General features: G+C 65.0%; 42 protein-coding genes. 29 read left to right on the plus strand and 13 right to left on the minus strand.

Annotated elements, in window-relative coordinates; all coding sequences use genetic code 11:
* Positions 1–165 precede the first annotated feature (165 nt).
* Positions 166–330, plus strand: coding sequence for a hypothetical protein (locus Q8Q80_RS16315; protein ID WP_305633934.1), 165 nt, complete (start codon positions 166–168; stop codon positions 328–330).
* A 1-nt stretch (position 331) separates the two neighbouring features.
* Entirely contained in the window at positions 332–607 is a 276-nt protein-coding gene (locus tag Q8Q80_RS16320; protein WP_305633935.1) for a type II toxin-antitoxin system RelE/ParE family toxin, read from the plus strand.
* Positions 608–733: 126 nt separating this feature from the next.
* Here the strand turns inward: Q8Q80_RS16320 and Q8Q80_RS16325 are convergent, their stop codons facing one another.
* Positions 734–1,231, minus strand: coding sequence for a hypothetical protein (locus Q8Q80_RS16325; protein WP_305633936.1), 498 nt, complete (start codon positions 1,229–1,231; stop codon positions 734–736).
* A 77-nt stretch (positions 1,232–1,308) separates the two neighbouring features.
* Positions 1,309–3,390, minus strand: coding sequence for a TonB-dependent receptor (locus Q8Q80_RS16330; protein WP_305633937.1), 2,082 nt, complete (start codon positions 3,388–3,390; stop codon positions 1,309–1,311).
* Between the two features lie 194 nt (positions 3,391–3,584).
* On the opposite strand from Q8Q80_RS16330, the gene Q8Q80_RS16335 reads away from it, so the two are divergent.
* Together Q8Q80_RS16335 and Q8Q80_RS16340 are read left to right on the plus strand one after the other, a co-directional pair.
* Complete coding sequence (locus Q8Q80_RS16335; protein ID WP_305633938.1) at positions 3,585–4,706, plus strand: FkbM family methyltransferase; 1,122 nt, start codon at positions 3,585–3,587, stop codon at positions 4,704–4,706.
* A 114-nt stretch (positions 4,707–4,820) separates the two neighbouring features.
* Positions 4,821–5,246 (plus strand): BLUF domain-containing protein, encoded by a 426-nt coding sequence (locus Q8Q80_RS16340; protein ID WP_305633939.1) that lies wholly within the window; start codon positions 4,821–4,823, stop codon positions 5,244–5,246.
* Between the two features lie 133 nt (positions 5,247–5,379).
* Here Q8Q80_RS16340 and Q8Q80_RS16345 read toward each other — a convergent pair whose 3' ends face one another.
* Complete coding sequence (locus tag Q8Q80_RS16345) at positions 5,380–5,781, minus strand: group II truncated hemoglobin (RefSeq protein ID WP_305633940.1); 402 nt, start codon at positions 5,779–5,781, stop codon at positions 5,380–5,382.
* Positions 5,782–5,949: 168 nt separating this feature from the next.
* On the opposite strand from Q8Q80_RS16345, the gene Q8Q80_RS16350 reads away from it, so the two are divergent.
* The gene (locus Q8Q80_RS16350; protein WP_305633941.1) at positions 5,950–6,738 is read left to right on the plus strand and encodes a SapC family protein; all 789 of its coding nucleotides are present in this window, start codon (positions 5,950–5,952) and stop codon (positions 6,736–6,738) included.
* On the opposite strand, the gene Q8Q80_RS16355 is transcribed toward Q8Q80_RS16350, so the two are convergent.
* Positions 6,732–8,162, minus strand: a complete 1,431-nt coding sequence (locus Q8Q80_RS16355) for an ATP-binding protein (RefSeq protein WP_305633942.1) — start codon at positions 8,160–8,162, stop codon at positions 6,732–6,734. The genes Q8Q80_RS16350 and Q8Q80_RS16355 overlap by 7 nt on opposite strands.
* Before the next feature lie 57 nt (positions 8,163–8,219).
* Positions 8,220–8,948, minus strand: coding sequence for a two-component system response regulator OmpR (gene ompR, locus Q8Q80_RS16360; protein WP_305612812.1), 729 nt, complete (start codon positions 8,946–8,948; stop codon positions 8,220–8,222).
* 181 nt (positions 8,949–9,129) lie between these two features.
* On the opposite strand from ompR, the gene Q8Q80_RS16365 reads away from it, so the two are divergent.
* From Q8Q80_RS16365 to Q8Q80_RS16375, 3 genes are read left to right on the plus strand one after another with little or no spacing between them, the layout of a single operon-like run.
* Positions 9,130–9,459, plus strand: coding sequence for a hypothetical protein (locus tag Q8Q80_RS16365; protein WP_305633943.1), 330 nt, complete (start codon positions 9,130–9,132; stop codon positions 9,457–9,459).
* Positions 9,460–9,481: 22 nt separating this feature from the next.
* The gene (locus Q8Q80_RS16370) at positions 9,482–9,820 is read left to right on the plus strand and encodes a hypothetical protein (protein WP_305633944.1); all 339 of its coding nucleotides are present in this window, start codon (positions 9,482–9,484) and stop codon (positions 9,818–9,820) included.
* Between the two features lie 31 nt (positions 9,821–9,851).
* Positions 9,852–10,724 carry a DUF1501 domain-containing protein gene (locus Q8Q80_RS16375; RefSeq protein WP_305633945.1) on the plus strand — a complete coding sequence of 291 codons (873 nt, stop codon included), beginning with the start codon at positions 9,852–9,854 and terminating at the stop codon, positions 10,722–10,724.
* Positions 10,725–10,795: 71 nt separating this feature from the next.
* Here Q8Q80_RS16375 and Q8Q80_RS16380 read toward each other — a convergent pair whose 3' ends face one another.
* Positions 10,796–12,370 carry a tetratricopeptide repeat protein gene (locus Q8Q80_RS16380; RefSeq protein WP_305633946.1) on the minus strand — a complete coding sequence of 525 codons (1,575 nt, stop codon included), beginning with the start codon at positions 12,368–12,370 and terminating at the stop codon, positions 10,796–10,798.
* Positions 12,371–12,508: 138 nt separating this feature from the next.
* On the opposite strand from Q8Q80_RS16380, the gene tsaB reads away from it, so the two are divergent.
* From tsaB to Q8Q80_RS16395, 3 genes are read left to right on the plus strand one after another with little or no spacing between them, the layout of a single operon-like run.
* A complete protein-coding gene (gene tsaB / locus Q8Q80_RS16385) occupies positions 12,509–13,204 on the plus strand; it encodes a tRNA (adenosine(37)-N6)-threonylcarbamoyltransferase complex dimerization subunit type 1 TsaB (RefSeq protein WP_305633947.1) in 696 nt (231 codons plus the stop codon).
* 56 nt (positions 13,205–13,260) lie between these two features.
* Positions 13,261–13,749 (plus strand): ribosomal protein S18-alanine N-acetyltransferase, encoded by a 489-nt coding sequence (rimI, locus tag Q8Q80_RS16390; protein ID WP_305633948.1) that lies wholly within the window; start codon positions 13,261–13,263, stop codon positions 13,747–13,749.
* Complete coding sequence (locus Q8Q80_RS16395) at positions 13,746–14,555, plus strand: uracil-DNA glycosylase family protein (protein WP_305633949.1); 810 nt, start codon at positions 13,746–13,748, stop codon at positions 14,553–14,555. Before rimI ends, Q8Q80_RS16395 begins: the two co-directional genes overlap by 4 nt.
* 21 nt (positions 14,556–14,576) lie before the next feature.
* Here Q8Q80_RS16395 and lplT read toward each other — a convergent pair whose 3' ends face one another.
* Positions 14,577–15,842 carry a lysophospholipid transporter LplT gene (gene lplT / locus Q8Q80_RS16400; RefSeq protein ID WP_305633950.1) on the minus strand — a complete coding sequence of 422 codons (1,266 nt, stop codon included), beginning with the start codon at positions 15,840–15,842 and terminating at the stop codon, positions 14,577–14,579.
* Between the two features lie 246 nt (positions 15,843–16,088).
* Between lplT and Q8Q80_RS16405 the strand changes: the two genes are divergently transcribed.
* From Q8Q80_RS16405 to radA, 3 genes are all read left to right on the plus strand, one after another.
* Positions 16,089–16,994 carry a LysR family transcriptional regulator gene (locus tag Q8Q80_RS16405; protein WP_305633951.1) on the plus strand — a complete coding sequence of 302 codons (906 nt, stop codon included), beginning with the start codon at positions 16,089–16,091 and terminating at the stop codon, positions 16,992–16,994.
* A 102-nt stretch (positions 16,995–17,096) separates the two neighbouring features.
* A complete protein-coding gene (gene alr / locus Q8Q80_RS16410) occupies positions 17,097–18,275 on the plus strand; it encodes an alanine racemase (RefSeq protein WP_305633952.1) in 1,179 nt (392 codons plus the stop codon).
* Between the two features lie 6 nt (positions 18,276–18,281).
* Entirely contained in the window at positions 18,282–19,643 is a 1,362-nt protein-coding gene (gene radA / locus Q8Q80_RS16415) for a DNA repair protein RadA (RefSeq protein ID WP_305633953.1), read from the plus strand.
* 863 nt (positions 19,644–20,506) lie between these two features.
* On the opposite strand, the gene Q8Q80_RS16420 is transcribed toward radA, so the two are convergent.
* From Q8Q80_RS16420 to Q8Q80_RS16435, 4 genes are all read right to left on the minus strand, one after another.
* On the minus strand, positions 20,507–21,346 hold the full coding sequence (locus Q8Q80_RS16420) for a cupin domain-containing protein (protein ID WP_305633954.1): 840 nt from the start codon (positions 21,344–21,346) through the stop codon (positions 20,507–20,509).
* Positions 21,343–22,026 carry a sigma-70 family RNA polymerase sigma factor gene (locus tag Q8Q80_RS16425; protein WP_305633955.1) on the minus strand — a complete coding sequence of 228 codons (684 nt, stop codon included), beginning with the start codon at positions 22,024–22,026 and terminating at the stop codon, positions 21,343–21,345. Before Q8Q80_RS16425 ends, Q8Q80_RS16420 begins: the two co-directional genes overlap by 4 nt.
* Before the next feature lie 77 nt (positions 22,027–22,103).
* Positions 22,104–22,553, minus strand: a complete 450-nt coding sequence (locus tag Q8Q80_RS16430; protein ID WP_305633956.1) for a GNAT family N-acetyltransferase — start codon at positions 22,551–22,553, stop codon at positions 22,104–22,106.
* A 2-nt stretch (positions 22,554–22,555) separates the two neighbouring features.
* A complete protein-coding gene (locus Q8Q80_RS16435; protein ID WP_305633957.1) occupies positions 22,556–23,875 on the minus strand; it encodes a DUF3422 family protein in 1,320 nt (439 codons plus the stop codon).
* A 338-nt stretch (positions 23,876–24,213) separates the two neighbouring features.
* On the opposite strand from Q8Q80_RS16435, the gene Q8Q80_RS16440 reads away from it, so the two are divergent.
* The 12 genes from Q8Q80_RS16440 (at position 24,214) to Q8Q80_RS16495 (ending at position 37,533) form a co-directional block, all read left to right on the plus strand.
* The gene (locus Q8Q80_RS16440; protein ID WP_305633959.1) at positions 24,214–24,876 is read left to right on the plus strand and encodes a GspH/FimT family pseudopilin; all 663 of its coding nucleotides are present in this window, start codon (positions 24,214–24,216) and stop codon (positions 24,874–24,876) included.
* Positions 24,876–25,328 (plus strand): type IV pilus modification protein PilV, encoded by a 453-nt coding sequence (gene pilV, locus Q8Q80_RS16445; protein WP_305633960.1) that lies wholly within the window; start codon positions 24,876–24,878, stop codon positions 25,326–25,328. Before Q8Q80_RS16440 ends, pilV (Q8Q80_RS16445) begins: the two co-directional genes overlap by 1 nt.
* Positions 25,325–26,365, plus strand: coding sequence for a PilW family protein (locus Q8Q80_RS16450; RefSeq protein ID WP_305633961.1), 1,041 nt, complete (start codon positions 25,325–25,327; stop codon positions 26,363–26,365). The genes pilV (Q8Q80_RS16445) and Q8Q80_RS16450 overlap by 4 nt, the downstream gene beginning before the upstream one ends.
* The gene (locus tag Q8Q80_RS16455) at positions 26,362–26,985 is read left to right on the plus strand and encodes a PilX N-terminal domain-containing pilus assembly protein (RefSeq protein ID WP_305633962.1); all 624 of its coding nucleotides are present in this window, start codon (positions 26,362–26,364) and stop codon (positions 26,983–26,985) included. Before Q8Q80_RS16450 ends, Q8Q80_RS16455 begins: the two co-directional genes overlap by 4 nt.
* A 21-nt stretch (positions 26,986–27,006) precedes the next feature.
* The gene (locus Q8Q80_RS16460; RefSeq protein ID WP_305633963.1) at positions 27,007–30,651 is read left to right on the plus strand and encodes a pilus assembly protein; all 3,645 of its coding nucleotides are present in this window, start codon (positions 27,007–27,009) and stop codon (positions 30,649–30,651) included.
* Between the two features lie 22 nt (positions 30,652–30,673).
* Positions 30,674–31,111, plus strand: coding sequence for a type IV pilin protein (locus Q8Q80_RS16465; protein ID WP_305633964.1), 438 nt, complete (start codon positions 30,674–30,676; stop codon positions 31,109–31,111).
* A 94-nt stretch (positions 31,112–31,205) separates the two neighbouring features.
* Positions 31,206–31,829 carry a GspH/FimT family pseudopilin gene (locus Q8Q80_RS16470; protein ID WP_305612482.1) on the plus strand — a complete coding sequence of 208 codons (624 nt, stop codon included), beginning with the start codon at positions 31,206–31,208 and terminating at the stop codon, positions 31,827–31,829.
* Positions 31,829–32,269 (plus strand): type IV pilus modification protein PilV, encoded by a 441-nt coding sequence (gene pilV, locus Q8Q80_RS16475; protein WP_305633965.1) that lies wholly within the window; start codon positions 31,829–31,831, stop codon positions 32,267–32,269. Before Q8Q80_RS16470 ends, pilV (Q8Q80_RS16475) begins: the two co-directional genes overlap by 1 nt.
* Entirely contained in the window at positions 32,269–33,261 is a 993-nt protein-coding gene (locus Q8Q80_RS16480; protein ID WP_305633966.1) for a PilW family protein, read from the plus strand. Before pilV (Q8Q80_RS16475) ends, Q8Q80_RS16480 begins: the two co-directional genes overlap by 1 nt.
* Positions 33,258–33,797, plus strand: coding sequence for a PilX N-terminal domain-containing pilus assembly protein (locus Q8Q80_RS16485; RefSeq protein ID WP_305633967.1), 540 nt, complete (start codon positions 33,258–33,260; stop codon positions 33,795–33,797). The genes Q8Q80_RS16480 and Q8Q80_RS16485 overlap by 4 nt, the downstream gene beginning before the upstream one ends.
* Positions 33,798–33,802: 5 nt before the next feature.
* The gene (locus Q8Q80_RS16490) at positions 33,803–37,183 is read left to right on the plus strand and encodes a pilus assembly protein (protein WP_305633968.1); all 3,381 of its coding nucleotides are present in this window, start codon (positions 33,803–33,805) and stop codon (positions 37,181–37,183) included.
* Between the two features lie 2 nt (positions 37,184–37,185).
* A complete protein-coding gene (locus Q8Q80_RS16495; RefSeq protein WP_305633969.1) occupies positions 37,186–37,533 on the plus strand; it encodes a hypothetical protein in 348 nt (115 codons plus the stop codon).
* A gap of 12 nt (positions 37,534–37,545) precedes the next feature.
* Here the strand turns inward: Q8Q80_RS16495 and Q8Q80_RS16500 are convergent, their stop codons facing one another.
* Positions 37,546–39,156: a peptide chain release factor 3 gene (locus Q8Q80_RS16500; RefSeq protein ID WP_305633970.1), complete on the minus strand. Its 1,611-nt coding sequence runs from the start codon at positions 39,154–39,156 to the stop codon at positions 37,546–37,548.
* A 230-nt stretch (positions 39,157–39,386) separates the two neighbouring features.
* Here Q8Q80_RS16500 and Q8Q80_RS16505 point away from each other — a divergent pair, with 230 nt between their 5' ends.
* Complete coding sequence (locus Q8Q80_RS16505) at positions 39,387–39,728, plus strand: helix-turn-helix transcriptional regulator (RefSeq protein ID WP_305633971.1); 342 nt, start codon at positions 39,387–39,389, stop codon at positions 39,726–39,728.
* A gap of 28 nt (positions 39,729–39,756) precedes the next feature.
* Here the strand turns inward: Q8Q80_RS16505 and Q8Q80_RS16510 are convergent, their stop codons facing one another.
* Positions 39,757–41,601 (minus strand): type II toxin-antitoxin system HipA family toxin, encoded by a 1,845-nt coding sequence (locus Q8Q80_RS16510; protein ID WP_305633972.1) that lies wholly within the window; start codon positions 41,599–41,601, stop codon positions 39,757–39,759.
* A gap of 204 nt (positions 41,602–41,805) precedes the next feature.
* Here Q8Q80_RS16510 and Q8Q80_RS16515 point away from each other — a divergent pair, with 204 nt between their 5' ends.
* Entirely contained in the window at positions 41,806–44,043 is a 2,238-nt protein-coding gene (locus Q8Q80_RS16515; RefSeq protein WP_305633973.1) for a hypothetical protein, read from the plus strand.
* 56 nt (positions 44,044–44,099) lie between these two features.
* Complete coding sequence (locus Q8Q80_RS16520) at positions 44,100–45,491, plus strand: Shedu immune nuclease family protein (protein ID WP_305633974.1); 1,392 nt, start codon at positions 44,100–44,102, stop codon at positions 45,489–45,491.
* Positions 45,492–45,522: the final 31 nt, after the last annotated feature.

Below are 45,522 nucleotides of genomic sequence, written 5' to 3' on the forward strand. Positions count from 1 at the left end.
CCCGTCGAAGTCGCTGCCTTGCTAGGCAGAAGTCGATGCCAGGGACGCCGGCTTCGTCGTCGCCGTTGGAAGAGATCGACATCGACGAGACGGCAAGATGTCCATCTGTCGCCTGACTCATTCAGCGTAATCCTTCATGCCGTTTCCAGCAGAGGAATCGGGCTTATGGATATTCAGAATCTGAGCGCCAGCGTCAACGATTTAGCAAACCATGTCGAGGTGACGCGAGAACAGAAGGTGGTACTCGATCAGCGGCTGGCCGCACTGGCGCTGGATGCGCACCCCGGTGATGACTGGAAGGACCTAAGACGGCGCATTACCGGCGCCTGACATGGCTTGCAAGATATTCGTCCGCCCGGAAGCGGAGCGTGATCTTGCGAGCAGCTACGCCTTCTATCAGGAGTTTCGTCGTGCTCTGGGCGATGACTTCCTGAACAGCGTCGAAGAATCCTTCGAACGCATCTCGAAGAATCCATTTCTGTATCCGGACATCCATCGCGGCATTCGCCGCGCTCTGTTGCGCCGGTTTCCTTACGGCGTTCTATCTGGTGATCGACGGCAGGATTTCCGTGCTGGCCGTTCTGCACGCCGAGCCGCACCCCTCTGACGGCGGGCAGTGGGTGTTGGGCATCGCCGTTGGCTCAGCCCAACCTACGGGGTCTTGCGGTATGCGGCGCACGCCGGAGGGAAGCGACCCCCGCCGCGCACCGAACGACGCCGGCAGGCCCGCGCATCAGTCGGCGATGCGGTAGCCAGCGTGGCAGGCGACGCAGTTCTGCAGGTTCGCGGCGAGCAGCTGGTTCACGGCGTCCTTGTCGCCCATCGTCGTGGCGATGTCGGCGATTTCGTCGAAGCCGGCGTGGGTGGTGCGGCCCAGCGGCAGGAAGGCGGGCGGTGCCTTCCTGCGGATGTCCTGCACCATGGAATTGGGGTTGGCGAAGTCGTCCTTGTGCGCCTTCAGGCCGACGCTGGAGGCGGCCTCGGCGACGGCTTTCATGTCGTTGGCCTGACTGGCGGCGAGAATGCGCTGGGTCGCCGCGAGGAATTCGCGCATTTCGGCCAGCAGGAAGGCGCGTTCGGCGGCGTTCAGCGGAATGGGGTGGCGCGCGTCGACGATGTCGGCGGGCGCGTGGCGGGCGTCGTGTGCGGCCGAGGGCAGGGCGACTGTCACGAACAGGGCGGCTGCGGCACAGCAGAAGGTGGTGAAGCCGAGGCGTCGGAGTGTTTTCATGATGGATGTGTCGATGGGGTGATGGAGTGATGGAGTGAAGGATCGCGGGCCGCCGGCACGGCCGCCCGCCCGCAGGATCAGAAACTGCCGCGCCAGCTCACCTGCAGCGAACGGCCCACGGCGCGCAGTTCCTGTCCGGACAGGCCGTCGGCGAGGTGTTCGTGATAGGTCTTGTCGGCGAGGTTGCGCACGGCCACGCGCAGGCTTTGCGTGCGGTCGAGCGCCACGGTGAAACCGGCGTCCGCAGTGACGAAGCCGGCGGTTTCGTCTTCCGCGCCGCGCGTGAAGACGCTGGCCACGCGGTCCTGGCGGTCGACCAGGCGCAGCGTGAAGTCGGCTCGCACGGCATCGAGCACCTTGCCGGTCCAGCCCAGCGACAGCTCGTCGGCCGGCATCTGGAACAGCGGTTCGTCGAGGTCATCGTTATCGCCGCGCAGCGCCGAATACGCCGCACTCAGCCAGTGACCGCGCGCGATCTGCCAGCGCAGCGATGCTTCGATGCCGCGTATCGTCGCCGAACCGAGATTCACGTTCTTCTTGCAGTTCGCCGCATTGGGGCCACCGCAGGCGGCGATCGCTTCGGCACCGCTCAGGATGCGGCCGGTCAGGTAATTGTCGATGCGGTTGTGATAGGCCGACAGGCTGTAGGCGAAATCGTCGCTGCTGCCCTTGATGCCCAGTTCGAACTGGTCGGCCTTTTCCGCTTCGACCTCCGGGCTGCCGGCGTAGAAGTAACCGTCGCCGCGCAGGCCGGATTCGTAGCGCTCTCGCATGCCCGGCGCGCGAAACGCGCGGGCATAGCTGGCGTAGGGCCGCAGCAGCGGCGTGATGCGGTAGATGGCGCCCAGGCTGCCCGAGAGTGCGCTGTCCGCGCCGGCCAGCCCGGTCGTGCGCGCGCCGTTGCTCATGCTGTCGGCGTCGGACGTGACCTTGTCATGGCGCAGGCCGGCCAGCACGTTCAGCGCACCGAAACGCATGTCGTCCTGCACATAGGCGCCGATGGCGCGTACGCGTGCATCATCGAAGGGTGCGTTCTCCGCGAAGGTCGCGAAGGCCGGCGCTGCCGCCATCTGCCGGTTCGGGTCGGCGCGCATTTCCCAGGCATTCACGCCGGCCGACAATAGATGTTGCGGATGGACCCGCCAGTCACCGCGGGCGTCGAAGCCGTCGGTTTCGAAGTCCACGCGGGTGGTGACGATGTCGCGCCCGAGCCAGTTGGCGTAGGCGAAGATCTGCCGCTGCATGTTCTGGCGGTAGAGGCGCACATCAAGGTTGAGCGGGCGGTCGCCGCCGGCCTGCAGGCTGTAGCCCAGTTCGAACAGGCTGCGTTCCTGCCCGGGTGAGCGCACCGTGGTGCTGCGGCTGGCGGGATTGCTCGGGTGCGGCCGGGTCGAACCCGGATACCACACGTCTTCGTCGCGATGCAGCTGGGCCGATACGCGCAATTGCTGTTCGCCGTCGATGCGGAACCGGTACTGGCCGATCAGCGCATCGGAATCGTAGCCGGTGCGCGCGGCCTTGCCGTCCGGCGTGTCGTAGTCGCCGATGCGGGCTGTCGACACGCCGATCATCAGCGCGTGATCGCCATGGCCGATATTCGTGACCGCCGTGCCGCGCAGCCCTTCGCTGGCGCTGTCGAAGCGGGCGCCGGCATCGATGCGCGCGCCATCGACAAACTTCGCCTGCGGCAACAGCACATTGATGGCGCCGCCCAGTGCCCCGGTTCCGTAGAGCACCGATGCGCCGCCGCGCACCACTTCGACCATTTCGGCCAGGCCGAGCGACATGAACGAGGCGATGGCGCCGGCCGGCTGCGCGGAATTGAAGCGCATGCCATCGACCAGCAGCACGATGCTGTCGCGACCAAGCCCGCGGATCACCGGGTTCTGTCCCTGTGCGCTGTCCGAGGCGACGGCGATGCCCGGTTCGCCGCGCAGCGCTTCGCCCACGTTGGCGCTGCCGCGCCGGTCGAGTTCGGTGCGATCGAGCGCCGTCGTGGCGATCGGCGTTTCGTCGTCGGCCATCGCGTAACCGGTGGCGGTCACGGTGACGGACGGAAGGATCTTGTCGGCGTCGGTGGCGTGCGCGGCGGGAAAGGCGCACAGCAGGGCGATCGCGATGGGCGGCGCGGCATCGCGCAGCGGCAGGTGCAGGGGCATGGCAGTCTCCGTAAAGGGCTGGCTGGCATGCGCTGGCTCGCCTGATCAATAGATCTACACAAAAGTAAGCTTATGAGAATGATTCGCGTTTGATGTTGATCAAGGTTTGCTGAATGGCGCGCCGAAGCAGCCTGCCGGCATTCTTTTCAGGTATTTTTCCGCGACCGCCGCAGCACGCACCTTGAGGAATTCCGATGCCCAACGCCCGACTTTCGATACACCATATCGGCGCCCGTGGCCCGACCCAGGCCTTTGCGGAAAATCCCGCGTTCGAGCGTTCGGTCATCAACGTGCTCTACGAAGCCGACCCTGACTGCATCGCCGAGCTCGAGCGGCTGAACAGCGGCCGTACGGCACAGGTGATCGTGCTCAATGAATGCGTGTCGGGCACCGGCGGTCGGCGAACCTTCTGCGATGCCCACCATGGCTATGGCAGTTCGATGCTCGAAGCCAACGCCGAGCTCGAGAATCTCTACATCCCCGCGCACTGGATCGACTACGACTACACCGTCTACGAAGCCGTTTCCGCCCGCAGCAGGCGCGAGGTCGCGACCCGCACGCTCGACCAGATCGCTGGCGACCACGGCGATGTGCCGCTGCCGGATTTCCTGTCGCTCGATACCCAGGGTTCGGAACTCGAAATCCTGCAGGGTTCGCCCGCTGCGCTCGACTCCGCGGTGTGCATCGTCACCGAGGTCGAGTTCCTGCCGCTCTATCAGGACCAGCCCCTGTTCGGCGAGATCTGCGGTTTTCTCGCCAGTCGTGGTTTCGTTTTCGCCAGGCTGTTCCAGCTGCTCAACGGGTCGCTGTATCGTGCGCCGCTGGGTCTGCGCGGCAACGGGGTGCCGGTCACGACAGACGCACTCTTTCTGAAAGACCCGCGCGCCATCGCGTCATCCGGCCGCAGCAGCGCCGACAAGGCGGCAAGCCTCGCCAAACTGGCTTTCTTCTCTATCGTGCAGGGATTTGTCGAGCACGGGCTCTGGGCGCTGAAGCAAGCCGAGCAGTACGGCTGGCGCGAACTGGGCCTTGTCGAGCCCTGGTACAGCTTCATGCGGCAGTTCTTCGAGGTGTCGGAGACGTTTCCGGCGCTGATGCCGGAAACCTATGCCGAGCGCCACGCCGTCACCGCGCTTGGCAAGGCCGGATTCTCGCGGCACGCGGCCGCTCACGCGGCCGAACTCGACCGCTGCCTGTCGGCGATGCTGACGCTGTTGCGGGCGCACCATCTGGACGAAGCGGCCCAGGCGCTGGTGCGGCAGATGGACATCGACTGCAAGCGGCTCGATGTGCCGTCGATCGCGGCGGCACGCTAGGCGGATGTCGGCAACAGTGACGGTGCGCCGCGGCGGCTTGAAGTCGATGCGCCCGCGGCGAATGCGTCGCGGCCGTCGTACCATTGCTCGCCCCCTTCACCCGCGAGCGTCATGATGACTTTTCAGATCGTGTATTCCTCCCAGGCCACCGGGCTGATGACGGCGGCGGAGCTGGAGCAGATACTGGTCGATGCGCGCGCCGGCAATGAGGCGCGCAACGTCACCGGTGCGCTGGTGTTCGTCGACGGCGTGTTCCTGCAGATACTCGAGGGCGAGGAGGGCGTCGTGCGGTCGCTGATGGCGAACATCGCCCGCGATACGCGGCACGATACGGTCACCGTCTTCCACGAGGCGGAGGTCGAGGCGCCGACCTTCGGTACCTGGCGCATGGCCTACGTCAGTGCGACGCCGCAGGACATGTCGGCCTGGGCCGGGCTGCCCGGTACCGCGACGGTCGACGCGCTGCTGAAGGACATCGGCCGTGACCCGCATCGCGTGCCGCAGATACTGGCCAGCATCCTGCGCCATATTGCGGGATAAGGCAGCGCGCTGACGCGGAGCGGCCTTCGACGCGTTGACTCCAGGCGTCGCTGAAGCGGCACTGGCGCCGTCGCGCCTCAAAGCCGCTGGTCTGTCAGCCGATCTTCATGAAGGCAGACATACCGTCGGCCGCTCACCCCGCCATATTCCGCATGTGGTCAGCCAGGTCAGCCAGCGCGCTGTAAAGCTGGGCGTTGGAGTCGTCCGGTGGCAGCACTTCTTCCATCGCCAGGCGCATGCACATGAGCCACTGGTCGCGTTCCGCCTCGCCGATCGTGAAGGGCAGATGGCGCGCGCGCAGGCGCGGGTGGCCGTAGGCTTCGATGTACAACTGCGGACCGCCAAGCCAGCCGGACAGGTACATGTAGAGCTTTTCGGCCGAGCCGGACAGGTCGGCCGGGTGCAGCTTGCGGATGCCGTAGGCCTCGGGCAGCGTGTCCATCAGCTCGTAGAAGCGATCGACCAGCGTGCGCACGGCCGGCGCACCTCCGATGTGGTCGTAGAAGGTGGTGCTGGCGGGTTGGGTCTGTGTCATGGGGTGGTGAGCGTGTTCAGTCGGCAACCGGTGGTGGCCTGATAGCATGATTTTATATCGCCCCGGCCCGCCAGACTTTGGGCATCGCGCGGTCGTTTTTCGCGCGGCGAGCCGAGCGGGCGGCATAGAATCGGGCCCGGCGCATTCCCATCCACCGGAAGGATTTCAATGAAAACGCTGCTTTTCTACGACAGTGTGGTCGTTCTGAACCGCGACACCCACCGCGACCTGCATCTGAAGCCGCAGGACAACCTGCGTTTCGCCGCGAGCACCAACTGCGTGCCGCTGGCACTGGTCGAATTCGGCGACGTGGCGCGCGAGTACCCGATCGTGTTCGCGCGGCTGCCGGGCGGTCTGGTGCCGGTGGCGCTGCTCGGTCTGCGCGACGCGGAAAATCTCTATCTGAACGAAGAAGGCAAGTGGGACGCACGCTACGTGCCCGCCTTCGTGCGCCGCTACCCCTTCGTCGCGGTGCAGGACAACACAGCACCCGACAAGCTGCTGGTGTGCATGGACGAACAGTTTCCGGGCTTCAACAAGGAAGAGGGCGAGCGGCTGTTCGACGAGAACGGCGCCGAAACCCCGTTCCTGAAGAACGCGCTGGCGTTCGTGCAGGGTTACCAGAACGAGGCGCAGCGCACGGCGGAATTCTGCCGCGAGGTCGAACAGCTCGGCCTGTTGAACGAAATGAGCGCGATGGCCGAACTGAAGGATGGCCGCAAGTTCCGCCTCGACGGGCTGTGGGTGATCGACGAAGCGAAGCTGCAATCACTGTCGGCGGCGGCGGCAGTCGACCTGTTCCGCCGCGGCTGGATGGGTCTGGTGTATGCGCAGCTGCTGTCGCTCGGCCATCTGCGCGTGCTGCTCGACCGTACGGCGCAGCGCAGTGGTGATGCGCCGGCGGTGTTGGCCGATGGTGCGACCGCCCCGGCGGCCGAATCAGGCAGCGTTCACTGACCCTGTCTGTCGCGGCTGGCCGCTGCCGGTGGGGCGAGTGGCAGCCGCAGGCGGGCGATCAGCCCGCCGCCCTCGCGCTGCAGCAGTTCGAACCGGCCGCCGTGCGCACGCAAGGTTCGCTCGACGATCGCCAGACCCAGCCCGGCGCCGCTCTGTCCGGTGCGCGAATTGTCCAGCCGCGTGAAGGGGCGCTTCAGGCGGTCGATCTGCTCGGGCGGGATGCCCGGGCCGCGGTCGCTGACGTCGATGCAGGCGTCCGGCCCGTCGATCACGCATGACAGTTCGACCGGCTTGTCTTCGCCGGCATGACGCAACGCGTTGTCGACCAGATTGTTCAGGCAACGGCGGATGGCAAGCGGCCGGAAGCGCAAGGCCGGCACCGGATCGAGCCGGGCGGCGCTGACCGCGAAGCCATGCCGCGTATAGGCCTGGGCGGCCTCCAGCACGAGGCTGGCGAGATCGCCTTCGACCGGTTCTTCGCCGGTGGTCATGCGGGCGAAGTCGAGAAACTGGCCGATGATCTTGTCCATGTCATCGATGTCGGCACTCATGTCGCGCACCGTGTCCGGGTCGAGCCCGGCCATTTCCATGTCGAGCCGCAGCCGGGTCAGCGGCGTACGCAGGTCGTGCGAAATGCCGGCCAGAATGAGCGCGCGTTCGTCTTCCATGCGCGCCAGATCGTCGGCCATCTGGTTGAATGCGTGCGCCACCTCGGCGAGTTCTTCGGCGCCCTGCTCGGGCAGCGGGGCGGGGCGCTCGCCGCGGCCGATCGCACGCGCCGCGCGCTTCATCGCCGACAGCGGCCGGGTCACCCGGCGCACGATCAGGAAGGCGCCGCCGAGCGCGAGCAGCAGCGCGGCGGTGCCCCAGCCGACCACTTCAAGCGCCAGCGGACGCTCGATACGGTTGCGCGGCAGCATGAGCCAGTAATCGTCGAGGCCTTCGCCGTCGGAAATGCTGAAGCTGACGAACAGCCCGGTCTGGATGCCGCGCGACACGACGATGCGGGTGCGCGGGTCGAGCCGCTTGCGCAGTTCGTCCTCGATGGCGGCCAGCGAGCGGTCACCGGGTATGGGGTCGAAACCCGGAATATCGCCGTCGAGATAGATGCGCAGGCCTTCGCGCATCGACAGGTCGGTCAGCAGTTCGACGCGTCGCTGCGGATCGGCGCTGACCAGCGAAGCACGGGTGAGGTTGATGACGCTGATGATGATCTGCGCCGCCTGCTGCGCACGCGGCGCGCGTTCCAGCCACGCGTAGATGCCCGACCACGCGAGTACCGAGGCGGTCAGCAGGCCGGCCAGCAGCAGGAAGGTGCGCGCCAGCAATGTGCGCGGCAGCAGCGGAAAGCGGCGCAGCGGCGCGCGCAGGGCCTGACTCGTCAGCCGGGCGAACCTGCCGCGGCGACGCGTGCGCCTTACCACGGGTGAGGAGCACGCGCGCAGCAGGTCGGTAGCTGACCAGCTGCCGCCCCGGCGTGATCAGGCATGCCGTGTACCGTCGGGTACGAACACGTAGCCGAAGCCCCACACGGTCTGCAGGTAGCGCGGCTTGGCGGGGTCGTCTTCGACCAGCTTGCGCAGGCGCGACATCTGCACATCGATCGAGCGATCGAACGCATCGTATTCGCGGCCGCGTGCCAGTTCCATCAGCTTGTCGCGCGACAGCGGCACGCGCGGCGATTCGAGCAGCACCTTGAGCAGCGAGAACTCTCCGGTCGTGAGCACCTGCTCCTGTTCGTCGCGGGTCAGCGTGCGCGCGGCGAGATTGACCTCGACCTGGCCGAAGTGCACCACGCGTTCGTCGAGCGCCGGCGCGCCGGGCGGTGGCTTCGGAGCCTGTCGGCGCAGCACGGCATTGATGCGGGCGACCAGCTCGCGCGGATTGAAGGGTTTGGGCAGATAGTCGTCGGCCCCCATTTCGAGACCGACGATGCGGTCGACCTCGTCGCCCTTGGCGGTCAGCATGACCACCGGAATCGTGTTGTCCTGGGCGCGCAGCCGGCGGCAGATGGCGAGGCCGTCTTCGCCGGGCAGCATCAGGTCGAGCACCATGAGGTCGTACAGTTCGCGCGCCAGCGCGCGATCCATCTGCGTGCTGTCGGCTACGGCCTTGACCGCGAACCCCTGTTCGCCGAGGTAGCGCTCGAGCAGGGCGCGCAGGCGGGCGTCGTCATCGACGATGAGGACCTTGCGTTTTTTTTCTTCCATGGCGCGATGCTACCCGAGCGGGTCTGCAGTATTCAATCCGCCGGTGAGCGCATGTAAGCGGCGCGGCAGGCGATAACGTGCGCTTACAAACCGTGGCGGTCTGCTCACATCCGGCTAACAGCGGATGTTCAGGCTTGGTCCATCAACCAGTCAAGGCGGGAAACGCCACAGGGAGGCAGTGATGAAAGGGTTCGGAATGATGGTCGGGGCATGTCTCTGCAGCGCATCGTTTGCCGTGTCGGCGGCCAGTGCGGTGTTGCCCCTGGTGCAGGCGGGCGGTGCGGCGAAAGTCGAAGTGCAGACACCCTTTGAACCCATTCCGGCCCGGTCATCGGATACCCTGAAGCGCGATGGAGCAGGTACAGCATCGCCGGATGTGGCGCAGGGCAAGGATCAGGCGGCACATCTGGCGCGGCAGTACGCACTTCACCGCGCCAGTCTCTACCTCTACAATCCGGGTCGCATCGGGCCGATGGCGCGAGCGCCGGGCGGTGCCGCAGTTGAACAGTAGCGACGGCAAGGAGTGAACAAGAATGATGGGTGCAGACCTGACCAGCGTACGACGGCGGCGTGCCGTGCTGTGCTCGTGTATGGGCGCGGCGGTCATTGTTTCGACGACGGTCGAGGCCGGGGAGGGCGAATCGGTCGGACGGCGTGATTTCGTCGGCGGCCAGTACATGGAACGCATCATGCCCGCCAGCGCCGAACTGCCGCCGATGCGCCGCTTCGACGGCGAAGATGCGACAGCGGCCCGCCGGGCCAATTACGGTGATCAGCGCGGCCCCGGGCTGACACCGGAAGAGCGCCGGCAGCTGCGGCGCGATATCCGCGACGCATCGCGCGAGCTCTACCGCGACACGCCGGACCCTTAGTCACATACCCCGCAGATCGGCCCGACGACCGATGGACAGACGTCATTTCCTGCAGTGCGCCGCGGCAGTGCCGCTGGCACGGGGGAGCATCGGGGCTGCCGAAGCGGCCCCCTGCGGCCGACTGCTGATCGTGATCGATCTGGTCGGCGGCAACGATGGCCTCAATACTGTCATTCCCCATTCCGATCCACGCTACACCGCACTCAGGCCGACCATCGCGATCGACCGAAAAAGCGGCTTGCCGCTTGATGACCGCAACGCGCTGCATCCGGCGCTGCAGTCCCTGATGCCGCTGTGGTCGGCTGGCGAACTGGCGGTCGTGCATGGTGTGGGCAGCGCCGAAGCCAGCCTGTCGCATCACCGCGCGGCCGAGCTCATGCAGGCCGCCTTGCCTGACTTTCCGTCGGCGGACGCTTCCGAAAATTCTCGAGAGTCTTCAACCGCCCCGTCCTCGCTCGCGCAGGCGCTTGAGCAGATCGCGTCCGGCGCGCCGCTGCAGTCGCTGCACCTTGCACTGCACGGCTTCGACACGCACGAGCGCCAGCCCGAGGTGCATGCCCGACTGCTGGCGCAACTCGCCGCGACGATGTCGGCGCTGCGCGCGTCGTTGCAGGCGTCGGGCCGCTGGCCCGACACGCTGCTGATGACACGCTCGGAATTCGGGCGTCGCGCGGCGGAAAACCTCAGTGCCGGAACCGATCACGGCAACGCGGGTGTTCAGTTCATCGCCGGTGGCCGACTTCCAGGTGGCGTGTTCGGCGCACAACCTGATTTCGATCTGCTCGACCGACACGGCAATCCGGTGCCGCAGGTCGAAATCGGCAGGCTGAATCGCGAGGTCGCCGCCTGGTGGGCAGGTACGCCGGCCCGGTTTTTCCCGGCTGCGGCATTTTCCTCTGCATGAGCGGGCCCGCTGCCGCGTCTTCGCGCTTTGCTGCCACCCTCGCACGGGGCCGATAACTGAGGTTTTCAGGTTCAGTCCGGACTGCTGACCCGTGCCGTCGGCTTGTGCCGGTCGAAGCCGTGCTTCTGCGCCACCCTGTTGTAATGGATGTGCGCATCGATGACGCTGCGCTCGCGTGGTGCCAGCGTGAAGGCGTCGATCAGGATGTTGCGTGCGTCCGTCGCGAGCGCGTCGTCCCAGGTCACATCCAGTCGCTTGATCAACGTTTCCAGTCGCGTCAGTTCGGCCTCGATGTGGTCGAGGTCGGGGCCTTCGGCGCGCTCGGCTTCGAGTTGCGCCGCTGCCGCCCTGGCACGATCGCGTGCCGACTGTGACTGACGTTTCAGCCGGTTCGGCAGCACGCCGGGCGCGTCGGGCAACGTGCTGATCAGCTGTTCGGCGGCGTCCTGCCGGTCGTTCTGCAGGCAGGCTTCGGCAAGTTCCGTCGTCGCCAGCGTGTCCGGCGTGCGCAGTTGTTCATGGGTCTTGAGCGCCTGGTCGATGGCTCGACGCGCGCCTTCCTCATCGCCGTTGCGACTCAACCTGCGCGCCTCGATGACGTCGGACAGCACGGCGGCACGCTCGCTGTCGCCCAGCAGGGTGCGCATTTCCTTCATGCGCTGGTTGATCTCCGCATCGGTGTTATCAAGCCCGACAAGGCTTTTGATCAGCGTCAGGTGGTCTTCGGTACAGCTCAGCGATGTGCCTTCGGTGCGGTCGACCACCCGCCGCATGACGGCCGCCGCTTGCCCGACATCGCCCAGTTCGAGACAGATTTCGCCCAGGCTGCGCAGTCGCCGAAGGTTGTCCGGCGCGATCGAATCGGCGCGTTCGTAAAAGGTGCGCGCCTCGGCGAGCTCACCGTTGCGTTCGTGCAGTTCGCCGAGGAAATCATAGACACCCATGAAATCCGGGAACTCCTCGCTGATCTGTGCCGCCAGCTCGGCGGCCTCGCGCGCCTCGCCGCGCTCACGCAGCACCATCGCATAGCCGATACGCGCCCAGGGTACGGAGTTGCGGGCGATGATGGCCTGATAAATTTCGCTTGCTTCATCCAGTCGGCCCAACGCGATCAGCGCTTCGGCGCGGATGCGCAGCGCGTCCAGTGCATAGCGCGGAGTACGTTCGACCACCCGGTCGCATTCGAGGATCACGCCCGGCAGATTGCGCTGGGCCATTTCGGCAAAGACCGTCTTCAGCGCGAGCTTCTTTTCGACGGCCCGCTCCAGCCGTTCGGCCAGCTGTCCGGAGGTGAAGGGTTTGAGCAGGTAGTCGTCCGGGGCAAATTCGGCTGCCGACACGACGCGCGCGCGCAGGCGTTCGCCGGTGACGATGATGAACACCGATGACAGCGGCAGGATGTTGTTCAGCCGGAGTTCTTCGAGGGTGCGCAGGCCGTCGTGTTTCTCGCCGAAGTTGTGGTCGCACAGCACGACGTCAGGTGTCGTGGCGGAGCACTGGCGCAGCAGGTCGCCAGCGGTTCCGGCCATGGCGACGTGCTTCACGCCGGCCTGCGACAGCTGCGTGCGCAGCCAGGTACGGACGACCTGATTCGCGTCGGCAATGACGACGCGCATCTTGTCCAGTCCTTCGGTCGGCAGAAACATGACGAAAAGCCCCTTCCGGGGTTAACGATAACGCCGCAATGAACGGCTCGGAAAGCGCTTTACTTGAAGCGGCCGGGCGGGCCGGATACGCCGGAACACCCTACAATCACGTGCTTAGACATCGAAATGCCGCACGGAATGAAGCTGCTCGCGATTGAAACATCGTCCGAAACCGCCTCGGTTGCCCTGTTGCTGGACGATGAGGTGCGCGTACGCGAAGGCGGTACGCCCGGCACGCATGCGCGCTTCGTGCTGCCATGGGTGACCGACCTGCTGGGTGAAAACGGTCTGTTGCTGCCGCAGCTGGACGGCATCGCGTTCAGTGCCGGGCCGGGCAGTTTTACCGGCTTGCGGCTGGCCGTGTCGGTGGCCCAGGGTTTGTCGGTCGGCAGCGGCGTCAGGCTGGTGGCCGTTCCGACACTCGAGGCACTGGCGCTGTCGGCGGGTGACGGATTCAAGTATGTCTGTGTCGACGCGCGCATGAGCGAGGTCTATAGCGCGTGCTACGAGGTGCGCGGTGATGTCGTGTCGGCGCGCTCGAACATCCGGGTGAGCCCGCCGGCCGGGCTGCAAAGGCCCGAAGGCGAACTGGCATCGTGGCAGGGCTGCGGCAGCGGGTTCGCGCTTGCCGGGGTCGCCGGACTGCCATGGGTCGCGGATCTGGGTGCGATCGACACCGGCCTGACCGCGCATGCGCGGCAGATCGGCCGTCTGGGTGGCCTGCGTCTGGCGGCGGGCGAAGGCATCGACGCCGCGCTGGCGTCGCCGATCTATGTGCGCGACAAGGTGGCGCAGACGACTGCAGAACGTCTGGCTGCGGGTGGCCGCGCCTGATGGAAATGTCTGCTCGATCCGTACCGCCCGTCGAACGGGCACGTGCTTTCGCGCCGATGCGTGAAAGTGATCTGGACGAGGTTGCCCGGCTGGAAAGCACGCTGTACGACTTCCCGTGGACACGGGTGAATTTCGCCGATTCGCTGATCGCCGGCTACTGCTGCCGCGTGCTGCACCAGGACGGCGCGCTGGTCGCCTATGCCGTGATGATGTGCGTGCTGGATGAAGCCCATCTGCTCAATCTGAGTGTCGCGGGCACCATGCAGCGGCGCGGGCTGGGCCGCCTGATGCTCGATCATCTGGCCCGCGAGGCAGCTCTTTACGGCGCCGAACGCATGTTTCTCGAAGTCCGTCCGTCCAATGTGGCGGCGCGCGCGATGTACGACGCCGCTGCCTTCCAGCCGATCGGCCGACGCCCGCGCTATTACCCGGCGCTCGACGGGCGTGAGGACGCCATCGTCATGAGTGCGGAACTGGGCGAGGGCTGGCGTGCGGGTGTTCGAGCGGGATCGGGTCAGACGATGAACGAAGGGTGGCATCGATGAACCGCCGTGCATCCGTGCTGAGGGAGATGGGTCTGGCACCGCTCTGGCGCCTGCGCGATGCGCCGGCCGCCGCGGAATACACACCACCGGCGCAGCAACACGCGGCCGCCGCTGGCGTGTCCGAGGCCGCGGACGTGGCCGCAGCACCGGTTCGCGAGCCGGTGGGTGTGCCCGCCGCAGCAGCACGACCGGCCGTAATGCCGACTGCCTCGCCGCTCGTTGCGCCGGCTCCGGCGCGCGTGGCAACGGACGGACTGGGCTGGGATGAACTTGAAGCCGCGATCGGCGCCTGCCGCGCCTGCCCGCTGCATGAGCGCCGCACGATGGCCGTGCCGGGCGTCGGCGACCGCGCAGCCGACTGGCTGTTCGTCGGCGAAGGGCCGGGTGCCGAAGAGGACCTGCGCGGCGAGCCCTTCGTCGGTCAGGCGGGCAAGCTGCTCGATGCGATGCTTGCCGCCATCGGTCTGGTGCGCGGGCGGAATGTGTACATCGCGAATGCGGTGAAATGCCGGCCACCGGGCAACCGTACGCCGCAAGCGGTCGAGATGACCACCTGCCAGCCCTATCTCGAGCGGCAGATCGAACTGATCCAGCCACGCATCATCGTGGCGCTGGGCCGGCCGGCCGCGCAGACCCTGCTCGGCGGCGAAGTGAAGATCAACGCGGCGCGTGGACGCCTGTTCGACCGCGCCGGCATTCCGGTGGTCGTCACCTATCACCCGGCCTACCTGCTGCGCAGCCCGCAGGACAAGGCCAAGGCGTGGGAAGACCTGTGTTTCGCGCGGGCCGCGCTGGCGCCGCGCTGAGCCAACAGGCCGGGCGCCGGTTCAGTGGTTGAAGCCGTCGTCGAGCAGCGACACATCGTCGCGCTTGCGCTGGTTGGCCTTGTGCCACTTGCCGACCATCAACATGGTGGCGGCGACGAACAGGCCGAACATGACCATCACGGTGAACACCGACAGGCCGGCGGCGAGCAGCGCGGCATACAGCCCGGTCATGATCAGGATCGACAGGTTTTCGTTGAAGTTCTGCACCGCAATCGAATGACCCGCGCCCATCAGCATGTGGCCGCGGTGCTGCAGCAACGCATTCATCGGCACGACGAAGAAACCGGCACAGGCGCCGATCAGGATCAGGATCGGCACCGCCACCCACAGCTGTGTCACGTAGATCATCAGCGGCACCAGCAGCCCCATCGCAATGCCCAGCGGAATGACCCGCACCGAGCCGCGCAACGTGATGCGGCGTGCCGCCATGATGGCCCCGATGGCAATGCCCACCGCCACCACGCCCTGCAGTTTCGACGCCTCTGACAGGCCCATGCCCAGTGCGCGGTCCGCCCAGTCGATCACGATGAATTGCAGCGTCGCGCCGGCGCCCCAGAACAGCGTCGTCACGGCGAGTGAAATCTGCCCCAGCTTGTCTCGCCACAAAGCCTTGAAACTGTTGCTGAAATCGGCGATCAACGCGGCCGGGCTGCTGTCCAGAGGTTTCAGCGGCACGCCGGTGTCCGGAATGAACAGGTTGAAGATGCCGGCCAGCACATAGAGCAGGCCGACCAGCATCAGGCTGATTTCAACGGTGGTGTCGAGCCCGGTGTCGATGAAGGGCAGGTCGATCGCCAGCAGGCGCGCGCTCAGCGACGGATCGATCAGCAGACCGCCCAGCAGTACGCCGACAATGATGGCGCCGACCGTCAGGCCTTCGATCCAGCCGTTGGCGACCACCAGCAGGCGGTGCGGCAGGTACTCGGTCAGGATGCCGTACTTGGCCGGCGAATAGGATGCGGCGCCCAGGCCGACCACGGCATAGGCGAGCAGCGGATGCACGTGCCAGAACATCAGTGCACAGCCCACCACCTTGATGCCATTGCTGATGAGCATCACGTGGCGCTTGGCCATCGAATCCGCAAGCGCACCGACGAAGGCGGCCAGCAGCACGTACGAAATGGTGAAGAACAGCTTGAGGAGGGGGATCTGCCAGTCGGGTGCCAGTGCGTCCTTCAGCACGAAGATGGCAACCACCAGCAATGCGTTGTCGGCGAGCGCAGAAAAAAACTGCGCGGCCATGATCATGTAAAAGCCGAGAGGCATCGGGCGTTGTGTGCCGGAACTGCACGCCGGCCCTGCGCAAAAAGTGCGCCTTTATACCACGAAGCCCGCACTGTCCAGATGACGTGACACGGCGCTGTTACACTGCTTTCCGCTGATGCAATGCAGAAACCGGGAGGGCCGTAACGGCCGTCCTGAAAAGCCGCTCGACCTTACATTTTGGTTGACCCGCGACCGTCAACTTGGTCTATAACCACGAGGGCGAGCGTCACTTATAAAGAGGGAAAAATGCCTGATAGAAGGCTGGAGGTGTTTCACGCAGCGGCGAGCCAGATGTCCTTTACCCGCGCCGCCGAACTGCTGCAGATGACGCAGCCCGCAGTCACCTTCCAGATCAAGCAGCTTGAGGAACATTTCGGCACCCGATTGTTCGAGCGCGCGCACGGCCGCGTTACGCTGACGCCGGAAGGTCTGAAGGTGAAGGATTACGCTGACCGTATCCTCGACCTGTTCGCGACGCTCGAAAACGAACTGCAGGCAATGGCAAGTGACCTGCGTGGTCACCTGCTGATCGGCGCCACGCCAACGGTGGCCGAATACCACTTGCCGCCGGTGCTGGCGGAGTTCCGCATTGCGCATCCGAACGTGGTGCCGCGGCTCACCGTGGACAACCCGAGGGTGATCGAGGACATGGTGGACGAACGCGTGCTCGACATCGGCATCGTCGAAGGCCTGGGTCGCGGTGGCGCGCAGGTGATGGTCGAATCGTGCGCCGAAGACGAACTGGTGGTCGTCTGCGCACCGGATTTCCCGCTGGCCAGTCTCGACGCGGTTACACCGGAGCACCTGTTGCAGCATCCCTGCGCCGGGCGCGATGCCGGCAGTGTTCGTGCTTTGCTCGAAGATTATCTGTCACGGGGCGGCGTCGATCCGGCCAAGCTTCCGCTGGCGTTCGAGCTTGACCGGCTGTCGTCGGTGAAGGGCGTGCTCGAGCGCGGGCTGGCTTACGCCATCCTGTCGCGCGCCGTCATCCGCCATGAAACCAGCCTCGGTCTGCTGGTTGCCATACCGTTGCGGCCCCGGCTGGTGCGTCACATGGCGCTGCTCTATCCGTCGGAGCGCTTCCGCACCTATATGGCCAAGCAGTTCGGCGAGTTTGCGTCGGTGCGTCTGGCCAAGCAGAGCGGGCGCTGAAACCCGGCCCGGCATCTGTTCGGTACAGTCGAAACGGATGCCGGCCGGTGCCGGATAGTAGAATTCGGGGCTTCGCGGATTTCCCGCCTTCCGTTGCCCTTCATGTCGCGCCCGTCCCACACTGCTCCCTTCCCGCTGTTCCGCCCGATCCATGCGCGCATCGACTTCGACGCCCTGCGCCACAACTATCTGCGCACCCGCGAGCTGGCGGGCGGGGCAAAAATGTGGGCGGTCATCAAGGCCAACGCCTACGGTCACGGCATCACGCGCATTGCACGCGGGCTGAGCACACTGGCCGACGGCTTCGCGCTGCTCGATCTGGAAGATGCAGTGCGGCTGCGCGAAGCCGGTATCCGGCAACCCATCCTGCTGCTGGAGGGCTTCTTCAGCCCGAACGACCTGCCCGAAATCGCGGCACGGCGCCTGTCGGTCGTGGTGCACACGATGGAACAGCTCGACTGGCTGGAAGCGGTTGCGCTGCCGGCCGATGCGCGCATTCCGTTGTTCCTGAAGGTGAATACCGGCATGAACCGGCTCGGCATCACGCCGGATTGCACACTCGCCGCGCTGGATCGGCTGCGCGCCTGGCCGCACGCCGGCCCCATCGGCCTGATGACCCACTTCGCCGATGCCGATGGCGAGCGCGGCGTCGAGGCGCAACTGGCGCGCTTTGCGCCGCTGGTGCGCAACTTCGACGGACCGGTGTCACTGGCCAATTCGGCGGCGCTGCTGCGCTTTCCGCAGACGCACGCGACCTGGGTGCGCCCGGGCATCCTGTTATATGGCGCCAGCCCGGCCACGGCCTATGCCAGCGCAGCGGACATCGGTCTCAAGCCGGTGATGCGCTTCGAGGCGCGCATCATTTCGGTGCAGCACCTGAAGCCCGGCGAGCGCGTCGGCTATGGCGGCACCTTCGCCGCCGAGCGCGCGATGCGCATCGGCACGATTGCCTGCGGCTACGCCGACGGTTACCCGCGCCATGCGCCCAGCGGCACGCCGGTGGCGGTGGACGGCGTGCGCAGCCGGCTGGTCGGCCGGGTGTCGATGGACATGATCGCGGTTGACCTGACCGATCTGCCGGCCACCGGGCTGGGCAGCGTGGTCGAATTGTGGGGCGAACACGTGACGCTGGACGAAGTGGCCGCCGCGGCCGGTACGGTCAATTACGAACTGGTATGCGCGCTCGCGCTGCGCGTGCCGGCGGTCGAGGTCGGTGTCGCCGACCTGTCCGAAGCCGGAAGCGAGCCCGGCAAGGCACCGCCGCTGGCTGCGGTGCGCTGAGCCGCGATGGCCAAGGCAAAGAGCGTCTATTCCTGCACCGAATGCGGTGCCACCAGCCCGAAGTGGGCGGGTCAGTGCCCGGGTTGTTCCGGCTGGAACACACTGGTCGAAACCGTTGCCGAGCAGGGCGCCGGTGCGCACCGCTTCGCCGCGCTGGCCGGAACCGCGCTGGTGCAGACGCTGGCCGACATCCGGCCGCGTGATGAACCGCGTCTGGCAACCGGGCTGGAGGAATTCGACCGCGTACTGGGCGGCGGCCTGGTGCCCGGCGGCGTGGTGCTGATCGGCGGTGACCCGGGCATCGGCAAGTCGACGCTGCTGCTGCAGGCACTGGCCCAGCTCGCGTCGCGGGTGAGCACGCTCTACATCACGGGTGAAGAGTCGGGCGAGCAGGTGGCATTGCGTGCGCAACGCCTCGCGCTCGATCCGTCCGGGCTGCAACTGCTGGCGGAAATCAATCTGGAAAAGATCGGCGCCGTGCTGAACGACACCCGGCCGCGCGTCGTGGTGGTCGATTCGATCCAGACCGTCTATTCCGAACAGCTCACCTCGGCGCCCGGTTCGGTGGCGCAGGTGCGCGAATGCGCAGCGCAGCTCACGCGGGCGGCCAAGCAGGCCGGGCACAGCCTCATCCTGGTCGGTCACGTGACCAAGGAAGGTACGCTGGCCGGGCCGCGTGTGCTCGAGCACATCGTCGACACGGTGCTGTATTTCGAAGGTGAAACCAGTTCCAGCTTCCGCCTGATCCGGGCGTTCAAGAACCGCTATGGCGCGGTGAACGAACTGGGTGTGTTCGCCATGACCGAGCGCGGACTGCGCGGCGTGTCCAATCCGTCGGCGATGTTCCTGTCTCATCACGGCCAGCCGGTGTCGGGTTCTTGCGTGATGGTGACGCAGGAAGGTACGCGGCCGCTGCTGGTCGAAATCCAGGCGCTGGTGGACAACGCACACGGCAATCCGCGCCGGCTGACGGTCGGGCTGGATGCGGCGCGGCTGGCCATGCTGCTGGCCGTGCTGCACCGGCACGCCGGCGTGGTGTGCGCCGATCAGGACGTGTTCGTCAATGCGGTGGGCGGCGTGAAGATCGGCGAGCCGGCGGGCGACCTCGCCGTGTTGCTGGCCATCGTGTCATCGCTGAAAAACCGTCCGCTGCCGCAGAAAATGGTTGCCTTCGGCGAAGTCGGCCTGGCGGGTGAGATCCGGCCGGCACCGCGCGGACAGGAACGCTTGCGCGAGGCCGCCAAACTGGGTTTCACGCATGCGCTGATCCCGAAAGCCAACGCCCCCAAACAGAAGATCGACGGCCTGACCATCATTCCGGTCGAGCGCATCGAAGAAGCTTTCACGAAATTGCGCGAACTGGAGTGACGCACCTGCGCATGTCGCGGCCCTGCGGCGAGAAGCGCCCCCGGAGCATCGGCTGGTCGCTGACCGGATTTGCGTATCGCGGACGGGGTCCGCTCCTACGAAGGGCAAGCACCGTCACGGTTTTCGTAGGAGCCGTCCCACGGTCGGCCCTGCATGGCCGACCGGCTCCACGGGCGGCGAGCCGTGCTCGCCGAAACCCCCGCTCCGCCCCCGCAGGCGATCCGGTCTCCCAACACGCGACATCGCTTGCTCAACGTGCGCATCGCGGACAGGGTCCGCTCCTACGAAGGGCAACACCGTCGCGGTTTTCGTAGGAGCCTGCCCCGCAGGCGATCCCGGTCTCCGGACACGCGACATCGCTTGATCAACGTGCGGATCGCGGACAGGGTCCGCTCCTACGAAAAACGTCGCCTGTTGCGACGCCGTCGCGGTTTTCGCAGGAGCCCTCCACGGCCGGCCCTGCATGGCCGGCCGGCTCTGCGGGCAGCGAGCAGTGCTCGCCGAAACCCCCGCTCCGCCCCTGCTGGCGATCCCGGTCTCCCAACACGCGACATCGCTTGCTCAACGTGCGCATCGCGGACAGGGTCCGCTCCTACGAACGGCAAGACTGTCGCTGTTTTTCGTAGGAGCCTGCCCTGCAGGCGATGCGGTCTTCGGACACGCGACATCGCTTGCTCAACGTGCGCATCGCGGACAGGGTCCGCTCCTTGAAGGGCAACACCGTCGCGGTTTTCGTAGGAGCCTGCCCCGCAGGCGATCCCGGTCTCCGGACACGCGACGGCGCTTGATCAACGTGCGGATCGCGGACAGGGTCCGCTCCTGCGAACGGCAAGCAGTGGCGCGGTTTTCGTAGGAGCCTCGTTTTAGTTCGTCTGCAGCGCCTGTGCCACCTTGGCGTGCAGGTAGAACAGCGCGCCGACGTCGCTGCTCAGCTCGAAGTCGTCGGCGTCGGGGTGTGCGTAGTCGTACTCGCCGGCGCGCAGCAGGGTGTCGCCGACAAACGCTTCGCCCTCGAGCACCAGATATTCGCCCTCGGCCGCGGCGAGCGCCTTCGGCACCTGAGCGCCGGGCGCGACGCGCAGCAGCATCGACGCTTCGTCGGCGCCGTCGAACAGCCGCTTGGCCTGCACGCCGGGTGACAGATCCGACCACAGCCCTTCGCCGGCCCGTATCGTGTGCGGGGCGCTGCCGCGGCTGGGCAGCCAGGCGGTGACCATGTCGCGGATCACCCGGCCGGTGTGGCCGAGCGACACGCCGCGCAGATAGATCAGCGCGCCACCGTTCGAGCGCACGCGCCCGTGCCGGCTGCCGGCCGGTGCTTCGTGATAGTCGCCGGCGCGGATATCGAGGTCATCCATCTGCAGGTCACCGCGCAGCACCAGACATTGTTCGTGCTCGTGATGACGATGCATCGGCAGCGCTGCGCCCGGGTCGAATTCGACCAGCACCGAGCGCGTGCTCGCGCCTTCGTTCAACAGCTTGGCGCGTACGCCATCGACCACGCGCGCCCAGCCATCTTCGCCCGCACGTATCCGGGTGTGGTGCGCCCGGGCCTGCACGCTGTCGTGGGCGCGCGCGAGCAGCCGGCTGCGCAAGGCGTCGCTGCGCGCCGGCTCGAGTGCGACCGGCTTGAGCGCCGCGGCCAGCAGTTGCTGCAGCGTGTCGCCAGCGTCGTCGTCGGGTGGAAGCGGCGGCGTGCTCATGCGTGGGTATCCAGTGCGGCCATGTCCGGCGGAAGTACCTTTCCCAGCGCAGTCAGTGCGCGCCGGATGTGCGATTTGACGGTGCCGAGCGGCAGGGAGGACTGAACGGCAATCTCTTCGTGCGTCAGTCCGCGGAAAAAAGCCAGTGACAGCAATTGTCGCGGAAGCGCGTCCAGCGTTTCCAGCGCGGCGTGCAGCGCGTGCTGCCGTTGCACCGCTTCGAGCAGATCCTGCGGGTCGCCTTCGCAGGCGGCTTCCACGGCCATCAGTGTTTCCGGCTCCGGGTGCAGTTCCGCGTCATCGGTGCGGCGCAGCGCGTCGAGTGCGCGGCTGCGCGTCATCGTCATCAGCCAGGCCATCGGGTTGCCGCGCGCCGCGTCAAAGCGCAAGGCCTGCCGCCAGGCCTGCCAGAACACTTCTTCGGCAACCTCCTCAGCGATCTGCGGGTTGCGCGTGATGCGCAGCGCGAGACCGTACACGCGGCGCACCGTGTGGTCGTAAAGTCGACCGAGTGCCGCCTCGTCGCCGTCGGCCATGCGCCCGATGAGCGCGCACAGCAGCACCTCGTCGTCGGACGAAGGAATACGCGCTGCAGTGTCGGATGACATCGGGTTCATGGGGACGAATGTCGACAGGACGACGATCGGGAATGTCTGCGCAAACAGTGCGCTGCGGCCCATGATTCTTCCCAGATTGCCCTGTTGAACACCTTACGCAGCGCGTCGCGATACGGATGCAGCGGCATGTGGCCTGCGCGTCAGTCGAGCATCAGGCGCATCGCTTTCATGTCCGAGCCTGCGAATCCGTGTTGCATGTAGAAGCGCTGCGCATCGAGGTTGTGACCATCGGTCAGCAACGTGATGCGGCGGCATCCGCGTTGCCGTGCACAGTCGATCGCCGCCTTGAGCAGCAAGCTGCCGCAACCACGACCGCGCTGCCCGGGGCGCACCACCATGTCTTCCAGCAGCGCAACGCGGCTGCCGAGCGCGGTGCTGGTCAGGTAGAGCAGGCTCACCATGCCGACCGGACGTTCTTCTTCGACGAGTACAAGGATGTCACCGCTGTCCGGTGCATCGAAAATGCCGCGCAGACCCCGCGCCTGCGTCGCCGTGTCGGCCACGAACTCTGCCTCCTGCCCGAACAGTTCAGCGAGCAGTGCGCACAGATCGGGAATGTCTTCGGGGGTGGCGTGACGCAGCGTCTGCATGGTCAATGCGTGCCTTCTTCGGCCGCCAGCTTGCGCCGCATGCGCCGCAACCCGAGCGCGGCCAGGCCTGCGATGACCGGAATCGAAATCGCGGTGATCGCTTCCGGGCTGAGCGGCAGCCAGGCATGCAGGCCTTTCGCGAGGTATTGCACCAGTTGCGAGGCGTAATACGTGATGGCGACGATGGACAGGCCTTCGACCGTCTCCTGCAGCCGCATCTGCAGTTTCGCGCGCCGGTTCATTTGTCCCAGCAATTCCTGGTTCTGACGCTCCAGTTCGATGTCGACCCGGGTGCGCAGCAATTGCGAGTTGCGCGCAATCCGTCCTGACAGCTCTTCCTGCCGTCGTGCAATGGCTTCGCAGGTGTTGATCGCAGGTGCCAGCCGGCGGTCCATGAATTCACCGATGGTCGGAAAGCTTTCGACCCGCTGTTCGCGCAATTCGCCGATCCGGCTGGTCACCAGCCGGTAGTAGGCCTGCGCTGCGCCGAAGCGGAAAGTGGAACGCGCCACCGAGCGTTCCACCTCGGCGGCCAGCCGGGTCAGGTGCGACAGCACATTGCGCTCGTCTTCCGGTGTCGTGGCCGTGCCCATGCTGTCCATCAGGTCTGCCAGTTCGCCTTCGGCGCGTCCGAGCAGGCGCCCGACCTCCTTGGCGACCGGAAAGGCGAGCAGGGCCATCACGCGATAGGTTTCGATCTCGAGCAGGCGCTGAACGGTGCGACCTGCCTGGCGCGGCGTCAGGCGCTCGTCGAGCACCAGGTAGCGGGACCAGCCGTCGGTCAGCACGAAATCGGTGAACACCCACGCCGCACCGTCGGCGACCTGGGCAGCAACGCCCTGGCGCCCGCTGGCGATCAGACCGTCCATGACGGATTTGGGCCCTAGCGCCATGGTGGATTGCAGCTCGATATGGGTGGCCACGATCACCGAGCCCGGCAGCGCTTCCAGCCAGCCGGCCGGCACGCGCGGCAGCGCGCCATGACGCGCGTCGGTTTCGTCTGCGCGCGGCGTGCAGAAGAAGGCGTAGCTGGAAAACTCGTTGTGGCGCTCCCATTTCAGCAGGAAGTCGCCGACATCGAGCTGCAGGTGACCGCCATCCGCCTCCGGCAACGGTCGCGCAAAGGCGTCCGCCAGGGCCCGCAATTGCTGCAGTTCGCTGTCTTCCGTCGTCCCGTCATGGATCAGCGCGAGATAGGACACACGCTTCGGATGGGTCAGTGATACCGGCGGCCGGGCGTGCACCTCGTTGTTCAGCTTGTAACGCAGTGGGTGCTGGGGCAGATGGCCGAGCGTTCGGGCGGGGCTGTCGTTATCGGGCATGGGGCGGGTGCGGGGGCGGCATGATCGGGTTGAACCGACCGGATTGTGCAGCACGCTGCGGGAAGGCGATACACGCTGGTGACGCACACCGGTGGAGGAAGCAGGAAAAACGCGCTTGATCATGCCGCCTGCAGGACAGGCCCGCTCGACGTGCCGCGCCCACCCGGCAGCTGGCGCGGATAGCAAGCGGATCCGGGAGTCGTGACGGATGTCACGGCAACCGGCCGCGGCGGCGCCGTTCGGGTGCCGGTTCCTGCCGTTCGTCATTGGCGGCTCGCGCCCGAAGGTTGTCATGACGTAAGTTGAGATCAGAATTCCTTTTCCGGTCCAGCCTGTCCATGACGCGTCTTCGCACTGCGCACGCCGGTTTCACGATGATCGAATTGATGATCGTGGTCACCCTGATGGCCATTCTGGCAGCGTTCGCATTTCCGTCTTTCCAGAGCTTCATCGCGTCGAGCCGCCTCACGGCCGAATCGAACGAGTTGCTGTCGGGCATGAATCTGGCGCGTTCCGAGGCGGTCCGTATCCAGCGGCGCGTGCTGCTGTGCCGGGCGGCTGCCGCCGACGGTGTGGTGAATTTCAGCGCAACCACCGGCTGCGTGACGACGGCAAACAGCGAGCCCTGGCAGGCCTGGGCGGTATTTGTCGATGAGAACACCAATGGCGCCATAGACGGCACCGAGCGCATCGTGCGAGTGCAGGCCATCACCGGCAATGCGCTGGAACTCATTTCGGATGATGACCTTGCCGCCGCCGGTAACCGTATCGCGTTTCGTCCCGACGGGATGGCTCGTGGCCAGAATTCGCTGGCGCTGCAGGCCGCGGAAGTCCGCGTGTGCGACCGTAGCGGTGCGCTCAGCGGCAGCAACATGCGGGTGGTGTCGCTGGTGTCGGGCAGTCGCATGTCGGTCGCGCGGCGGACCGATGCAAATTGCGGGGTGACCGTGGCGCCAGTTGAAGAGGGTGGTGGCGGCAGCACGCCGGTGGAGGGAAGCTGATGAAGCATCAATCGAGTCCGCTGCAGCGGGGGGTGTCGCTGATCGAAGTGCTGGTCGCATTGTTCGTACTGGCTTTCGGCATGCTCGGTATTGCCGGCATGCAGACCATGGCGATGAAGGCGAACCAGAGCGCCTTCGAGCGCAATGCGGCGGTGATCGCCGCCTATTCGATTGCCGAACGCATGCGCAGCAACCAGACGCTGGCGCGCAACGGCACCTACAACCGCGACTTACCAGCTTCCGGGTGCGAAATACCGACTGGTACCGAGCCGGCGACCATCGACATCAACCAGTGGCTGAGCGGGCTGGCGAACAATCTCGGCGCTGGTTCGTGCGGCGGGATTTCCTGCACAGGTACCCCCGTATCCTGCCGCATCACGGTGCGCTGGGACGACAGCCGGGTGACCAACGGCGCGAGTGATCACACATTCCAGGTGGACGTCCGCATATGAATATCTTCCATTCTTCCCAGCGCGGTACATCGCTGGTCGAGGTGCTGGTTACGCTGGTGCTCGGGCTGGTGGTATCGGCCGGTGCCATCGCCATGGTCATGAGCAACCGTGAGGCTTACCGTTCTACCGAAGCGCTGTCGCGCATCCAGGAATCGACCCGCATGGCGTTTGAGCTGATGTCGCGTGACCTGCGTGCAGTCGGCATCAATTCCTGCAACGGCGGTCGCTCTCGTGTGGTCAATCTGCTGAAAGATCCCGCTACGAAGTTTTGGTCTGACTGGTCTGACACCACTCGCGGGTTGCGTGGTTTTGACAACACGACGGCCTCGCTTGCTGCGGTGATCGGCACCGGCGAAGGTCAGCGCGTGTCGGGTACTGATCTAGTGGAGGCGATTCACGGCGGTACGGCCGCCTTTTCGGTCAGTGCTCACAATGATGGGGCATCGACGATCACGCTCGCCACTCCGCACACGCTGGCCAGCGGAGATCTGGTTGTGCTGTGCGACTTCGAGAACAGTGCGATTTTTCAGGTCAGTGCGGTTGATGCGTCGACCAATTCGATCGTTCACGATATTGGTGCGGGATCGCCGGGTAATTGCTCCAGCGGGCTGGCGTTCCGGACGCCGGTGGCCTGCGATGGCCTTGCGGGCGTGCGCAAGGTGTTTCCGCCGGGCTCGCAGCTCATGCGGCTGCAGGCGGCCGCCTGGTTCGTCGGCAACAACGGTCGCGGTAGCAACACGAACAGCCCGACTTCGCTGTATCGGGTCAGCGTCAGCAACAACGCCGGCAGTGCGGAGCAGGAGGCACAGGAAATCGTCGAAGGCGTGCGTGACATGCAGATCACCTATCGCCTGCCCGGCGGCGATTACCTGACGGCTACGAACATCACGGCGCTCAATCGTTGGAACGAAGTCGTTGCCATCCAGATCGAGCTCGTTATCGATGCACCGGATACCGGTACGGCGACCAATGCGGCGGGCGCCCGGCTTACACGGCGCATTTCCCACGTTGTGAATTTGAGGAACCGCGTGTCATGAGTGCACGACATCCTGATCTGCGCTCGCAGCGCGGCGCCACCCTGCTGGTCGCGCTGGTGATGCTGATCGTCATGACGCTGCTCGGGCTGGCGAGTATTCGCGGCACCAGCATGCAGGAGAAGATGGGTGCGAACATGTACGACCGCAGTCTGGCTTTCCAGGCGGTCGAATCGGCGCTGCGCGAAGCCGAGGCGAGCATCACTGTCACGACGACAGTCACCAACAGCAACGGTTTGTACTGCCTGCCCGGCGGAACGCCACCGCTGTGTGCCATTGCCGCCCCGACGCCGCCCAGCGGTGGGGAAGGTGGTGAGGGTGGTTCGGAGAGCACGCCGGTCGCACCTGCCTACACCGAACGCTGGAACGATTCCGCGACGCAGTGGAGCCAAGCGACTGCATGGTGGGGGCAAGTCGATTCCGATGCAAAAGTCCGCATGGTGGGTGACGCAAACACCCCGCCGCAATACATCATCGAATACATGGGTGATTTCGAGGATGGCACGGGCTGCGGTCGCCGCGGCAGCACGGCTTGCCGTGGGCCGCGCTATCGCATCACCGCGCGCATGCCGCCGGTCGAAGGGCGGCCGAATGTCGCCTTGCAGACCACTTACCGCCCATAGAATGAACCGGGAGTTCCGATCATGAATGCTGTTCGTTCTTTCGCCACTGCCGGCCTGCGTGCTGCATGCGCAAGCGTGGTCGGGGTCTGGCTGGCGTGTGCGCCCGCGCAGGCACAGGTGCCCATTTCCGACAATCCGCTGATCCTGAACGTGACGGCGGCGCCCAATGTGCTGATGATTCTCGACAATTCCGGTTCGATGCTGTGGGAGGCCTTGCCCGACAGTTTCGTCAGTCTGTGGGATTTCGAATATTCGATCCGTGCGGGTACCGCAAACAGCAGTGCCTACGTGCCCGATTATGATGACGCCAATATCCTGAACGTGGCGATGCGCACCAGCCAGCTCAACCGGGTCTATTACAACCCGGCGGTGACCTACCGTCGCTGGACCGGGCCGGAGGGCACGCAGCGTGATGCGTCCAGCCCAACGAATGCCAAATACACGCCTTCCGATACTTCTGGCATCGATCTCACGGCGCAGCAGTCAGGCCGCTTCCGCTGGGCCACCAATACAACGGCGACAACGTTTTCGTTCAGTACCGCCAACGTGCCGCGCAGCCCGTCGGCGCCTTGCACCCAGTTTGACGAGGACGCCAGCGCGGTGGATACGCGAAATTGCGTGAAAACCTTCTGGCCGATGACCTGGTTTGTCTACAAGGGCACCGGATCGGATCTGGAACGCATCAACTACTACCGCTACCAGATCCGCGGTGACGACGCCGACCGCGTCGATCTCGCCGATGGCTCGACGACGGCGGTGACGAGCTTCAACTGGGCCGGTGGTGTGACCCGCACCATCGCCGAGGAAAAGCAGAACTTTGCCAACTGGTTCACCTACAGCCGCAGTCGTCGTGATGCGGCGAAAAACGGGGTGAGTGCAGCGTTTTCGACGCTGGGAGAAAACTACCGTATCGGGTACAGACCGCTGAACGGCACCACGGGTCAGATGGACATTCCGCTGACCGGCGGCTTCGCCGGCACCAACCGCGAAACCTGGTTCACGAACATGTTTGCTTCAAGCGGCACGGGTACCACACCGCTGCGCGTGGCGCTTGCCCGCGCCGGTGAGTACTACCGGACGACCACCGGTGAAAACGATCCGTGGGGCCCGGCCGAACCGGACGGCCTGCTCAGTTGCCGCCAGAGCTTCACCATCCTGACCACGGACGGCTACTACAACGATTCAAACACCGGTCTGAACAACGTCAACGCTTCGATCGGCAACGCCGACGGAACGGAAGGGGCGCCATACGCGGACACCTACTCGCGAACGCTGGCCGACGTGGCGATGTACTACTACAAGAACGATCTGCGCAGCGACATCGCCAACCGCGTACCCACCACGGATGCCGACCCGGCGGACTGGCAGCACATGGTCACCTTCGGCGTGGCGCTGGGTCTGCAGGGCTCGCTGAATCCGGATACCGATCTGCCGCGGCTCGCATCGGGCGAGTTGTCGTGGCCGAGCACCTCTACCGACAGCGGCAAGCTGGACGATCTGTGGCATGCAACGGTGAACGGTCGCGGCAAGTTCGTCAGTGCCGCGACACCGGAAGAATTCGCGAATGGTCTGAAGGGCGCTCTGGATACCATCGTGCAGCGCACGGCGTCGTCGTCCAATCTCGGCGTGTCATCGACCGAACTGCGCGAAGGCAGCAAGGTATTCCAGGCGCGCTTCACCAGCGAGGTCTGGACCGGCGACCTGTGGGCCTACACGGTGACCTCCGGCGGCCTGGGCACGACGCCACAGTGGAAGGCCTCGGAACAGCTGCCTGCAGCGGCCAGCCGCAATATCTACACCCGCAACGCGTCCCTGGGTGTCAGCTTCCTGTGGGACAACCTCAGCGACACCCAGAAGGCACAACTGGGCGACGACAGCACCGTGCTCGATTACCTGCGCGGCGTACGTACCCAGGAAGTCGATCAGGGCGGGCCGTTCCGCAACCGCCTGTCGGTGCTCGGTGACATCGTGCATTCGTCGCCGGTGTTCGTTGCCGCACCGGACAACTTGTCCTATGAGCGTTTCACGTGGGAAGGTGCGTCGACCTACCAGGCATTCCGCCAGAGCCTGATCGCTGATTCCACGGTGGAACCGCCTGTCACTGCGCGTACGGCGATGGTATACGTCAGCGCGAACGACGGCATGCTGCATGCGTTCGACGCGACGAGCGGCATCGAACGCTTCGCCTACGTGCCGAGCGCCGCGCTGCCCGCGATGAAGACGCTGACTTCGCCCAATTACACGCATCGTTTCATCGTCGACGGTTTCCTGCGCGCCGGTGATGTCTATCAAAGTGGCGAGGGCGGTACCGGGCAGTGGCGCAGCGTGCTGGTCGGCACACAAGGTCGGGGCGGTCGTCAGGTCTTTGCGCTCGACATCACTGATCCGGCCACCTTCGACACCAGCCGCATCCTGTGGGAATTCACCGATCCGGATCTCGGCCAGTTCATCGGCAATCCGGTGCTGACCCGGCTCAACAATGACCGTTGGGCGGTGCTGATCGGCAACGGCTACAACAGCGACCAGAACCGCGGCTTCCTGTTCGTGATCGATGCAGTGACCGGTGCGCTGATCCGCAAGATCGATACCGGCGATTGCGTGTCGACCGACAGTCCCTGCCTCAGCAATGGTCTGGCCGACATCACGCAATGGGACAACGATGGCAACGGCACGACGGATTACGCCTACGCGGGGGATCTGCGCGGCAACGTGTGGCGCTTCGACCTGTCGTCGGCCACAGCGAGCGCGTGGAAAGTTGCCTTCGGTACGCCCGAGGCGCCGATGCCGCTCTATCGTGCACTGGATGCATTGGGCGAACCGCAAGCCATCACGTCGAACATCGAAGTGCTGCTGAATCCGGCTGACGGTGTGCGCTGGATCAGCTTCGGTACCGGCCGCTTCCTGGCCGGCACCGATCGCGCCGATACCTCCACTCAAACCTGGTATGGCCTGTACGACAACTATGCGGATGGCACGCTGACCTCGCCGGTGACCGGCCGCAGCAACTTCGCGCAGCGTGTCGTATTGTTTGAAACCGCGCTCTTCACGCCCGAGACGACGGACGTCAATCCCAATCGCGTGCGGGTCATTTCGGCGCCCGGGGACACGTCGGGTGGTGCGGCCATGACCGATGCCGACGGCAATTACGTCAAGCAGGGCTGGTACCTTGACCTGCTGCCGCCGACCGGCACCCAGCAGGGCGAGCGGATGTTCTATGGCGTGCAGGCCTTCAGTACCGCCTTGTTCGCCACCACCGCCATTCCGGCCGACGACCCCTGCAGCCCGGGGGGCAACGGCTGGCTGCTGACGCTCGATCCCTACACCGGCGGCCGGCTGCAGGATAATGTTTTCATCAACCGCGAACCGGTCACCGTCAGCGTCGAGGGACAGCCGTCGGTCAATTACAACGTCAGCGGTGTCGGACTGCTTTCCATCCCGTCGCGACCCATCCTGGTGCGCAACGACGCGCCGGTCGGCGATGGTTCGGTCAGCGGTGGCGGCAGCACCGGTGGCACCGGTGGGCAGCCGCTCGGATCGCCCTGCACGACACTCAGCGGTCAGGCCGGCGTGCTGATCGGTCTGGCCAACGGCGAAACGGTGTGCGAAAGCCTCAACCTGCCGGACATCTTCGGCCGGCTGTCGTGGCGCGAACTGATCAATGACTGATACCGGGACCTGCAACGTGCGCATGAACATCCACCCCAGCCTCCAGCGAGGCTTCACGCTGATCGAACTGATGATCGTCGTGGCGATCATCGGCATTCTGGCGGCCATCGTGTATCCGAACTACACGCAGTACGTCATCGACAGTCGGCGCGCGACGGCGGCGGCCTGCCTGTCGGAGCAGGCCCAGATGCTGGAGCGTCAATACACCACCGCGCTTACCTATGTCGGCGCGACCCTGCCGAACACTCAGCAGTGCCGGACCGATCTGACCGGCTTCTACACCTTCCCGGCCCCGACGCTTGCAGCCCGCACCTATACGATCACGGCCGTCCCGCAGTCCGGCCAGTCATCCAACGATTCCAAGTGCGGCTGCACGCTCAGCCTGAACCAGACCGGCGCGAAAGCCGCCACCGGCACGGGTGACACGTGCGCAACGCGGGCTGCGGGCTGCTGGCGCTGACCCGACACACAAGTTTGCGCCACCCCGCCCGGGGCGCACTCAAGCTTCAAGGCCTGTGGCCGTAACAGAGGGATCGCCTTCCCTTTGTCCGCCGATGTTTCGCCGTTCGCCCGCCTCGGGCTTCACGCTGATAGAACTGATGATCACCATTGCCATCCTGGCGGTGGTGACCACGTTCGCCGTGCCGTCCTTCCAGAGTCTGGTCGTGATGAACCGCCTGACTGCCGAAACCAATGAATTCATCGCCGGCATGAACAGCGCGCGTGCGGAAGCCATTCGTGGCAACGCGCGCAGCGTGCTGTGCCGGGCGGCGGTGACGGCGGGGCAGATCGATGCCGCAGGCGGCTGCGTCACCGATACCGACGGCAACTGGGCGGGCTGGATGGTGTTCATCGACGCCGACGGCAGTGGCGCCTACAACCCGAATGCCACCACCAACCCGGTCGAGGTCGTGGTGCGTACCCATGTGTTCGCGGGTGACCAGGTCAGGGTGCTGGCCAGCCCGGCGCTCGCGGGCAGCGGCAACCGCGTGGTCTACCGGCCCGATGGCCTGGCCCGTGCACCGGGGCAAACGATGCTGCAGTCAGGCACCCTGCGTCTGTGCACGATCATCGACGGCATGACCAGCAATGCGCGCGACGTCCGCCTGGGTGGCGGCAGTCGCATCGGAGTGGCGCGCAGCACATCGGCCAGCTGCGCGGCACCGGGAGATACCTGATGAAGGCGCAGGCGGGGGTTTCGCTGATCGAAGTGGCGGTTGCGCTGTTCGTGCTGTCGGTCGGCATGCTCGGCATGGCAGCGCTGCAGATGGCGTCGCTGCGTTCCAACCAGAGTTCCTACGAACGCAGCGCCGCCGTGCTCGGCGCCTACACGATGATCGACCGGCTGCGTGCCGACGTGGCTGCCGCGCGCGCAGGCAGCTACAACCTCGCGCTGGCCAACGGCGCCTGCACGCCGCCGGCCGCCGGCACGTTTGCCGAAACGCAACTGGCCAACTGGGTCGCCGATCTGCAGGTGAGCATGGGCAGTTCCGCCTGCGGCGGCGTGACCTGTACCGGCGGCGCAACCGGCAGCTGCATGATCACCGTGCGCTGGGACGACAGCCGCGCCCGCGGCGGCTCCGCCAACCAGATGTTCCGGATCGAGGCGCGTCTGTGATGCGAGCGCACGCACAGCAGGGCCGCACGCTGATCGAGTTGATGATTGCGCTCGCCATCGGGCTGTTCATCACGGGGACTGCGATCGGGCTCGTGTTGTCGAACCGGCAGACCTACAACGTGACCGAAGGGCTGTCGCGCATCCAGGAGGCCGCCCGTACCGGCTTCGAACTGCTGGCGCGCGACATCCGTGACGCCGGCCTGAACTCCTGCGGCGGCGCATTGCAGTTCGTCAACGTGCTGAACAATCCTGCTTCGCTGTGGTGGACACAGTGGAACGGCGGTCTGCGCGGTTACGGCGGCAGCGAAGCCTTTGCCGGTGCGCCGTTCGGCAGCGCCGCCGGTCAGCGCGTGGCCGGCACGTCGGCGCTGCAGGTCATGCGCACCGGCAGCCAGCCGCAGACCGTGTCGGCGCACGATGCCGCGACGCAGATGCTCACCTTCAGCCCGGCCAACCGGGCGCTCGCCACCGGCGATCTGGCCATCGTGTGCAACTTCAGCCAGGCCTCCCTGTTCCAGGTGACCGACGCCAATGGCACGCAGGTCGAACACAGTAATGCGGGCTCGCCGGGAAACTGCACGCGCGGGCTGGGTTTTGCCGACCCGCCCGACTGCAGCGCCAACGGTCAGACCTATCGCTTCGAGGCCAACGCAGTCGCGATGCGCCTGGAGTCACTCGCCTGGTACGTCGGCAACAACGGACGTACCACGACTACATCGCGCTCGCTGTACCGCGTGGCGCCGCAGAACAACGCCGGCACGCTGTCGCTGGTGGCCGAAGAGGTGATCGACGGTGTGGTTGACCTGCAGGCCGACTATCTGGTCGAGGGCGCCACCGCCTGGGTCGCCGCGACCGCGGTGACTGACTGGAACGCCGTGATCGGCGTGCGCCTGCGGCTGATCATCGACGAACCTGACCGCCCCTCGACCGCGGCTGACCGCGTGCGACGCACGATGACCCATGTGGTCACGCTCAGGAACCGGATGTCATGAACGGGATGCTGCCCGCCCGGCAACGCGGCGTGACGCTGGTCGTCGCGTTGATGCTGCTGCTCGCCGTGACCTTGCTGGGCCTGGCCAGCATGCGCGGCACCGGCATGCAGGAGCGCATGAGTGCGAATCTGTACGACCGGGCGATCGCCTTCCAGGCGGCTGAATCGTCGCTGCGCGAAGCGGAAACCCTGTTGGCGAGCGGCGCTGCAGGACCGTTCGACGGCACCGTCAATGGCTTGTACGCCAAGCCGACACCGGGCGCGAATTCATTCCTGAACCGCTGGGAGGATCCGGCCGCCGTGTGGGCGTCTGCGACGGTGTGGTGGGAAGCAGCCGATGCCGATACGCGTGCCAAGGCGGCCGGCGTTCCGCAGTACCTCATCGAAGACCTCGGCCTCTGGCCGTCCACGCCGGATTGCGATACGGTCACGACGATCGCATCCGACTGCCTCAAACCGCGCTTCCGCATCACGGCCCGCAGCGCGCCGGTCGCTGGCCGGCCCGCCGTGCTGCTGCAGACCACGTACAGACCATGATCACCATGCATCGTATGCTCGCCGGCCTGCTGGTCGCCGCAGCGCAGTTCGCCACACTCCTGGCAAGCACGCCGGCCCGCGCCGTGGTCGACATCGCCGACGCACCGCTGGTGGTCGGCAGCGCGGTTGCGCCCAACCTCATGTTCCTGCTCGACGACTCGGGCTCGATGCAGTGGGAGGTGATGCCGGACGAAAACCTCTACTTTTCCATCTACCTGTTTCCGTTTCCGGCCTCCGTCTATGGCGGTCTTTCGTACACAGCACAGATTCCGACTTTCGACGACAACAATATCCACAATTTCTTCGGCCGCTCGCCCGACAACAACGCAGTGTTCTACAACCCGCAGACGGACTATCGTCCGTGGCTGCGCCATACCGGCGTGTCATTCGGCAATGTCGATCCCGCCGCGGCGCCCTACAATCCGGCCCATGCGACTCGTGGCACGCTGAATCTGACGGCCGAGCAGACGCGGTCGGCCTTCTGGTTCCGCAATACCACCAATACCAATCAGAATTCCGCCTCCTATGCCTGCGGGCCGCCGTGCAACCAGACGTTCCGGCCGATCACCTTCTACATCTATCGCGGCAATGGCTCGCGCGTCTCGGCGGCCAACTACACCAAGTACCAGATACGCGGCACGCGGGCCTACCGGCGCGACCCGGTGACTGCCGGCGAGGTCGAAATCACGTCCTTCACCTGGCCCGATGGCACGACGCGCACGGTGGCGGAGGAGACGCAGAACTTCGCCAACTGGTTTTCCTACTACCGCAGCCGCATCCTGACCGCCCGTGCCGGCGCGTCGATCGCGTTCGGCCAGTTGGGCGAGAACTTCCGCGTGGGCTTTCGCACGATCAACGGTTCGGGCGAATTCCTGATCCCGACCAACGGTGGTTTCACCGGCAGCAATCGCGAAACGTGGTTCCAGCGGCTGCTCGAAACCAACATCGACCCGGCCGGCACACCGCTGCGTACCGCGCTGAACTGGGCCGGAAATTATTACGAAACCAGGACCGGCGACGATGACCCCTGGCGCCAGACCGGTTACGCCAACCCGCTGACCTGCCGGCAGTCGTTCACCATTCTGACCACCGATGGCTACTGGAGCGATGCCTTCGCACAGAATGCGATCGGCAACTCCGATGGTACCGAAGCGCGTCCCTATCGCGACACGCACAGCAATACGCTGGCCGATGTGGCGATGCACTACTACAAGCGCGATCTGCGTACCGGCATCGCCAACAACGTGCCGACGAGTGCCCGCGACAGTGCCAACTGGCAGCACATGGTGACCTTCGGCCTGTCACTGGGCGTCAGCGGCACGCTGGACCCGGCGACCGACCTGCCGGCGCTTACCGCCGGCACCAAGAGCTGGCCCGATCCGGCCAACAGCTCGCCGGCCAAGCTCGACGACCTGTGGCATGCCACGATCAACGGGCGCGGTGCGTTCGTGAATGCGGCCGATCCGCAGCAATTCACCGATGGCCTGTCGGCGGTGCTGACCGACATCAGCGAACGGGTGGCTTCGACCGGCAATGTCACCGCCACCAGCACCTCGCTGACCAGCAATACGCTGCTGTTCCAGTCGCGCTTCGTCGGTGGCAGCTGGACCGGCGATCTCGTTGCCACGCGCATCAATACCGATGGCACGCTCGCGACAACGCCGTCGTGGAAGGCGTCGGAACATATCCCTGCAGCGGCCAGCCGCAGCATATTCACCTGGTCGGGTACCGCGGGCATCACTTTCCAGTGGGCCAATCTGAGCGCGGCCCAGCGCACCGCAATCGGTACGTCCGCCACGCTGGACTACCTGCGCGGGGCCACCACCGCCGAGGCGCGCAATGGCGGCACCTTGCGCAACCGCACCAGCGTGCTGGGTGACATCGTCAATTCGCTGCCGGCCTATGTGGGTGCGGTCACCGACCTGCGGCTGGAACGCTTCAGCTGGACCGGCGCAGGCACCTATCAGGCGCATCGCACGGCGGTGGCCAGCCGGCGCGAAATGGTTTATGTCGCGGCCAATGACGGCATGCTGCATGCCTTCGATGCGCGCACCGGGGAAGAGCGTTTTGCCTACATACCGACCGGTGCCTTCAGCACGATGAAGTTGCTGGCCAATCCGGAGTACGTCCACAAGTTCATGAATGACGGCTCACCGGTCGTGGCCGAGGTCTATTTCTCCGGTGCCTGGCGTACCGTGCTCATCGGCACGCAGGGCCGCGGCGGCAAGACGGTCTATGCGCTGGACGTGACGAACCCCGACAGTTTCGGGGCGAACAAGGTGCTGTGGGAATACACCCACGCCGATCTCGGCCAGACCGTCGGCAACCCGGTCATTGCGCGCATGAATGACGGCAACTGGGCGGTGGTGATCGGCAATGGCTACAACAGCACCAACGCGCGTGCCGTGCTGCTGGTGCTCGACATCGCCAACGGCGCACTGGTGCAGCGCATCGACACCCTGCAGGGTTCAAGCACCTCGCCCAACGGCCTGGCGGCGGCCGAAGGCGTCGATGTCGACCGCGACGGCGATTTCGACTACTTCTACGCGGGCGACCTGCTGGGCAATCTGTGGAAGTTCGACGTGAGCAACAGTAATCCGGCGCAGTGGCGCAGCGGCTACGGTACCGATGCCGCGCCGCAGCCGCTGTTCACGGCGCGCAGTTCGACCAATGCTGTGCAGCCGATCACCGGCGGCGTCAGCATCGGCTTCAATCCGGCCGATCGAAAATTGTGGATCTACTTCGGCACCGGACGCTACCTGGCGACGTCGGACCCCGGCAGTATGGCCACGCAGACCTGGTACGGCGTAAACGACACCGGTAGCCGGATCGGCAGTCGCAGCAATCTGGCCCAGCGCGTCATCCTTCAGGAGGGCTCGACCGCGCAGGGCGACAATTACCGCGTGATTTCCAGGCCGGGTGACAGCACGGGCGGCACGAGCATGAGCGGCAAGCGCGGCTGGTACATGGATCTGCAGTCGCCGACGGCCGGTGCCGAAGGCGAGCGCATCATCAATCCGCCGGTACTGGGCGCCACAACCTTGTTTGTCAGCACGCTGATTCCGAGCAGCAACCCGTGCGAGCCCGGCGGCCGCGGTTGGGTGCTGGGGGTGAATCCCTTCACCGGCGGCCGGCAGGATTTCGATGTGTTCGATTTCACGCGCAATGGCGTCGTCGACGCCGGTGACCAGGTGACGCACACCGAAGGCAACACCAGCCGCCGCGTCGTCGGCAGTGGCTACAGCACGGACAGTCTGCCCGGCAGCCCGCTGCAGATCGGCAAGCAACAGATCGTCGGCGGCTCGGACGGCACCGCACGCTCGCGCGTGGTGTCCGACGGCTTGCGCGCCGGCCGGGTGTCCTGGAAAGAAATCATCGGAGACTGAACATGAAAACGCCCATCCATCACGCCATCGCCGCAGTGCTGTGTGCCGCCGCCACGCTGCCCCTGCATGCGGCCGAGCCGCTGCACCCGTTGTCGAATCCGTCGCTGTATGAACAGCAGGGCTACGTCAGCAGCATCGATACCGCCACCGGCGCCATGACGATCAATGGCAAGCGCTACAAGGGAAACGCCAACACCGTCATCTTCATCGTCGATAAACAGGGTCGGCTTGGCAAAGGCCGGACGCTTGCCGACATCCCGCCCAACACGCCGGTCAGTTTCGCCACCAGCGCCGACGGTACCGTCACCCAGGTACTGGTCGGCAACGGCATCATGCCGATGGGGCAGTAGTTCTCGTTTGCTTCAGTGACTGGCAAACATCAGACCCGCATGTTCGCGCATCGCGTGGAACTTGATCTTGGTCCATTTTTCCTGCGCCACCCGCAGTTCGGCATTCATCGTCGCCAGAAAGGCCGGCGCGTCGACCGCGTCGTAGGCAATGCGGTGCGCGTTGGCATCAATGAACCGCTTCAGCTCGCGTTCGTCGTCGCAGGTCACCCAGCGCGCCATGCTGTAGCGGGTGCCTTCAAGGCGCGCATCGACGCCGTATTCCGCCTTGAGCCGGTGGATCACCACTTCGAATTGCAGCTGGCCGACCGCGCCCAGCAACAGGCTGCCGCCGGCCAGCGGGCGGAATACCTGGATGGCACCTTCTTCACCCAGTTGCTCAAGACCTGAACGTAACTGCTTGGTTCTCAATGGATCTCGTATTTCCACGCCCTGGAATAATTCGGGTGCGAAGAAGGGCAGGCCGGTGAATTGCAGCGTTTCGCCTTCGGTCAGCGTGTCGCCCAGCTGCAAGGTGCCGTGGTTCGGAATGCCGATGATGTCGCCGGCGTAGGCTTCTTCCAGCAGCTCGCGCCGCTGCGACAGGAAGGTGACCACGTTGTTCGGCCGGATTTCCTTGCCGTTGCGGCTGACCTTGAGCTTCATGCCGCGCTGGAAGTGACCGGAGCACACGCGCACGAAGGCAATGCGGTCACGGTGCGACGGATCCATATTGGCCTGGATCTTGAAGACGACGCCGGTCAGCTTCGCTTCGTTCGGCTCGACCCGGCGCTGGATGGCCGGGCGGGCGCCGGGCGGCGGCGCCAGTTCGACCAGCGCGTCCAGCACCTCCTTGACGCCGAAGTTGTTGATCGCCGAACCGAAGAACACCGGTGTCTGCCGGCCGGCCAGAAATTCCGCCTCGTCGAACGGCGGTGCGGCATCGCGCACCAGGTCGATCTCGTGCTGCGCGGTGTCCAGCTGCATCGGATAGCGCTTCGCGATTTCCGGGTTGTCCAGGCCCTGCAATGTTTCTTCCTTGCCCGAAATACGGTCTTCACCCGCGCGGAACACGCGCATGCGGTCGGCGTGCATTTCATACACGCCGGCGAATTCCTTGCCCATGCCGAGCGGCCAGGTGAAGGGCGCGACGTCCATGCCCAGCGTGCGTTCCAGTTCGTCGATCAGGTCGAGCGGCGCGCGCACTTCGCGGTCCATCTTGTTGATGAAGGTGATGATGGGCGTATTGCGCGCGCGGCACACCTCAAGCAGACGCAGCGTCTGCGCTTCGACGCCGTTGGCGGCGTCGATCACCATCAGTGCGGCATCCACTGCGGTGAGCACGCGATAGGTGTCTTCCGAGAAGTCGCGGTGGCCCGGCGTGTCGAGCAGGTTGACGACGCAGTCGCGGTACTCCATCTGCATCACTGAACTGGCCACCGAAATGCCGCGCTGCTTCTCGATTTCCATCCAGTCCGACGTGGCATGACGCGCCGCCTTGCGCGCCTTCACACTGCCGGCGATCTGGATCGCGCCGGCGAACAGCAGCAGTTTCTCGGTCAGCGTGGTCTTGCCCGCGTCCGGGTGGGAAATGATGGCAAAGGTCCTTCTTCGCCCTACCTGCTCTGCGATCAGACCTTCTGACATCTCGACTCTTTCCCCGCTGGTACGCATTCCAGAATGTGCCCATAGCCTTGCACATCGCCTCTTCGTCGCCGCTGGCGGGCTTTTCGGCCACCAGCGGTATAGACTTTAGCATTAATCGTCTTTCAAGAGCATTTTATACGGCTTAAAATGCTCTTGAGGGCTTGCTCATTCGAGCTCGCCCCGATCAGCATGATATCCGATGGTTGAAGTGCCCTTCGTATCGATGACTTATGACCGCCCGGAACAAGCTGCTGGCCGCACCGCCTTATCCCGTCGAACAGACGCTCAAGCGTCTGGGCGCGAACCTGCGCACGGCGCGCCTGCGGCGGAACCTGACGATCGAAGACGTGGCCGAGAAGATCGGTACAGGCGTGCGTGCTGTTGCCGACGCGGAGCACGGCAAGGCATCGACGGGAATTGCCGTCTATGCGGCGATGCTGTGGGCGCTCGATCTTCTGGGCCATATGGACGATGTTGCAACGCCGGAAAAGGACGAGGAAGGCCAGGCTCTCGCCTTGTCCCGCGAACGGGCCAGAGCGCGGCCTGACCGAAGCCCGGATGGCGATTTCTAGGACAGGCGCCTAGGCGCGGCAAGCCCGGTCACGCGAACGTGGCAATCCGTTCCCGGCAGATCTCGAGCGTTCGGGTGACAGCAGCCTCACCGGACGGCCCGTAGCCGGGAAGCTTGGGCAACGCGATCACGGCAACGGCAGCCCGCATCCGGTCCAGAACGTCGTCGATAGCGGCGTTGGTGTCCGACGCACGAAGTCCTGCTATCGCAGCGACCGCGAGGAAGTCGGCACGCTTGAGTCGTTCGTCCTTGCCGTTGAGCTTCAGCGCCATACGGTCGTGTTCGAGGCGGGGAAAGACGCGGGTGGTCAGCATGTCGTAGACGGGCGCCAAGCGAACGCTGCGGAAGGCCGGATCGCCGGGTTCGGCGATCTTCAGAACGGCCATGTTCTTGAGGTGCATGTCGCCGTCCGCGATGAGCCAGGCGAACACGACGCGCTTCATCAGAATCAGGAGGTCCTCGTCGGGCAACGTGGACAGGCCCCTGAGGGCGCGTGCCACACGCTCGATGGTGCCGTCGTACTTGGCCTTTGGCGAGAGATCGAGCACCGAGCACAGGTCTTCCATCGCCAGCAGGCGCTTGTCGTTCGCACCCGTGCGAATGTCGAACCGCTCGACGAGAAGAGCGGGAGGCATCTCATCGGGCATCGCAATCAGTGCCGTCGCCGGAACAACGAACCCGACCTCCCTCGCCAAAGTCAGGCCGACCCATTCGACCAGCGGCAAGGCCTCGAAGCCACTGGTCCCGGCGGGCTTCAGGATGTGCGTGAACGGCGTACCTGTGCTTGGCGAAAGCCTGCCGTCCGGGTCGAGCGTCATCGGTGCCTTGATCTGCACGCCCGAGAGGCGCGGCATATCGGTGCGGTCGTAGATCGTGGCGAGATTGCGTTCGAAGTCCTGCTCCATCGTGCTGCGAACGGGCCCGGCATAGGTGCCTGTGAACACACCGGCCGCTGTATGGGCGGCGAGCGTCGTCGCGAGCATATCGAGCGGCAGCGTGGCAAGCTCATCCGCGTTCTCTGCCACCGTGATGTTGGACATGTAGCGCCTGCCCGAGCGAAGCATGGCCCGCTCGTCGCGGTCGTGCAAGACGCTCTCCAGCCAGCCTTCCGGCAGCAGAGAGACCATGAAGGGCGGCAACCTGCCTGGCATTGTCTGGCGGATGACTGGCGGTATGGGAGCGCCGCTGTCTGCCTGCGACCATCGCCATTCGAAACCATCGTGAACGAGGGTGCCAATCGGCAGGCCGTGCCACGCCACGGTCAAGGCGAACGCGGCCTCGTTGCGCGCGGGCGCAATGGAGGGGCCGCGCAGCAAGAATCTTTCGGCTCCCTCGCCCTCGCGGTACCAGTCGTTTTCTCGGGCCAGCGCCCACACGGCATCACTCGCGGCCTTCGAGCCGCCGTACTCCTCGACAAGGCGGGCGGCGATGGCCTCGCGTGTCGCTGCATCGATGGACGCGGCATGTTCGCTGCGCAGGCGAAAGGCTTCCAGAAACCTCTGACGGATCGAAGACACGTTGACGGCGAACTCGCCCAGGCTGTCGGCAACGGCGGCGGAAGCGAGAGAGGGCTTCGCGGGAGCCTTGTTCTGAACGATTTCCAGCGCCCGGATGCGGGTGCGCTGTACGCGCGGCCCGGTCAGGTAGAGGCGACCATCGCGGGTCGGCCCCAGCAGAACGGCGCTGACTGCCGAGAGGTAAGCATTGGGATAGAGGTAACGGCCGATGCGGACGGCGTGGGCGAGAACGGTTCGATCGATGTCGTCGGCGGCATCGACATAGATGCCACGCATCAATTGTACGAGCTTGCCCGTCCCGGCCAGATAGTGGCTGCGGGTCTTGTCGATGCTCTCGCCGACGAGATGAAGCGGCATTGTCGCTAACCTTCCCGTGTTTCAGATACGGGAAAGTTAGCGTCCGGAGAGCAGCCAAGCAAGAGAAATCCAACTTTTCCGGTTTTCAGATACGTAAAAGTTGTACTTATCGTTGTTCCCGCGTTGTACCAAAAAATGTTGACGCCAGGAGATCAGGTCGCTATATTTACGTATCGGAACAACCCCGGAACAACGGAGAATGCGATGAGCGACAACTTCTACTCTGCGAGCCTGAGCAGGACGCAAGGGCGCAACACTTGGGCCGTCATCTTCCGGCACCCGAAGCGGACGGACCCCACCACAGGCAAGGAAGGCCTGCGGGTCCGGCAAAGCCTCAAGACGGACAACGAACAGGAAGCGGCGACGCTGCGCGACCAGATGAACGCGCTGCTGGCGAGCCCGCAGCTCTGGGACCTCGGCGCGCGCGAGCATGCCCTCGGCCTGTTCGATCCGCGCATCGTCGATATCTTCTTCTACAAGCTCGAAGGCGGTGAGACCGACTTCCTCGGCCTGCGTGACGGCGTGATCGCGCTTCCGTCGTCGCAGTCAAGCGACTATCGGCGTGCCCTCTTTCTCGGCACCACAGGGGCCGGAAAGACAACGCTCCTGCGACAGCTCATGGGCACCGACCCGCTGAAAGAGCGGTTCCCCTCGACCTCGACGGCCAAGACCACAGTTCACGAAACCGAAGTGATTCTGCAAGAGGGGTCGTACTGCGCCGTCGTCACGTTCTTCCCGATGGAAGACGTGCGCGAGCATCTGAAGGAATGCGTATCCGCCGCCGTGCTCGCGGCATATCGGAGCGAGTCCGACTCCGACCAGATGCGCCGCCTGCTGACGCATGTTAATCAGCGCTTCCGCTTCAATTACGTCCTCGGCAACGGTCCGGTCAAGGACACGAGCGACTTCGATGATGACGGCAACGGCGACATCGACGCCGAAAGCGGCGACCTCCTGAAGCGCACGAACGACGTGCTGTCGTCGGCGCTGGCCTTGGTCAAGGAAATCGCAGCGCGCTACGGCGAATCGCTCCGCACGGAACTGAACGCAGCCGACGAGAAGGACCAACGCGTCATCGACGAGCTGTTCGAGGAAGAGCTCGACAACCGGACGCGCGACGACGAGGCCTTTCAGCAGGTCGTCGATGCCGTCATGGACGAGATCGAAGAACGGTTTGCGCTCCTGCCCGACGGCAAGCTTCAGAAGACGAAGGTGGGCTGGCCTCTGACGTGGACGTGGGAGACCGGGGATCGCGATGCCTTTATCGCGTCGATTTCCCGGTTCGCTTCGAACTACGCGCCGCTCTTTGGCACCCTGCTGACACCGCTGGTCAACGGCGTTCGGGTGTCCGGCCCGTTCTACCCGGCGTGGCCGAACGACAAGCCGAAGCTCGTGCTCCTCGACGGTGAAGGCCTCGGCCATACGCCGCGCTCGATGTCCACGATCTCGACGACGCTCTCGAAGCGCATCGACATGGTCGATGCCGTCATCCTGGTGGACAACGCGACGCAGCCCATGCTGGCGGCGCCCGTCGCCGCGATGAAGGAGCTCGTCTCTTCGGGGAATTCGGCCAAGCTGATCTTCGCGTTCACGCACTTCGACAAGGTCAGCGGCGACAACCTGCCGAACCCTTCGGCCCGCTCCCAGCACGTTCTGGCATCGGCAGAAAACGTGCTCTCCGCCATCGGCGAAGACCTCGGCCCGTTCGCCGAAAGGGCGCTGCGTGCGCGCCTGAAAACCTCGCGGGTCTTCCTCGCGGACCTCGATCAAAAGCTGGACGTTGAATCGAAGGACGGAAAGCGGACGGCCAGCCAGCTCGGCAAGCTGCTGGAAATGATCGACGGCATCGTCGAGCGTCCGAAGCCGATTGACTCGCGCCCGATCTACGACCGAATGAACCTTGTGCTTGCGGTCGAACGCGCGGCCGAAAGCTTCCACAACGGGTGGCGGCCCCGCCTCGGCCTCTCGGTCAAGCACGGCATGGAAAAAGAGCATTGGACGCGCATCAAGGCCCTCAGCCGCCGCTTTGCGATGGGGTCTGACGAGTACGACACCCTGCGTCCAGTCGCCGACCTGAAGCAGCAGCTTCAGCAGCGTCTCTATGTTCTGCTCCAGAACCCCGTGGCCTGGAACGGTCCCGAGCCGACAGACGACGACAAGCAACACATCTTCGATGCCATCGCCGAAGACCTGAGCCGCCGCCTGCTTGAACTCGCGTCGCGGCGGGTGAAATCCGAGCGCATGAGTGAATGGCGCAGCGCCTATGACGAATCGGGCCCGCGCTCGACGTTCCGGCGCGCCAAGCTGATCGCCGAGCGGGTCTATGACCTGGCGGCCCCGGTGCCGGACGTAACGCCGTCGCCGGACCGGAACGCGTTCCTGCAAGACGTGGCAACCGTGACGAGGGAATCGGTGGAGCTGGTCGGGGCGACACTGCGTTGAGCCGCGAGACGAGGCATAACGGGACAACGGAAATCAAGACGGGGAAGGCAATATCCATGGCAACACTTTCACCATCGGCAAGTCCCTTCGATCCCGTGCTCGAAATCGAGCACGGGACTCTCGATGGCAAGCCTTACGTAAACGCGTACTACTTAGCGATCAGCGAGGCGTCTTATGAAGCGAACGACTCAGGACCGGAGGCGACGCGCGACAAGGTGCTTCTGGCAACGGTTACCGAAGACGCGCTGCGCATGTTCCCGATCAATGTCCGGCGCGGCGCGCCTGACTATCTGAAGCCCCGTCACGACGATCTCAGGACCATCACGATTGAGAGTGATAACGGCGGCTGGCCGTTGCCCATCGAACCAGGCGAGTTTGAGGAACTGCTGCTGGGCCTACCGACAGGGTTTTCCAAACAGTTCCAGTACGGGCTCGGTTTGAAATGGGAATACCGCTTCTTTGTCAACGCCGTTGACGACATCGCCGGGGTAACCGAACTCGTGATCACGGCAGGTGCAGAAACAATGGTCGCGCTGCCAACATATCGCCTCGGGGTCAAACGCTTCGAGCAACTGCGCCGGGCAATCGACAGCATCGCGCGTCGATATCAGCGGGAGGCGCTCGAAGACAAGCTCCTTGTTGCGTACACCAACTTGCTTCACGCGGTCGTGCCGGCTGATTTTCCGCTGAGGATGAAAAGGATTCGACCCGGCGCAATCTACGAGCTGGTGAAGATCGGCGGCGAGCGTTCCAATCTGTCTCGCAGCGACCGTCAGGCTGCGATGTCGATCATCACGAAGGACAAAGAAGAAATTGCCATGACAGACGCCGACGCACTGCTGGCCCTGCGGTCAGATATCGAGAAGGTCACGCTGGGCGTCTTGATCCAGAAGTTCGAGGAGATGCTGACCAAGGATCTGACCGAGCCGAAGTGGCAGGAATTTCTAAAGGCGAACCCGTTCGTTCTCGGTCTTGCCTTTGCGTACCCGGTCTTTCTGGTTCAGGATCAGGCGTATGTCGGTGGAGCCACCATTCGCGGTGCGGGCGAGAGGATCGCCGACTTCCTGCTGGCCCAGCGCTACACGGGAAATCTGGCGCTTATTGAAATCAAGCGCCCGAAGACCCCGCTCCTGAAGGCCATCCCCTACAGGGCCGACCTGCACGCGCCAACGACGGAAGTGAGTGGTTCAATTTCGCAGGTACTTGATCAAAAATACCGCCTGCAAAACAGCTTCACGCAGAAGGCGTATGAGTCTGGCCTGAGCAACGTGCATCCCTATTCGATCCAGTGCATCGTCATCATCGGCACGAGCCCTACGGCCAAGGACGAGAGGAAGTCGCTAGGGCGTGTTCTCATTTGTCGAATTAACGGTATGCCAAATGGAAGCGCCATCGAAAAAGTCGTTCACGGTCAAAGGCATAGCAGGGGACTGTTCACAGCGGCCTGAATCTGGTCATATCCTGACTTTTGGGCTGATG

Origin of the sequence: Methyloversatilis sp., assembly GCF_030698125.1 — a bacterium.
In the GTDB taxonomy this organism is placed as follows: domain Bacteria; phylum Pseudomonadota; class Gammaproteobacteria; order Burkholderiales; family Rhodocyclaceae; genus Methyloversatilis.

Coding starts and splice junctions, on each gene's coding strand:
- Q8Q80_RS16455 (WP_305633962.1), top strand. CDS start 26,362: ATGAGTGCACGACATCCTGATCTGCGCTCGCAGCGCGGCGCCACCCTG.
- Q8Q80_RS16510 (WP_305633972.1), bottom strand. CDS start 41,601: ATGCCGCTTCATCTCGTCGGCGAGAGCATCGACAAGACCCGCAGCCAC.
- radA (WP_305633953.1), top strand. CDS start 18,282: ATGGCCAAGGCAAAGAGCGTCTATTCCTGCACCGAATGCGGTGCCACC.
- Q8Q80_RS16495 (WP_305633969.1), top strand. CDS start 37,186: ATGAAAACGCCCATCCATCACGCCATCGCCGCAGTGCTGTGTGCCGCC.
- Q8Q80_RS16335 (WP_305633938.1), top strand. CDS start 3,585: ATGCCCAACGCCCGACTTTCGATACACCATATCGGCGCCCGTGGCCCG.
- rimI (WP_305633948.1), top strand. CDS start 13,261: ATGCGTGAAAGTGATCTGGACGAGGTTGCCCGGCTGGAAAGCACGCTG.
- Q8Q80_RS16470 (WP_305612482.1), top strand. CDS start 31,206: ATGTTTCGCCGTTCGCCCGCCTCGGGCTTCACGCTGATAGAACTGATG.
- Q8Q80_RS16395 (WP_305633949.1), top strand. CDS start 13,746: ATGAACCGCCGTGCATCCGTGCTGAGGGAGATGGGTCTGGCACCGCTC.
- Q8Q80_RS16435 (WP_305633957.1), bottom strand. CDS start 23,875: ATGCCCGATAACGACAGCCCCGCCCGAACGCTCGGCCATCTGCCCCAG.
- tsaB (WP_305633947.1), top strand. CDS start 12,509: ATGAAGCTGCTCGCGATTGAAACATCGTCCGAAACCGCCTCGGTTGCC.
- Q8Q80_RS16345 (WP_305633940.1), bottom strand. CDS start 5,781: ATGACACAGACCCAACCCGCCAGCACCACCTTCTACGACCACATCGGA.
- Q8Q80_RS16505 (WP_305633971.1), top strand. CDS start 39,387: ATGACCGCCCGGAACAAGCTGCTGGCCGCACCGCCTTATCCCGTCGAA.
- Q8Q80_RS16330 (WP_305633937.1), bottom strand. CDS start 3,390: ATGCCCCTGCACCTGCCGCTGCGCGATGCCGCGCCGCCCATCGCGATC.
- lplT (WP_305633950.1), bottom strand. CDS start 15,842: ATGCCTCTCGGCTTTTACATGATCATGGCCGCGCAGTTTTTTTCTGCG.
- Q8Q80_RS16380 (WP_305633946.1), bottom strand. CDS start 12,370: ATGTTTCTGCCGACCGAAGGACTGGACAAGATGCGCGTCGTCATTGCC.
- Q8Q80_RS16350 (WP_305633941.1), top strand. CDS start 5,950: ATGAAAACGCTGCTTTTCTACGACAGTGTGGTCGTTCTGAACCGCGAC.
- Q8Q80_RS16465 (WP_305633964.1), top strand. CDS start 30,674: ATGAACATCCACCCCAGCCTCCAGCGAGGCTTCACGCTGATCGAACTG.
- Q8Q80_RS16480 (WP_305633966.1), top strand. CDS start 32,269: ATGCGAGCGCACGCACAGCAGGGCCGCACGCTGATCGAGTTGATGATT.
- alr (WP_305633952.1), top strand. CDS start 17,097: ATGTCGCGCCCGTCCCACACTGCTCCCTTCCCGCTGTTCCGCCCGATC.
- Q8Q80_RS16405 (WP_305633951.1), top strand. CDS start 16,089: ATGCCTGATAGAAGGCTGGAGGTGTTTCACGCAGCGGCGAGCCAGATG.
- pilV (WP_305633965.1), top strand. CDS start 31,829: ATGAAGGCGCAGGCGGGGGTTTCGCTGATCGAAGTGGCGGTTGCGCTG.
- Q8Q80_RS16375 (WP_305633945.1), top strand. CDS start 9,852: ATGGACAGACGTCATTTCCTGCAGTGCGCCGCGGCAGTGCCGCTGGCA.
- Q8Q80_RS16515 (WP_305633973.1), top strand. CDS start 41,806: ATGAGCGACAACTTCTACTCTGCGAGCCTGAGCAGGACGCAAGGGCGC.
- Q8Q80_RS16520 (WP_305633974.1), top strand. CDS start 44,100: ATGGCAACACTTTCACCATCGGCAAGTCCCTTCGATCCCGTGCTCGAA.
- Q8Q80_RS16325 (WP_305633936.1), bottom strand. CDS start 1,231: ATGAAAACACTCCGACGCCTCGGCTTCACCACCTTCTGCTGTGCCGCA.
- Q8Q80_RS16320 (WP_305633935.1), top strand. CDS start 332: ATGGCTTGCAAGATATTCGTCCGCCCGGAAGCGGAGCGTGATCTTGCG.
- ompR (WP_305612812.1), bottom strand. CDS start 8,948: ATGGAAGAAAAAAAACGCAAGGTCCTCATCGTCGATGACGACGCCCGC.
- Q8Q80_RS16460 (WP_305633963.1), top strand. CDS start 27,007: ATGAATGCTGTTCGTTCTTTCGCCACTGCCGGCCTGCGTGCTGCATGC.
- Q8Q80_RS16370 (WP_305633944.1), top strand. CDS start 9,482: ATGATGGGTGCAGACCTGACCAGCGTACGACGGCGGCGTGCCGTGCTG.
- Q8Q80_RS16440 (WP_305633959.1), top strand. CDS start 24,214: ATGACGCGTCTTCGCACTGCGCACGCCGGTTTCACGATGATCGAATTG.
- Q8Q80_RS16430 (WP_305633956.1), bottom strand. CDS start 22,553: ATGCAGACGCTGCGTCACGCCACCCCCGAAGACATTCCCGATCTGTGC.
- Q8Q80_RS16420 (WP_305633954.1), bottom strand. CDS start 21,346: ATGAGCACGCCGCCGCTTCCACCCGACGACGACGCTGGCGACACGCTG.
- Q8Q80_RS16490 (WP_305633968.1), top strand. CDS start 33,803: ATGCATCGTATGCTCGCCGGCCTGCTGGTCGCCGCAGCGCAGTTCGCC.
- pilV (WP_305633960.1), top strand. CDS start 24,876: ATGAAGCATCAATCGAGTCCGCTGCAGCGGGGGGTGTCGCTGATCGAA.
- Q8Q80_RS16340 (WP_305633939.1), top strand. CDS start 4,821: ATGACTTTTCAGATCGTGTATTCCTCCCAGGCCACCGGGCTGATGACG.
- Q8Q80_RS16425 (WP_305633955.1), bottom strand. CDS start 22,026: ATGGGCCGCAGCGCACTGTTTGCGCAGACATTCCCGATCGTCGTCCTG.
- Q8Q80_RS16500 (WP_305633970.1), bottom strand. CDS start 39,156: ATGTCAGAAGGTCTGATCGCAGAGCAGGTAGGGCGAAGAAGGACCTTT.
- Q8Q80_RS16315 (WP_305633934.1), top strand. CDS start 166: ATGGATATTCAGAATCTGAGCGCCAGCGTCAACGATTTAGCAAACCAT.
- Q8Q80_RS16450 (WP_305633961.1), top strand. CDS start 25,325: ATGAATATCTTCCATTCTTCCCAGCGCGGTACATCGCTGGTCGAGGTG.
- Q8Q80_RS16365 (WP_305633943.1), top strand. CDS start 9,130: ATGAAAGGGTTCGGAATGATGGTCGGGGCATGTCTCTGCAGCGCATCG.
- Q8Q80_RS16485 (WP_305633967.1), top strand. CDS start 33,258: ATGAACGGGATGCTGCCCGCCCGGCAACGCGGCGTGACGCTGGTCGTC.